46 protein-coding genes (2 of these 46 cut by a window edge) are annotated in these 57460 nt (G+C 72.0%); 20 read left to right on the plus strand and 26 right to left on the minus strand.

The window, feature by feature from the left end:
• On the plus strand, nt 1-616 hold the 3' portion of the coding sequence (locus ACZ7LU_RS02305) for a DNA-3-methyladenine glycosylase 2 family protein (protein ID WP_471916457.1). 797 nt of this gene lie to the left of the window's left edge; 616 of the gene's 1413 nt are visible here — the last part of the coding sequence; the start codon falls outside the window, past its left edge; it ends in the stop codon at nt 614-616.
• Nucleotides 617-680: 64 nt separating this feature from the next.
• Nucleotides 681-902, plus strand: a complete 222-nt coding sequence (locus tag ACZ7LU_RS02310) for a hypothetical protein (protein ID WP_471915411.1) — start codon at nt 681-683, stop codon at nt 900-902.
• Between the two features lie 7 nt (nt 903-909).
• On the opposite strand, the gene ACZ7LU_RS02315 is transcribed toward ACZ7LU_RS02310, so the two are convergent.
• Complete coding sequence (locus tag ACZ7LU_RS02315; RefSeq protein WP_471915412.1) at nt 910-1392, minus strand: DUF456 domain-containing protein; 483 nt, start codon at nt 1390-1392, stop codon at nt 910-912.
• Nucleotides 1393-1428: 36 nt separating this feature from the next.
• Nucleotides 1429-2460: a helix-turn-helix domain-containing protein gene (locus ACZ7LU_RS02320; RefSeq protein WP_471915413.1), complete on the minus strand. Its 1032-nt coding sequence runs from the start codon at nt 2458-2460 to the stop codon at nt 1429-1431.
• Between the two features lie 358 nt (nt 2461-2818).
• On the opposite strand from ACZ7LU_RS02320, the gene ACZ7LU_RS02325 reads away from it, so the two are divergent.
• A complete protein-coding gene (locus ACZ7LU_RS02325) occupies nt 2819-4057 on the plus strand; it encodes a protein phosphatase 2C domain-containing protein (RefSeq protein WP_398309579.1) in 1239 nt (412 codons plus the stop codon).
• An 87-nt stretch (nt 4058-4144) separates the two neighbouring features.
• Nucleotides 4145-5887 carry a pyruvate dehydrogenase gene (locus ACZ7LU_RS02330; protein WP_398309576.1) on the plus strand — a complete coding sequence of 581 codons (1743 nt, stop codon included), beginning with the start codon at nt 4145-4147 and terminating at the stop codon, nt 5885-5887.
• Nucleotides 5888-5920: 33 nt separating this feature from the next.
• On the opposite strand, the gene ACZ7LU_RS02335 is transcribed toward ACZ7LU_RS02330, so the two are convergent.
• Nucleotides 5921-8965 carry an alpha-mannosidase gene (locus ACZ7LU_RS02335; protein ID WP_471915414.1) on the minus strand — a complete coding sequence of 1015 codons (3045 nt, stop codon included), beginning with the start codon at nt 8963-8965 and terminating at the stop codon, nt 5921-5923.
• 179 nt (nt 8966-9144) lie between these two features.
• On the opposite strand from ACZ7LU_RS02335, the gene ACZ7LU_RS02340 reads away from it, so the two are divergent.
• Nucleotides 9145-9630, plus strand: coding sequence for an ATP-binding protein (locus ACZ7LU_RS02340; protein ID WP_398309571.1), 486 nt, complete (start codon nt 9145-9147; stop codon nt 9628-9630).
• Between the two features lie 19 nt (nt 9631-9649).
• Here ACZ7LU_RS02340 and ACZ7LU_RS02345 read toward each other — a convergent pair whose 3' ends face one another.
• Both ACZ7LU_RS02345 and ACZ7LU_RS02350 read right to left on the minus strand, forming a co-directional pair.
• Entirely contained in the window at nt 9650-10723 is a 1074-nt protein-coding gene (locus ACZ7LU_RS02345; RefSeq protein ID WP_398309568.1) for a DUF2637 domain-containing protein, read from the minus strand.
• Between the two features lie 206 nt (nt 10724-10929).
• Nucleotides 10930-11793: a (2Fe-2S)-binding protein gene (locus tag ACZ7LU_RS02350; RefSeq protein ID WP_471915415.1), complete on the minus strand. Its 864-nt coding sequence runs from the start codon at nt 11791-11793 to the stop codon at nt 10930-10932.
• A gap of 139 nt (nt 11794-11932) precedes the next feature.
• Here ACZ7LU_RS02350 and ACZ7LU_RS02355 point away from each other — a divergent pair, with 139 nt between their 5' ends.
• Entirely contained in the window at nt 11933-12661 is a 729-nt protein-coding gene (locus ACZ7LU_RS02355) for a GntR family transcriptional regulator (RefSeq protein ID WP_471915416.1), read from the plus strand.
• Between the two features lie 85 nt (nt 12662-12746).
• Here the strand turns inward: ACZ7LU_RS02355 and ACZ7LU_RS02360 are convergent, their stop codons facing one another.
• Together ACZ7LU_RS02360 and ACZ7LU_RS02365 are read right to left on the minus strand one after the other, a co-directional pair.
• On the minus strand, nt 12747-13508 hold the full coding sequence (locus ACZ7LU_RS02360) for a hypothetical protein (RefSeq protein ID WP_471915417.1): 762 nt from the start codon (nt 13506-13508) through the stop codon (nt 12747-12749).
• Between the two features lie 186 nt (nt 13509-13694).
• The gene (locus ACZ7LU_RS02365) at nt 13695-15371 is read right to left on the minus strand and encodes a PucR family transcriptional regulator (protein ID WP_398309556.1); all 1677 of its coding nucleotides are present in this window, start codon (nt 15369-15371) and stop codon (nt 13695-13697) included.
• A gap of 338 nt (nt 15372-15709) precedes the next feature.
• On the opposite strand from ACZ7LU_RS02365, the gene ACZ7LU_RS02370 reads away from it, so the two are divergent.
• The 5 genes from ACZ7LU_RS02370 (at nt 15710) to ACZ7LU_RS02390 (ending at nt 22481) form a co-directional block, all read left to right on the plus strand.
• The gene (locus tag ACZ7LU_RS02370; RefSeq protein WP_471214607.1) at nt 15710-16600 is read left to right on the plus strand and encodes an FAD binding domain-containing protein; all 891 of its coding nucleotides are present in this window, start codon (nt 15710-15712) and stop codon (nt 16598-16600) included.
• The gene (locus tag ACZ7LU_RS02375; RefSeq protein WP_468561149.1) at nt 16600-17202 is read left to right on the plus strand and encodes a (2Fe-2S)-binding protein; all 603 of its coding nucleotides are present in this window, start codon (nt 16600-16602) and stop codon (nt 17200-17202) included. The genes ACZ7LU_RS02370 and ACZ7LU_RS02375 overlap by 1 nt, the downstream gene beginning before the upstream one ends.
• A gap of 1 nt (nt 17203) precedes the next feature.
• Nucleotides 17204-19588 (plus strand): xanthine dehydrogenase family protein molybdopterin-binding subunit, encoded by a 2385-nt coding sequence (locus ACZ7LU_RS02380; RefSeq protein WP_398309547.1) that lies wholly within the window; start codon nt 17204-17206, stop codon nt 19586-19588.
• A 231-nt stretch (nt 19589-19819) separates the two neighbouring features.
• A complete protein-coding gene (locus ACZ7LU_RS02385; RefSeq protein WP_398309544.1) occupies nt 19820-21277 on the plus strand; it encodes an NCS2 family permease in 1458 nt (485 codons plus the stop codon).
• Nucleotides 21278-21329: 52 nt separating this feature from the next.
• Nucleotides 21330-22481, plus strand: a complete 1152-nt coding sequence (locus tag ACZ7LU_RS02390; protein WP_398309541.1) for an XdhC family protein — start codon at nt 21330-21332, stop codon at nt 22479-22481.
• Nucleotides 22482-22516: 35 nt separating this feature from the next.
• On the opposite strand, the gene ACZ7LU_RS02395 is transcribed toward ACZ7LU_RS02390, so the two are convergent.
• From ACZ7LU_RS02395 to ACZ7LU_RS02465, 15 genes are all read right to left on the minus strand, one after another.
• A complete protein-coding gene (locus ACZ7LU_RS02395) occupies nt 22517-22951 on the minus strand; it encodes an SRPBCC family protein (protein ID WP_471916458.1) in 435 nt (144 codons plus the stop codon).
• 69 nt (nt 22952-23020) lie between these two features.
• On the minus strand, nt 23021-23830 hold the full coding sequence (locus tag ACZ7LU_RS02400; protein ID WP_471915418.1) for a polysaccharide deacetylase family protein: 810 nt from the start codon (nt 23828-23830) through the stop codon (nt 23021-23023).
• 71 nt (nt 23831-23901) lie between these two features.
• Entirely contained in the window at nt 23902-24456 is a 555-nt protein-coding gene (locus ACZ7LU_RS02405; RefSeq protein ID WP_398309532.1) for a hypothetical protein, read from the minus strand.
• 36 nt (nt 24457-24492) lie between these two features.
• Nucleotides 24493-24924, minus strand: coding sequence for a hypothetical protein (locus ACZ7LU_RS02410; RefSeq protein WP_398309529.1), 432 nt, complete (start codon nt 24922-24924; stop codon nt 24493-24495).
• Nucleotides 24925-24951: 27 nt separating this feature from the next.
• On the minus strand, nt 24952-25761 hold the full coding sequence (locus ACZ7LU_RS02415) for a hypothetical protein (RefSeq protein ID WP_471915419.1): 810 nt from the start codon (nt 25759-25761) through the stop codon (nt 24952-24954).
• A gap of 49 nt (nt 25762-25810) precedes the next feature.
• A complete protein-coding gene (locus tag ACZ7LU_RS02420; RefSeq protein ID WP_471915420.1) occupies nt 25811-26410 on the minus strand; it encodes a hypothetical protein in 600 nt (199 codons plus the stop codon).
• Between the two features lie 49 nt (nt 26411-26459).
• Nucleotides 26460-28037: a phenylacetate--CoA ligase family protein gene (locus ACZ7LU_RS02425; RefSeq protein WP_471915421.1), complete on the minus strand. Its 1578-nt coding sequence runs from the start codon at nt 28035-28037 to the stop codon at nt 26460-26462.
• Nucleotides 28038-28046: 9 nt separating this feature from the next.
• The gene (locus ACZ7LU_RS02430; RefSeq protein ID WP_471915422.1) at nt 28047-29654 is read right to left on the minus strand and encodes a pyridoxal phosphate-dependent decarboxylase family protein; all 1608 of its coding nucleotides are present in this window, start codon (nt 29652-29654) and stop codon (nt 28047-28049) included.
• Nucleotides 29655-30384: 730 nt separating this feature from the next.
• Nucleotides 30385-32676 (minus strand): ArnT family glycosyltransferase, encoded by a 2292-nt coding sequence (locus ACZ7LU_RS02435; protein WP_471915423.1) that lies wholly within the window; start codon nt 32674-32676, stop codon nt 30385-30387.
• A 116-nt stretch (nt 32677-32792) separates the two neighbouring features.
• Nucleotides 32793-36626 (minus strand): NACHT and WD repeat domain-containing protein, encoded by a 3834-nt coding sequence (locus tag ACZ7LU_RS02440; RefSeq protein ID WP_471915424.1) that lies wholly within the window; start codon nt 36624-36626, stop codon nt 32793-32795.
• A 139-nt stretch (nt 36627-36765) separates the two neighbouring features.
• Nucleotides 36766-38364, minus strand: a complete 1599-nt coding sequence (locus ACZ7LU_RS02445) for a glycoside hydrolase family 30 protein (protein ID WP_471915425.1) — start codon at nt 38362-38364, stop codon at nt 36766-36768.
• A gap of 55 nt (nt 38365-38419) precedes the next feature.
• Complete coding sequence (locus tag ACZ7LU_RS02450) at nt 38420-40183, minus strand: beta-galactosidase (protein ID WP_471915426.1); 1764 nt, start codon at nt 40181-40183, stop codon at nt 38420-38422.
• A 77-nt stretch (nt 40184-40260) separates the two neighbouring features.
• Complete coding sequence (locus ACZ7LU_RS02455; RefSeq protein ID WP_471915427.1) at nt 40261-41208, minus strand: carbohydrate ABC transporter permease; 948 nt, start codon at nt 41206-41208, stop codon at nt 40261-40263.
• A gap of 3 nt (nt 41209-41211) precedes the next feature.
• Nucleotides 41212-42141 (minus strand): carbohydrate ABC transporter permease, encoded by a 930-nt coding sequence (locus ACZ7LU_RS02460; RefSeq protein WP_471915428.1) that lies wholly within the window; start codon nt 42139-42141, stop codon nt 41212-41214.
• Between the two features lie 36 nt (nt 42142-42177).
• Nucleotides 42178-43515, minus strand: coding sequence for an ABC transporter substrate-binding protein (locus tag ACZ7LU_RS02465; RefSeq protein ID WP_471915429.1), 1338 nt, complete (start codon nt 43513-43515; stop codon nt 42178-42180).
• Between the two features lie 213 nt (nt 43516-43728).
• Between ACZ7LU_RS02465 and ACZ7LU_RS02470 the strand changes: the two genes are divergently transcribed.
• From ACZ7LU_RS02470 to ACZ7LU_RS02500, 7 genes are all read left to right on the plus strand, one after another.
• Entirely contained in the window at nt 43729-44817 is a 1089-nt protein-coding gene (locus ACZ7LU_RS02470; RefSeq protein WP_471148109.1) for a LacI family DNA-binding transcriptional regulator, read from the plus strand.
• Nucleotides 44818-44881: 64 nt separating this feature from the next.
• Complete coding sequence (locus ACZ7LU_RS02475) at nt 44882-45898, plus strand: hydroxyacid dehydrogenase (protein WP_471915430.1); 1017 nt, start codon at nt 44882-44884, stop codon at nt 45896-45898.
• 50 nt (nt 45899-45948) lie between these two features.
• Nucleotides 45949-47814: a DUF2264 domain-containing protein gene (locus tag ACZ7LU_RS02480; protein ID WP_471915431.1), complete on the plus strand. Its 1866-nt coding sequence runs from the start codon at nt 45949-45951 to the stop codon at nt 47812-47814.
• A 20-nt stretch (nt 47815-47834) separates the two neighbouring features.
• On the plus strand, nt 47835-48695 hold the full coding sequence (locus tag ACZ7LU_RS02485; RefSeq protein WP_471915432.1) for an ABC transporter ATP-binding protein: 861 nt from the start codon (nt 47835-47837) through the stop codon (nt 48693-48695).
• A complete protein-coding gene (locus ACZ7LU_RS02490) occupies nt 48692-49672 on the plus strand; it encodes an ABC transporter substrate-binding protein (RefSeq protein WP_468561173.1) in 981 nt (326 codons plus the stop codon). Before ACZ7LU_RS02485 ends, ACZ7LU_RS02490 begins: the two co-directional genes overlap by 4 nt.
• A gap of 35 nt (nt 49673-49707) precedes the next feature.
• Nucleotides 49708-51774, plus strand: a complete 2067-nt coding sequence (locus ACZ7LU_RS02495; RefSeq protein WP_471915433.1) for an iron ABC transporter permease — start codon at nt 49708-49710, stop codon at nt 51772-51774.
• A 189-nt stretch (nt 51775-51963) separates the two neighbouring features.
• Entirely contained in the window at nt 51964-53460 is a 1497-nt protein-coding gene (locus tag ACZ7LU_RS02500; protein ID WP_471915434.1) for a SulP family inorganic anion transporter, read from the plus strand.
• A 14-nt stretch (nt 53461-53474) separates the two neighbouring features.
• Here the strand turns inward: ACZ7LU_RS02500 and ACZ7LU_RS02505 are convergent, their stop codons facing one another.
• A complete protein-coding gene (locus ACZ7LU_RS02505) occupies nt 53475-54623 on the minus strand; it encodes an agmatine deiminase family protein (RefSeq protein WP_471915435.1) in 1149 nt (382 codons plus the stop codon).
• A 102-nt stretch (nt 54624-54725) separates the two neighbouring features.
• Between ACZ7LU_RS02505 and ACZ7LU_RS02510 the strand changes: the two genes are divergently transcribed.
• A complete protein-coding gene (locus ACZ7LU_RS02510) occupies nt 54726-55310 on the plus strand; it encodes a TetR/AcrR family transcriptional regulator (RefSeq protein WP_398309473.1) in 585 nt (194 codons plus the stop codon).
• 219 nt (nt 55311-55529) lie between these two features.
• The gene (locus ACZ7LU_RS02515) at nt 55530-55940 is read left to right on the plus strand and encodes an STAS domain-containing protein (RefSeq protein ID WP_398309470.1); all 411 of its coding nucleotides are present in this window, start codon (nt 55530-55532) and stop codon (nt 55938-55940) included.
• A gap of 23 nt (nt 55941-55963) precedes the next feature.
• On the opposite strand, the gene ACZ7LU_RS02520 is transcribed toward ACZ7LU_RS02515, so the two are convergent.
• The 3 genes in view from ACZ7LU_RS02520 to ACZ7LU_RS02530 are tightly spaced (at most 43 nt apart) and all read right to left on the minus strand, a layout consistent with a single transcriptional unit that may run on beyond the window.
• Nucleotides 55964-56521, minus strand: a complete 558-nt coding sequence (locus tag ACZ7LU_RS02520) for a VanZ family protein (protein ID WP_471915436.1) — start codon at nt 56519-56521, stop codon at nt 55964-55966.
• A gap of 43 nt (nt 56522-56564) precedes the next feature.
• On the minus strand, nt 56565-56957 hold the full coding sequence (locus tag ACZ7LU_RS02525) for a DUF2267 domain-containing protein (RefSeq protein WP_468561185.1): 393 nt from the start codon (nt 56955-56957) through the stop codon (nt 56565-56567).
• 27 nt (nt 56958-56984) lie between these two features.
• A protein-coding gene (locus ACZ7LU_RS02530) for a hemerythrin domain-containing protein (protein ID WP_468561187.1) crosses the window boundary here: on the minus strand, nt 56985-57460 show its 3' portion. 19 nt of this gene lie beyond the right edge of the window; only the last 476 of its 495 coding nucleotides appear in the window; the start codon falls outside the window, past its right edge; the stop codon is at nt 56985-56987.

Genomic DNA, 57460 nt, shown 5'->3' on the forward strand with positions numbered 1-57460 from the left:
GTCGGGCACCGAGGCCCTGCACCGCGGCGGCTGGCTCGACGCCCGCCTTCACCTGACCGACCTGCGCGACCTCACCACCGCCGTCCAACGCCTGCGCCGCCTCTTCGACCTGGACGCCGACCCGTACGCCGTGGACGCCCGGCTCGCCGCCGACCCCCGGCTCGCCCCGCTCGTCGCCGCCCGGCCGGGGCTGCGGTCGCCGGGCGCCGCCGACCCCGACGAGTTCGCGGTGCGCGCGCTGGTGGGCCGGGAGGGCGCCGAGCGGCTCGTGGCGCGGCACGGCAAGATCCTCGACGCGGCGTGCGGGCGGCTCACCCACGTCTTCCCGGCACCGGCCGAGCTGGCCGCCGAGCCGGGCCCCCTCGGCGCACTGGCCGCGGCGCTCGCCGACGGCTCCCTGCGCCTGGACGCGGGCGCGGACCGCGACGACGCCGAGGCGGCGCTCCGCGCCCTGCCCGGCCTGGACGCGCGGACGGCCGCGGTCATCCGGATGCGGGCGCTCGGCGACCCCGACGTGGCCCTGCCCGGCGCACCGGAACCGCCCTCCGACTCCTGGCGCCCGTGGCGCTCCTACGCCCTGCGCCACCTGGCCTTGGCGGTCCCCGCCGACTTCTAAGAGGCCCTCTCATCCCGGGGAGGGAGACTGCGCGTCGTCACCCCGACCGATGGAGGTGCCCGTCATGCGCAGCCATGTCCGCCGAGCCGTCATCGCCGCGGCTGCCGCGGCCGTGCTGGCCGGGACGACCGGCGCGGCCTTCCCCACCGTCCACGTACACCGGAAGCCCACCGCGGTGCTCCAGGAGGATCCGGCACCGCACGATCCCGGCGGCGGCACCCACAAGCTCATCAGCGACCAGATCGACATCGACCTGGTCGAAGAGGACCGGCACCGGTCGGGGTGAGGGCGGCTCAGCCCCAGATGAGCGCGCCCAGCCACGCGCCGAGGATCAGCAGGCACGCGAACAGCTCGGCCAGCACGCTGCCGCCGCCGCCCCGCATGGCCGCCCGCGTCGCCGCCACCGCCTCGCCGTGCCCGCCGAGCCGCAGCCGCTCCCCGGTATAGATCCCGCCGACGAAGCCGGGGATCGCCCCGATCACCGGCAGCACGCAGAATCCGATGAGCGCGCCGGCCCCGGCGAAGACCCCCATCCGGCGCGTGGCGCCGCTCTCGCGCAGCCGCCGGGGCGGCAGCTGCCAGCGCACGGCCTGCGAAGCGAGCAGCACGGCCGTCGCGCCGACGAGGATGCCCCAGGCGAGGCCGTTCGGGTCCTGCAGCGTCCACCACAGGACCGCGGCCCACACCAGCCACGACCCCGGTACGCCGGGCACCAGCACTCCGCACAGGCCGAGCAGCATCACCACACCGACCAGCAGGAGTTCCCACGCTCCCATCTGCCCAGAGTGCCCGAGATCCGGCGAAACCGCAGGTCAGGTTTGCCCCCGGGCGCCCGGGGCCCGGTTCCGGTGCGGCCGCGGGCGCCGCGCCACCCAGTTGCGCTCGTACGCGTGCCAGCCCAGCTGCAGCCGCGTCGTCACGCCCGCCAGCTCCATCAGGCGCTTCACCCGGCGCTGCACCGTGCGCAGCCCCAGATCGAGCTGTTTGGCGACGCTCGCGTCCGTCAGGCCGGCGAGGAGCAGCGACAGGATCTCCAGGTCGGTGCCGTCCGGGCCCTCGGGGGCCTCTTCGGTGAGCGTGCTGCCGTCCTCGCCGATGCGCAGCGGCAGCGCCTGTCGCCACACCGCCTCGAAGAGGCCCGTCAGCGATTCGAGCAGACCGCTGGCGTGCACGACGAGGGCGGCGGGCTCCGCCGTGCGCGAGGTCAGCGGGACCATCGCGAGCGAGCCGTCGGCGATCACCAGCTTGGTCGGGACGCGGTCCACCACCCGCACCCGCTCGTCGCGGCCCATCGCCGTCGACAGCTCGACCAGGCCGGTCGGCAGGTCGAGGACGGTGCGCTCGATCACCACGCGGTAGCGCACACCGCGCCCCGCGGCCTGCTCCTCGGCGCTGTTCTCCATGCCGGTGACGGCGACGGGGCTGCCGGTCACCAGCGCGCACACCTCGTCGCTCGCGCCCAGCTGCAGCTGGAGGAAGCGCTGCGAGACGGCGGCCGCCCCGGTGACCACCTCGACCAGGTCGTGGACGGCCGGTTCGGTGGCCTGCGCCCGGTACTCCTCGGCGAGCAGCGTCGCCGCGAGCTCGGCCCGCTCCAGCTCGTGCCGCCGTTGGGTGAGGAGCGCCCCGAGCGCGACGCCGGGCGGCGCCGCCACCCAGCGGCCCGCCCTGCCGGACGCCTGCGCGGCCAGGCCGTGCCGCTCCAGGCGGCGCAGCGTCCGCTCGGTCTCCGGCTCGCCGAGGCCGAGCCTGCGCGCCAGGTCCGCGACGTCGGCGGCGCCCACCGACACCAGCGCCCGGTACGCCGACTCGTGCGTCTCGTCCAGACCGATCGCTGCCAGCATGCGGGACATCATCCCCGCACCATCCGCGACTCCGGAACGGGGCAGTGGGCGACGAGGACGATTGAACTCACCGCGGCTGGGAACGCGGGTCAGGAGCCCGGTTCGCTCACAAAAGCGAATCCGTCCTGTTCGTTCTCCGGGACAACAGGTCCGGCTCAGCAGTCGGCTGACGGACGGTCACGACACCTCCGTCACACAGACCGTGGCCCGCGCCGATGACGCGCGCCGGCCACACCGGCCCCGCCGGGCGGTCCTCCTGTGGGGGGTGGGCCCGCCCGGCGGTCCCCACCGTCCCCGGAATGGCCGGAATTTCCGGATGCACCGTTTTCGTACGGCCTCCGCGGTGGAAAATAAGGGCATGAGCCAGCAGGGGGACACACCCACCGGCCGCGACGACGACTGGTGGGGACAGCTGTACGACGACGCCGCGCCGGACACGGGTCCCGCGCCCGCGCCGGACACCCTGGACGACAGGTTCGCCTCGGCGGCGGACACCCTGAAGACGGACCTCCCCGCCCCACGCGCCCCGCGGCCCGCCCCGCGCATCCCCGAGCCCGCCTCGCCCACCCGGGCGAGCGGGATCTTTGCGGATGCGGACGGCCCCGGCGGACCACCCGGCGACACGGGCGGCATCGGTCACGTGGGGGACGGGCCGCCCACCTATGAGGCCGAGCCCACCGTCCTGCCCGCCGCCGATCCCGACGACCTCGCCGACCTCGTCCCCGACACCGTGCTCGAAGGCGCGCGGTACGGCGGCAGCACGCTGCGCGCCGCCTCCGTGCGCGGGGACTCCGCCAGATACCGGGGCGAGCCGCGCCGCGACGCCCTGCTCACCGCCCGTTTCGGCACCGGCGATGACGCCCTCGTGCTCGTCGCCATGGCCACCGGCGCCCGCGCGACCCCGGGAGCGCACCGCGCCGCCGCCGAGGCCTGCGCGTGGATCGGCCGTGCCGTGGGCCGCAGCCACCGGCGGCTCGCCGAGGACATCGGGGCCGCCCGGCGCGGCGACCTCAAGTCGGGCCTGCACCGCCTCACCGACCGCAGCCTCGGCAGGCTCCGCGCGCACGCCGCCGACCTCGGCCTGGCGCCGGAGGAGTACGCGGCATCCCTGCGCTGCCTCCTCCTTCCGGCCGATCCGCGGTGTCGTACGCGCGTCTTCTTCGGCGTCGGCGGAGGCGGCCTGTTCCGGCTGCGCGACGGCGAGTGGCAGGACATCGAGCCCCGCGTCGCCGACGCCACCGGCGACCCCGTGGTCGGCTTCGGCTCGCCGCCCCCGCCCCCGCCGTCCCCGGACGCGGACCGGCTCACCATGGACCTGGGCATCACCACACCCCCCAGTCCCTACGAACCGGCCCCCGAGCCGCCCCGCGACCCCTTCCGTTTCCGTGCCTCGGTCGCCCGCCCGGGTGACACGCTCGTCCTGTGCAGCGGCGGCCTCGCCGAGCCCCTGCGCGGCGAGCCCGAGCTGGCCGCACACCTCACCCGCAGATGGGAGAAGACGGGCCCGCCGGGCCTCGCCGCCTTCCTGGCCGACATCCAGGTCAGGGTCAAGGGGTACGCCGACGACCGGACGGCCGCCGCGGTCTGGGAGGCATGACCGCCGCACCTGTGAATTCATGGACCGAGAAAGATCGGGCAAGAGACACCAAGACAGCCCATACGGTCCAAAAGAGGTGCGTGCAGCATGGCCAAGCAGAACGTCGCCGAGCAGTTCGTCGACATCCTCGTCCGCGCGGGCGTGCAGCGTCTGTACGGAGTCGTCGGCGACAGTCTCAACCCGGTCGTGGACGCCATCCGCCGTACGAAGGAGATCGACTGGGTCCAGGTGCGGCACGAGGAGACCGCCGCCTTCGCGGCCGGCGCCGAGGCCCAGATCACCGGCAGGCTGGCCGCCTGTGCGGGCTCCTGCGGCCCGGGCAACCTCCACCTGATCAACGGCCTGTACGACGCGCACCGCTCCATGGCGCCGGTCCTCGCCCTCGCCTCACAGATCCCCTCGAGCGAGATCGGCCTCGGCTTCTTCCAGGAGACCCACCCCGACCGCCTGTTCCAGGAGTGCAGCCACTACAGCGAGCTGATCTCCAGCCCGAAGCAGATGCCCCGGCTGCTCCAGACCGCCATCCAGCACGCCGTCGGCCAGTCCGGCGTCAGCGTCGTCTCGCTGCCCGGGGACATCGCATCCGAGCCCGCCCCGGACAAGGCCGCCGAGACCGCCCTGGTGACCTCACGGCCCACCGTGCGCCCCGGCGACGAGGAGATCGACAAGCTCGCGAAGATGATCGACAAGGCGGGCAAGGTCACCCTCTTCTGCGGCAGCGGCACGGCGGGCGCGCACGCCGAGGTGATGGAGTTCGCCGAGAAGATCAAGTCCCCGGTGGGCCACGCCCTGCGCGGCAAGGAGTTCATCCAGTACGACAACCCGTTCGACGTGGGCATGAGCGGCCTGCTCGGCTACGGCGCCGCGTACGAGGCCACCCACGAGTGCGACCTGCTGATCCTGCTCGGCACGGACTTCCCGTACAACGCGTTCCTGCCGGACGACGTGCAGATCGCCCAGGTCGACGTGCGCCCCGAGAACCTCGGCCGCCGCTCGAAGCTGGACCTCGCCGTCTGGGGCGACGTGCGCGAGACGCTGCGCTGTCTGATCCCGCGCGTCTCGCCGAAGACGAACCGCAAGTTCCTCGACAAGATGCTCAAGAAGCACGCGGACGCCCTCGAAGGCGTCGTGAAGGCGTACACCCGCAAGGTCGACAAGCACATCCCGATCCACCCCGAGTACGTCGCGTCGGTCCTCGACGAGGTCGCCGCCGACGACGCCGTGTTCACCGTCGACACCGGCATGTGCAACGTCTGGGCGGCCCGCTATCTCACCCCCAACGGCCGGCGCCGCATCATCGGCTCCTTCAGCCACGGCTCCATGGCGAACGCCCTGCCGCAGGCGATCGGCGCCCAGTTCGTCGACCGGCGCCGCCAGGTCGTCTCGATGTCGGGCGACGGCGGCTTCTCGATGCTGATGGGCGACTTCCTCAGCCTCGTCCAGCACGACCTGCCGGTGAAGGTCGTCCTGTTCAACAACTCCTCCCTGGGCATGGTGGAGCTGGAGATGATGGTCGCAGGACTGCCCAACTACGGCACGGCGAACCACAACCCCGACTTCGCCGCCGTCGCCCGCGCCGCCGGGGCCTACGGCGTGCGCGTGGAGAAGCCCAAACAGCTCGCGGGCGCCCTCAAGGACGCCTTCGCGCACAGGGGCCCCGCCCTCGTCGACATCGTGACCGACCCGAACGCCCTCTCCATGCCGCCCAAGATCAGCTCGGACATGGTGACCGGCTTCGCCCTCTCCGCCAGCAAGATCGTCCTGGACGGCGGGGTGGGCCGCATGCTCCAGATGGCCCGCTCGAACCTGCGGAACGTGCCGAGGCCGTGACTCCTGCCCGCATGGCCCCGGCACGCGGACGCGTCAGGCGGGACGCAGCCGCAGCGTGACGATCTGGAACGGCCGCAGCGCGAGCGCCAGCCCGGCCTCGCCCGTCGCGGCCTCGTGCAGCGGCCGCTCCAGCAGATCCGTCACCTCGGCCCGCGCCACCGGGAACGACGTGCCGAGCGTGGCCGCGGCCCGCCCGCCGCGCGACTCGTAGAGCCGTACGATCACGTCGCCGCTGCGGTCGTCGGCGAGCTTCACCGACTCGACGGTCACCGCCGGGTGGTCGACGCTCACCAGCGGCGGCAGGACGGGCGCGTCGGCCACCCGCAGCGGCAGGTTGAGCGCGAGCCCCTCCGCGACCGCGTCGCCGGTCGTCGCGCCGGGCAGCAGCGCGTACGTGAACCGGTGCGCGCCCTGGTCCGTCTCCGGGTCCGGGCTGTGCGGGGCCCGCAGCAGCGTCAGCCGCACGGTGGTGCCGAGCGTGCCGCCGTGCTCCGTGCGCGTCACGTCGTGGCCGTACGTCGAGTCGTTGAGCACCGCGACGCCGTACCCCTCCTCGGCGACCCGCAGCCAGCGGTGCGCGCAGATCTCGTAACGCGCCGCGTCCCACCCGGTGTTCGCGTGTGTCGGCCGGTGCACATGGCCGAACTGGATCTCGGCGGCGGACCGTTCGGCGTGCACGTCCAGCGGGAACGCGGCCTTGAGGACCTTCTCCGACTCCCGCCAGTCGACGTCCGTGACGACGTCGACACGGCGGCTGCCCGCCGCCAGCCGGATCTCCTGCGTGATCCGCGAGTTGCCGAAGGCCCGCACCACCCGCACGGCGACCCGCAGCGGCCCGTCCTCGACGAGCTCGACGGACTCGGCGTCCGTGAGGTCGGTGTGTCGGCGCCGGTAGTGCTTGTCGAGGTCCCAGGCGTCGTAGTGCGTGGGGTGGTCGGGGTGCAGCTGGAGGAGGTTGCCGGGCGCCGCCAGGACTTCGCGGCCCTCGGCCAGGTCCATCACGGAGACGAGGAGCCCGGCGGCGTCGACCGTGACGTTCAGGTGCTCGTTGGTGAGGAGGATCGTGTCGCCGGTGGTGTGCGCGACCGCGCCGGATCCGGCCGCACCGGCGGCGTCGAGGCTCCGCGTGCCGAGCGCGGGGACCTCGACGCGCACCAGCGTGCCGTCCCCGGGATCGACCACCTCGTCACGGGCGTACGGCGAGGTGTTCAGTGCCACGGGCCCGCCCGCGCCCAGCGACCGCACCGCCGACGCCGTGAGCTCGTCGAGCTCCGCCAGGACCCGCTCGTACGTGTCGCGCGCCTCCCGGTGCACCCAGGCGATCGACGAGCCGGGCAGGATGTCGTGGAACTGGTGCAGCAGGACCGTCTTCCACAGCCGGTCGAGCGTGTCGTACGGATAGACGTACGCCGGGTCGCGCACCGCGGCGGCCGTGCACCACAACTCCGCCTCGCGCAGCGCGTGTTCGCTGCGGCGGTTGCCGCGCTTGGTGGCCGCCTGGGTGGTGTACGTGGCCCGGTGCAGCTCCAGATACAGCTCACCGGACCAGACCGGGGCCTGCGCGCCGTACTCCTCCTCGGCCGCCGCGAAGAACGCCGACGGCTTCTCGATCTCCACCCGCGGCGACCCCTCAAGGGAGCGCAGCCGCCGCGCCCGCTCCATCATCTCGCGGGTGGGCCCGCCCCCGCCGTCGCCCCAGCCGAACGGCACCAGGGAGCGGCTCGCCCGGCCCTTGTCGGCGAAGTTCCGCTCGGCGTGAGCGAGTTCCGCGCCATGGAACTGCGAGTTGTAGGTGTCCACGGGCGGGAAGTGGGTGAAGACGCGGGTGCCGTCGATGCCCTCCCACCAGAAGGTGTGGTGCGGCATCTTGTTGGACTGGTTCCAGCTCAGCTTCTGCGTCAGGAACCAGCGGACACCCGCGAGCTTCGCCAACTGCGGGAAGGCCGCGGTGTATCCGAAGGAGTCGGGCAGCCAGATCTCCTCCGTCTCGACACCGAGCTCCTCGCGGAAGAACCGCATGCCGTGCGTGATCTGCCGCGCCAGCGCCTCGCCGCCCGGCATGTTGGCGTCCGACTCCACCCACATCGAACCCACGGGCGCCCAGTTGCCCGCGGCCACCGCCTTCTTGATGCGCTCCCAGATGTGCGGCTGGTGCTCCTTCACCCAGGCGTACTGCTGGGCCTGCGAGCAGGCGAAGACCAGCTCCGGATACTCCCCGGCGAGCGCCGTCACATTGGCAAAGGTCCGCGAGGCCTTGCGCACCGTCTCGCGCAGCGGCCACAGCCATGCCGAGTCGATATGCGCGTGTCCGGTAGCCGATACGCGGTGTGCGCTGGCGTGTGCGGGCCGGGCGAGGACGTCGGCGAGCTCGGCGCGGGCCGCGGCGGCGGTGCCGGACACGTCGTGCAGATCGAGTGCGTCGAGCATGTCCTCAAGTGCCCGCAGAATCTCGTGGCGACGCGGACGTTCGGCGTCCAGTTCGCGCATCAGCTCGGAGAGGACCTCGATGTCCAGGGTCAACTGCCAGATGTCCTCGTCCAGTACGGCGAGATCGGCAGACGCGAATCGGTAGATCGGGCTATTGCCTGCGGTCAGTACGTCGCCGAGCGGTGTCGGCACGAAGTCGTGCAGAACGGCGGGATTGGCCGCCGCTTCGAGAAGTAGGTGCACCGGTTCGCCGCCCCGGGCGGGGGAGGCCACCGGAATATGCCGGTTGCGCGGGTGAACACCCTTGAGGGGAACGCCCGCCGCGTCGTAGACCAGACCCTCCGCCTGGAAGCCGGGCCCCTCCCCGGTGAAGCCGGGGTCGATCACCACTTCGACCCGGCTTCCCCGCCACTCCTCGGGCACCTGTCCTTGGAGCCGGAACCAACTGGTCGACCAGGGGTTTCCCCATTCCGTGCCGGTCTCGAAGGGCACGTACTCCGCTTCGAGCGCGGTCCCGACGGGCACCGGCTCACCCGGCGCGTGCCAGACGGAGAGGGTCAGCGGGGTGCGTCGCGCGTACTGGGCGGGGCGGATGAACTGGCGCAGCGCCCGCTCCAGGCGGCCTTCCACCAGCAGTCTGTCGTCGTGCACTCGGGGGCTCCTCGGAACGTTCGGCGGTGGGGTCCACCGCTTCACTTCCCCCCGATCCCCGGACGCACCCCCCGCGATTGGTTGATGATTCGACAGGCTTGCTGCCACGGGCCCGGGGCATGCATCCCGTGAGGCTGTTCGAGCAGGGAGGCTGACACATCGCTTTGTGGGCGGGGGTCATGAGGAGGCAATCACGAGGGGGCGGCTCCGGGGCGATCGGGGCCTCTTCATCGAACGTACGCGACGAGAGGACCGGTGAAGCGCCGGGCGGACCCCATCGGGGTCAGCTCACGCGCAGGCTGGGGAGAGCGGATCTGCGCGCGGTGTCCGAGGTCAGGAAGGCCCTGAGGGAGCTTCTGAGGCACTGGGGGAAGCCGGGCAGGTCCGACATAGCCGAACTGCTCACCAGCGAGCTGGTCACGAACGCACTGGTGCACACCGATCACGACGCCGTCGTCACCGCGACCGTGGGCCCGCGCGGCCTGCGCGTCGAGGTGCGGGACTTCGTGGGGCGCCGCCCCGAACCCCGGGTGCAGAGCGCCGGCGAGGGCACGAGCGGCCGGGGCCTGGTCCTCGTGCAGTCCCTCGCGGACGCGTGGGGCGTGCGGACGCACGGGGTCGGAAAGGCGGTGTGGTTCGAGCTGGACGGCGGCGGCACGGCATGAGCCCGCCGCCGCCCGGCGGTCAGCCGAACTGCTGCTCCAAATCCTTCAGCTTCTGCTCCAGCGAGTCGAGCCGGGGCAGGGTCTGCGTGTCGTCCTCCGCCGTCAGGTCGACGGTGACGGGGGCGGCAGGGTCGGCGTCGTCATGGCCGTCCCTGACGGCCTGGAGGGAGGGACGGGGGCGTACCGGCAACTGCTCCTGCGCCGGTATGGCAGGGTCCGCGCCGACCTGCGCGGACCCGGCGGCCGGTGCGACGGCCTGCACCTCGACCTGCCGGCCGCCACCGCGGGCGTAACCCCGGTGGCCCCGGCTGATCGCCTTGAGCCGGGCGCGCTCCAGCTTCTCCCGGTCGCGCCTGTGCAGCCGGGTGCGCTCCTTCTCGCGACGGTCCTCCCGGACCTCCTCGACGGCCTCGTCCAGGGTGCGGACGCCTTCGAGGAGCATCAGCGACCAGGCGCCGAAGGTCTCGCGCGGCGCGCGCAGCCACCGCACGATGCGGATCTGCGGCAGCGGGCGCGGCACCAGGCCCTGCTCGCGCAGCGCCGCCCGGCGGGTCTGCTTCAGCGCGCGGTCGAAGAGCACCGCCGCCGACAGGGACATCCCGGCGAAGAACTGCGGCGCGCCCGCGTGGCCGAGGCCTCTCGGCGCGTGCACCCAGTTGAACCAGGCGGCCGCGCCCGCGAACGTCCACACGAGGAGGCGCGAACCGAGCGCCGCGTCACCGTGGCTGGCCTCGCGCACGGCGAGGACGGAACAGAACATCGCCGCGCCGTCGAGGCCGAACGGGACCAGGTACTCCCAGCCGCCGGTGAGGCTGAGGTTCTGCCGGCCGAAGCCGACCAGGCCGTGGAAGGAGAGCGCGGCGGCGACGGCGGCGCAGCAGAACAGCAGCACATAGGAGGCCGTTCCGTAGATGGCTTCCTTGCGTCTGCGGCGTTCCTCGCTGCGCTCCCACGAGTCGTCGCCCGCGGTTCCCTTCGCCGTCTTGTCGTGGCCTCGCTTGCCGCGCGCGAGCACCGCCACCGCCACCAGCATGCCCAGGAGCAGGACGCCGCCGGGAAGCAGCCAGTCCAGCGATATATCGGTCAGTCTCATCTGGGGGTCCCTTGCATCGCGGTAGGGCGTATCGGGCGCCATATTGACCCAACCCGGATGGCCCTCAAGGGGTTTCGGGGCAAGAGGACGCCATGGGGGTGCAAGGGAGGGCGCACGGCGTACTTTTGCTCGAACTCGCGGCGGGGGGCCGGTGGTTGAGTTCGATTAACCGTGCACGAAGGGGTGGTTCGGGCGGCTGTGGGGGATCAGCTCGCCGCGGCGTCCGCGCTCAGCCGCACGATGCGCTCGGCGTCGCAGGTGCGCGGGCAGGTGACGCAGGCGTCGTCGGGGCGCAGCGTGTAGAACATGCAGCAGCTCGCCCGGTCGCGGGTCGGCAGCTTCTCGCCGTTCGGTCCGGTGAGCTCCCGGAAGCCGGCCGTGCCGACGTACGGCTTGGTGGCGCCGGGCAGGAGCCGCTCCAGCTCCGTCATCGCCCGCTGCTCCTCGCCGAGGAGGTGGGCGACGTACCAGAGGCCCTCGACGATCTCGTCGGTGGCGAGGCTCCACAGGGCGCGGGAGCGGCGCCGCATCCGGGGGCCGAAGCCGTCCAGGAGCGGGCCGAGGTGCTCGGCGACGGAGGCCCGCACCTCGGCGCGCAGCGCTTCCTCGTCCGCCACGACGCGGGCGCCGGGGAGGGACGCGGCCGGGTCGTCGGGCAGGCAGGCGAATGCGCCCGTGCGTACGGCCAGATGGCCGAGGGTGCGCTGGAAGGAGACGTCGGCGACCGGGAAGCGGGGCACGCGGCGGTGCAGGAACCACGGGACCGTGATGAGGAGGGTGGCCGGCCAGGCGTAGCGGTGCAGGCCGAAGCTGGCGACCACGTCGGGGCGGGCCTGGGTGCCGTAGTCCTTCAGGATCTGTGCGTTGTCCCAGGCGAGGAACGCGTCGAGGTCGGCGCCGCCCTCCGCGAGCCGGGCGGCGGTGACCCAGCCGGCGCCCTGGGGGATCCGTTCGCCGGGGGCGAGCTCGGTGATGCGCAGTCCGGAGTACACCTCGTTGAGGCGGGCGTACGAGCCCGCTACGGCACTGGAGGCGCCCTGGAGGGGTGCGGCCAAGGTGGGTACGGACATGCGGGGGACCACCGAATCGCGATCGATAGCAGGTAAGCCTTACCTTACCCGACGTGATCGAGGTTTCAACTCGGGTCCTGTCCGCCTATGGTGCCTCTCGTACCTTTCGGAGCAGTGGAAAGCGGGGCGGGCGGACGTCGTGGAGCAGACCGGAGCACGCGAGGGGGCTTCCCTCGCCGGGGTGCCGCGCGTCCGGGTGCCGGAGCAGGCGGGCTCCGGGGTGCGCGGGCCGCGCCGCACGGTCCGGCGCAGCTCCGTGCGCGGACAGGTCCTCGCCGCGCTGCGGGCCGCCCTCGTCGGCGGCGAGCTCACGCCCGGCGAGGTGTACTCGGCGCCGGTCCTCGGCGAGCGCTTCGGCGTCTCCGCGACGCCCGTTCGCGAGGCGATGCAGCAGCTGGCCAACGAGGGTGCCGTGGAGGTCGTGCCCAACCGCGGGTTCCGGGTCACCGAGCGCAGCACCCGCGAGCTGGCCGAGCTCGCGGAGGTGCGGGCGCTGATCGAGGTGCCGGTGATGCTGCGGCTCGCCCGCACGGTGCCCGCGGCGCGCTGGGCCGAGCTGCGGCCGCTGGCCGAGGCGACGGTGACGGCCGCGGCGGTCGGCGACCTCGCGCGCTACGCCGAGTCGGACCGCTCCTTCCACGGCGCCGTGCTCGCCCTCTCCGGCAACCAGCAGCTCGTCCAGGTCGCGGACGACCTGCACCGCCGCTCGCAGTGGCCCCTGTCGAGCGGCCCCGTCGCAGGCCGCCGCGCCGACCTCATCGCCGACGCGGCAGAACACATGGCCCTCCTCGACGCCCTCGCCGCCCAGGACTTCTGCGTGGTCTCGTCCCTGGTCCAGGAACACTTCACGGGGTCCGGCTCGGCCTGACCCCGGCGTGGTGCTTCCCCTGTGCCGGGGGGCCCGGCGACCCCGTGGGCGCCGGCGTATGGGGGAGCCGGCGCCCGTGAGGGGGCTAGACCGCTGCCGCGGGAGGTTGCAGGTGGTGGGCCAGCCAGGAGGGGACGCCGCCGAGGAGGCGGAAGAGGCGGGTGGCCTCGGCGCGGAGGCGGGTGGCTTCCGGTTCCGGCTCTGCGTCCGCGAGTGCGGCGAGTGCGGGGGCCGTGCCGACCAGGTAGCCGAGTTCCTCGCGGATGCGCAGGGATTCGGCGAAACCGTGCCGCGCCTCCGCCAACTCCCCGTCGCGCAGGGCGAGTCCGGCGAGGTGGCGCCAGGTGAAGGAGAGCAGCAGCGAGTCGGAGCGCGCGGTGGCGCCCGCGTGCGCCCTGCGGTAGGCCGCCTTCGCGGACTGCGGCGAGTCCGCGATGTGCTCCGCGATCAGGCCGCGGCGGAAGTCGAGGAGCGGCCGCCCGGAGGCGTTCGGGGCGAGCAGCGCCGCCGCCCTGCCGAGTGCCGTGCGGGCTTCGTCGGCCCGGTCGCGTACCCCCAAGACCGTAGAGGCGTAAGCCAGTTGGCCCCGCTCGCAGGCCGCGGCGCCCCGGTCGTCGTCGTTCTCGGCGAGGGCCTCCGCGGTCCGCAGGACGTCCTCCGCCTCACCCCAGCCGTCCCCCGTGAACAGGCACCGCTCGACGAGGAGGGCCGCCCTCTGAAGTGCCGCCGAGGCCCCCGCCCGTGAGGCGAGCAGCTCCGCAGCGTCGGTCCAGCAGCCGCGCGAGCGCAGCCGCCATACCGCGGTCTGGAGTGGATCGTGCTCTGCAGTCGTTCCGGTACCAGACATGGCGGTATGCGCCACGTTGCCCTCCCCGAGCACACCATTGAGCTGTTGAGTCGTGGGCGAATCTCAGCATGGATCGCGGCGTGCGGCCAAGAGGTCGGGTGAAAGAATTCACAAAGGGAGGGTAAGGAGACGTGCCGGGCCCGGTCGGCGGTGACTTCCCTCCGGCCGGGCCCGCGCCGGATTCCCTCAGCTCATCCGCAGGGCGAGGAAGAAATCGAGCTTGTCCTCGAGCCGCGAGAGGTCACGACCCGTCAACTGCTCGATACGGCCCACCCGGTAGCGCAGCGTGTTGACGTGGAGGTGCAGCCGCGCGGCGCAGCGCGTCCACGAACCGTCGCAGTCGAGGAACGCCTCCAGGGTCGGGATGAGCTCGGCGCGGTGCCGCTGGTCGTACTCCCGCAGCGGGTCCAGGAGCCGCGCCGTGAACGCCCGGCGCACGTCGTCCGGCACGAACGGCAGCAGCAGGACGTGCGACGCCAGCTCCTGGTGTCCGGCCGCGCAGACCCGGCCGGGCCGGGCCGCCGCCACCCGGCGGGCGTGCCGGGCCTCCTCCAGGGCGCCGCGCAGCCCCTCCGCCGAGTGCACGGAGGCGCTGACGCCCAGCGTGAGGCGGCCGTCGCCGTCGAGGCCCGCGGCCAGCGGGTCGTGGACGGAGGCGAGGAGCGCGTCCGCGAGCAGGCCCGTCTCCGGGCCGTCGTGCTCGCCGGCGACCGCGGGCAGCGGCACGAGGGCGATCGCCTCGTCACCGGTGTGCGCGACCGCGATCCGGTCGGACGGCTCGGGGCCCGCCGCATGGGGGTCGACGAGGATCTCCTCCAGGAGCGACTGGGCGACAGGGCCGCCGTCGATCTCCCCGCCCTCCCACTCCACCCGGGCCACCACGACCTGCCAGTGCGGGGCCGTGCCGAGCCCCGGCAGCAGCACCGGCGCGGCGACGCGCAGCCGGGCCGCGATCTCCGCGGGGGCCGCGCCGGTCTGCACCAGCTCAAGGACTTCCTGGGCGAGGCGGCGGCGCACCGTGCGGGCCGCGTCGCGCCGGTCGCGCTCCACGGCGATCAGCTGCGTCACACCTTGCAGCAGGTCGAGCCGCTCCTCGGGCCAGTCGCCCGCGTCGGCCTCCACCGCGAGGACCCAGTCGGAGAGCACCGACTCGCGCACGTCCCGCGATGCGCCGGCCGTGCCGCGCCCACTGGTTCGAACGGGGAACAGCGAGTACGTCACGGAGTCCACCGAGACGCGGTGCGGGCCGCGCCGGCCCGTCCGGACGGCCGCCAGGTGCTCCCCGGCGAGGCGCGCGCAGAGCGGCCCCGGCAGGGCGGTCCCCGCCGCGCTCGACCCGGCGATCACGCGCCCGGCGGGGGAGAGCACCCAGGCCCGCAGGTCCAGGTCGGTGCCGAGCAGGTCGAGGACGACGTCGGGGCCGCCGCCCGCCGGGCCCGACGTCATCAGGCGCCGGTGCCGGTCGACGACGGCCGCCAGGTCCCCGGCGCGCTCGCCGGAGACCTGCCGCACCACGTGCTCGGTGATCGTCGCGAAGGCCACGGATTCGTTGACCGCGAAGAGCGGAAGCCGGTGCCGGGCGCAGGCCTCGACGATGTCCTCGGGGATGTCGCCGAGCTCGGCCTCGCCGGCGGCCAGGGCCGCGACTCCGGCGCTCGCGAGGATCCGCACGAAGGGTTCCGTGTCCGAGGCGTCGCGGCGCCAGGCGAGGCCGGTGAGGACCAGCTCGCCGCCCGCCAGATAGCGGCTGGGGTCCCGCAGGTCCGTGGTCATCACACCGCGCACGGTGCGGTCAAGCTCGTCCTCGCCGCCGAGCAGCCGCAGGCCCAGCGCGTCGGTGTCAAGGAGTGCGCGCAGCCGCATGGGGTCGTCGCCGCCGATCTGTCTCGAATGGTGTGTACAAACATGTGCGCTCGGTAGCGCCGGGGTCCTGTGCCGCCGGGCGTCCCCCGTTTCCCGGGGGAATCCGCGAGGTTACTGGGGCCCGTTCTTCATACGAATCTACAAGACGCACGGCTTGGCCAGCCAACTCCTTCATGGTTTCGGTGACTGACCCCATCGGACGAGCGGGCGGTGTACTTGCCCCACTCCGCGTTAACAGCACATGAACGAGCAGTCGAGGGACGAACGGCCCGAGTGGCCGGAACGGAATCCTCCCGTCCCTTGAAGCGAACGACCCTCGATACGAAGAAGAGAGCCTCATGGACTTCCTTCGCCCCGCCAGCTGGGAGGAGGCGCTCGCCGCCAAGGCCGAGCACCCCACGGCTGTGCCGATTGCGGGTGGCACCGACGTGATGGTCGAGATCAACTTCGACCACCGTCGTCCCGAGTACCTGCTTGACCTCAACCGCATCGTCGAGCTGCGCGAGTGGGAGGTGGGCGAGGAGACGGTCCAGCTGGGCGCCTCCGTCCCGTACACCCAGATCATGGAGGAGCTCCGAGCCGAGCTCCCCGGCCTCGCGCTCGCCTCGCACACCGTCGCCTCCCCGCAGATCCGCAACCGCGGCGGCGTCGGCGGCAACCTGGGCACGGCGTCCCCGGCAGGCGACGCCCACCCGGCCCTGCTGGCCGCCGACTGCGAGGTCGAGGTGGAGTCCGTGCGGGGTTCCCGCCTGATCCCGATCGACGACTTCTACACCGGCGTGAAGCGCAACGCCCTCGCCGCGGACGAGCTGATCAAGTCCGTGCACATCAAGAAGGCGGACGGGCCGCAGCAGTACTCGAAGGTCGGCACCCGCAACGCCATGGTCATCGCCGTCTGCGCCTTCGGCATCGCGCTGCACCCCGAGACCCGCACCGTGCGGACCGGCATCGGCTCCGCCGCCCCCACCCCCATCCGGGCGAAGGCGGCCGAGGAATTCCTGAACGCGGCGCTCGAAGAGGGCGGCTTCTGGGACAGCAAGAAGATCATCACCCCCTCGATCGCCAAGCAGTTCGCGGAGCTCGCCTCCGGAGCCGCCAACCCGATCGACGATGTGCGCGGCACGGCGAACTACCGCCGCCACGCCGTCGGCATCATGGCCCGCCGCACGCTTGGCTGGACCTGGGAGTCGTACCGCGGCGAGGGCCGCAGCACTGAGGGAGTCGCATAATGCGCGTGAACTTCACGGTCAACGGCCGTCAGCAGGAAGCGGACGACGTGTGGGAGGGCGAGTCCCTGCTCTACGTGCTGCGTGAGCGCATGGGCCTGCCGGGCTCCAAGAACGCCTGCGAGCAGGGCGAGTGCGGCTCCTGCACCGTCCGGCTCGACGGCGTCCCGGTGTGTTCGTGTCTGGTCGCGGCCGGTCAGGTGGAGGGCCGCGAGGTCACCACCGTCGAGGGCCTCGCCGACTACGCCAAGCACCGCGCCGACGCCCACCCCGGCGGCGGCTGCGTCTCCGGCGCCTCCGGCGCCTGCGGCACCTCCCTCCAGGAGGCGCAGAACTGGAGCGCCAAGGGACAGGACTCGCAGACCGGCGAGGGCGCCGAGCTCTCCCCGATCCAGCAGGCGTTCATCGACGCGGGCGCCGTCCAGTGCGGCTTCTGCACCCCCGGCCTGCTCGTCGCGGCCGACGAGCTCCTCGAGCGCAACGACACGCCGTCCGACGCGGACATCCGCGAGGCGCTCTCCGGCAACCTCTGCCGCTGCACCGGTTACGAGAAGATCCTGGACGCGGTCCGCCTGGCCGCGGCCCGTCAGGGAGAGGCGGTCTGACATGGCTGGCACCACCACCGGCATCCCCGCCAACGTCACCCAGGGTTCGCAGACCAAGGGCGGCGTCGGCGAGTCGATGCTGCGCCCCGACGGCACCCTGAAGGTCACCGGCGAATTCGCCTACTCCTCGGACATGTGGCACGAGGAGATGATCTGGGGCCAGGCCCTGCGGTCCACGGTCGCGCACGCCGAGATCGTGTCGATCGACGTCTCCGAGGCCGTGGCCATGTCCGGCGTCTACGCGGTCCTGACCGCCGACGACCTGCCGGCCGCCAAGAACTACGGCATGGAGTACCAGGACACCCCCGTCCTCGCGTACGGCAAGGTCCGCCACCACGGTGAGCCGGTCGCCCTCGTGGCCGCCGACCACCCGGAGACCGCGCGCCGCGCCGCCGCGAAAATCAAGATCGAGTACCGGGAGCTCCCGGTCATCACGGACGAGGCGTCGGCGACCGCCCCCGACGCGGTCCTGGTCCACGAGAACCGCGGCGACCACCACGCCGGCCACGTCCCGCACCCGAACATCGTGCACCGCCAGCCGATCATCCGCGGCAACGCCGCAGAGGCCGCCAAGAAGGCCGACGTGATCGTCAAGGGTGAGTACACCTTCGGCATGCAGGACCAGGCCTTCCTCGGACCGGAGTCCGGCCTCGCCGTGCCCGCGGAGGACGGCGGCATCGACCTCTACGTGGCCACCCAGTGGCTGCACTCCGACCTCAAGCAGATCGCCCCCTGCCTCGGCCTGCCCGAGGAGAAGGTCCGCATGACGATGGCGGGCATCGGCGGCGCGTTCGGCGGCCGCGAGGACATCTCGATGCAGATCCTCGCCTCGGTCCTCGCGCTGCGCACGGGCAAGCCCGTGAAGATGGTCTACAACCGCTACGAGTCCTTCTTCGGCCACGTCCATCGGCACCCGGCGAAGCTCTACTACGAGCACGGCGCCACCAAGGACGGCAAGCTCACGCACATGAAGTGCAAGATCGTCCTGGACGGCGGCGCCTACATGTCGTCGACCCCGTCGGTCGTCGGCAACGCCTCGTCCCTCTCGGTCGGTCCGTACGTCGTCGACGACGTGGAGATCGAGGCGATCGGCCTCTACACCAACAACCCGCCCTGCGGCGCCATGCGCGGCTTCGGCGCGGTCCAGGCGTGCTTCGCGTACGAGGCGCAGATGGACAAGGTCGCCGCGAAGCTGGGCATGGACCCGGTGGAGTTCCGGCAGAAGAACGCGATGGAGCAGGGCACGATCATGCCGACCGGGCAGCCGGTCGACTCGCCCGCCCCCGTCGCCGAGCTGCTGCGCCGCGTCAAGGCCCGCCCGATGCCGCCCGAGCGCCAGTGGGAGTCCAGCGAGGGCGCCGACGTCCGCGCGCTGCCCGGCGGCCTGTCCAACACCACGCACGGCGAGGGCGTCGTCCGCGGTGTGGGCTACGCGGTCGGCATCAAGAACGTCGGCTTCTCCGAGGGCTTCGACGACTACTCGACCGCCAAGGTCCGCATCGAGGTCATCAACGGCGAGCCCGTCGCCACGGTCCACACCGCCGCGGCGGAGGTCGGCCAGGGCGGTGTCACCATCCACGCGCAGATCGCCCGCACGGAGCTCGGCGTCCAGCAGGTCACCATCGCCCCCGCCGACACCCAGGTGGGCTCGGCGGGTTCGACCTCCGCGGGCCGCCAGACGTACATGACCGGCGGCGCCATCAAGAACTCCTGCGAGATCGTCCGCGAGAAGGTCCTGGAGATCGGCCGGCGCAAGTTCGGCTCGTACCACCCGGCCTGGGCCAACGCCGAACTCCTCCTGGAGGGCGGCAAGGTCGTCACCGACGGCGGCGAGGTCCTCACCACCCTCGTGGAGGTCCTGGAGGACGAGGCCGTCGAGGTCGAGGAGGAGTTCAGGCACCGCCCCACCGAGGCCTTCGACCTGCGCACCGGACAGGGCAACGGCCACGTGCAGTACGCCTTCGCCGCGCACCGCGCGGTCGTCGAGGTCGACACCGAGCTCGGCCTCGTCAAGGTCATCGAACTGGCCTGCGCCCAGGACGTCGGCAAGGCGGTCAACCCGCTCTCCGTCATCGGCCAGATCCAGGGCGGCACCACCCAGGGCCTCGGCGTCGCGGTGATGGAGGAGATCATCGTCGACCCGAAGACCGCGAAGGTGAAGAACCCCTCCTTCACGGACTACCTGCTCCCGACCATCCTCGACACCCCGACCATCCCGGTCGACTACCTGGAGCTCGCCGACCCGAACGCGCCCTACGGCGTACGCGGCATCGGCGAGGCCCCCACCCTCTCCTCGACCCCGGCGGTCCTCGCGGCGATCCGCGCGGCCACCGGTCTGGAGCTCAACAAGACGCCGGTGCGTCCCGAACACCTCACCGGCACGTGATCCCTCCGCGGATCTGATCCCCCGCTCGGGGATCAGCGCAAGTCCTCCGAGCGGTGTGTGCCTCCCAGGAACGTCACACTTCCCGCCGCCCGCACCGCTCGGAGCCCAACTCCCCCTCGCCCCGAGGGAGATGTCGTTCGTCTCGGGCCGTCCCCCGGGTCGTGCAGCCAACGCACCATCCCAAATCCCGCAACTCAGCGGGTGCCCCTGTGAACCTTGGGAGTAGGCACCATGACCCAGTCTTCAGTGGAGCCCAAGACCACCGCGGAGGACGCGGGCTCCGGCTCACGCGTCCCGGCCGGCAGATCTTGGCTCGACCGGTACTTCCACATATCCCGGCGGGGATCCACGGTCGCGCGTGAGGTGCGCGGCGGAATCACCACGTTCATGGCGATGGCGTACATCGTCCTGCTCAACCCCCTGATCCTGTCCGGCAAGGACGCGGCGGGGGACACCATGGGCCAGAAGGCCCTGATCACCGCGACGGCGCTCGCCGCGGCGGTCACCACGCTCCTCATGGGCTTCGTCGGCAAGGTGCCGCTGGCCCTGGCCGCCGGACTCTCCGTGTCCGGTGTGATCTCCTCGCAGGTCGCGCCCGAGATGACCTGGCCGCAGGCCATGGGCATGTGCGTGATGTACGGCGTGGTGATCATGCTGCTCGTGGTCACCGGGATGCGCGAGATGATCATGAACGCGATCCCGCTCGCCCTCAAGCACGGCATCACCATGGGCATCGGCCTGTTCATCGCCATCATCGGCCTCGTCAAGGGCGGCTTCGTGCACCCCGGCAAGGCCACCCCGCTCTCCCTCGGCCCCGCCGGTGAACTCTCCGGCTGGCCCGTGCTGATCTTCGCCTGCACCCTGCTCCTCATCTTCATGCTGCAGGCGCGCAACACCCCCGGCGCGATCCTGATCGGCATCGTCACCGGCACCGTGATCGCCGTCGTACTCAACGCACTCGACGTGATCGACCCCAAGCAGTGGGCGAACGGCGCCCCCGAACTGCACGGCAGCGCGGTCTCGTCGCCCGACTTCTCGCTCATCGGCGAGGTCGAGTTCGGCGGCTGGGGCGAGGTCGGCGCGATGACGGTCGGCATGATCGTCTTCACGCTCGTGCTCGCCGGCTTCTTCGACGCGATGGCCACCATCATCGGCGTCGGCACCGAGGCCAACCTCGCCGACGACAAGGGCCGCATGCCCGGCCTGTCCAAGGCGCTGTTCATCGACGGCGCAGGCGGCGCCATCGGCGGCGTGGCGGGCGGCTCCGGCCAGACCGTCTTCGTCGAGTCCGCGACCGGCGTCGGCGAAGGCGCCCGCACCGGCCTCGCCTCGGTCGTCACGGGCCTCTTCTTCGCGGCCTGCCTCTTCTTCACGCCGCTCACCGCGATCGTGCCCCAGGAGGTCGCCTCCGCCGCGCTCGTCGTCATCGGAGCGATGATGATGATGAACGCCAGGCACGTCGACTGGGCCGACCGCGCCACCGCCATCCCGGTCTTCCTGACCGTCGTGCTCATGCCCTTCACGTACACCATCACCACCGGTGTCGCGGCGGGCGTCATCTCCTGGGTCGCCATCAAGATCGCCCAGGGCAAGGCCCGCGAGATCGGCGCCTTCATGTGGGGCCTGACGCTGATCTTCATCGTCTACTTCGCCCTCAACCCCATCGAGAGCTGGCTGGGCGTCCACTGAGGCGCCGGCCCTTCACACACCCGTAGAGCCTTGTGAGCCTGAGGAGGCCGAGATGCTGGACATCGCCGACGAGCTGAACCGGTGGGTCGGGCAGGGACGTGACTTCGCCGTCGCCACCGTGGTGGCGGTCGGCGGCAGCGCGCCCCGGCAGCCGGGCGCCGCGCTCGCCGTCGACAGCGAGGGCACGGCGATCGGCTCGGTCTCCGGCGGATGTGTGGAGGGCGCCGTCTACGAACTGTGCCGGCAGTCCCTGGAAGACGGCGAGACCGTCCTCGAACGCTTCGGCTACAGCGACGACGACGCCTTCGCCGTGGGTCTGACCTGCGGCGGCGTCATCGACATCCTCGTCACCCCGGTCCGCGCGGACGCCGTGTCCAGGCCGGTGTTCGCCGCGGCGCTCGCCGCCGCGTCGGCAGGGGAGGCGGCGGCCGTCGCCCGCGTCACGTCCGGGCCCGCCGAACTGCTCGGCCGCGCCCTGCTCGTACGCCCCACGGGGGAGTACGAGGGCGGGCTCGGCGGCCACCCCGAGCTGGACCGCACGGTGGCGGAGGAGGCCCGCGCCCTGCTCGACGCGGGCCGCACCGCGACCGTGGAGATCGGCGAGGACGGCTCCCGGTGCGGCAGGCCGCTGGTCGTCCTCGTCGAGTCGAGCGTCCCGCCGCCCCGCATGATCGTGTTCGGCGCCATCGACTTCGCGTCGGCGCTGGTCCGGATGGGCAAGTTCCTCGGCTACCACGTGACCGTGTGCGACGCGCGGCCCGTCTTCGCCACGGCCGGACGCTTCCCGGACGCCGACGAGATCGTCGTCGACTGGCCGCACCGCTATCTGGAGCGCACCGAGGTCGACGGCCGCACCGTGCTGTGCGTCCTGACCCACGACGCCAAGTTCGACGTCCCCCTGCTGCGGCTCGCCCTGCGCCTCCCCGTCGCCTACGTCGGCGCGATGGGCTCGCGTCGCACCCACGAGGACCGCAACGCGCGCCTGCGCGAGGTCGGCGTCACCGAGCTGGAGCTGGCGCGCCTGCGCTCGCCCATCGGCCTCGACCTCGGCGCCCGTACGCCCGAGGAGACGGCCCTGTCGATCGCCTCGGAGATCGTCGCGAACCGCCGGGGCGGCACGGGGACCTCCCTGACCGGCGCCCACACCCCCATCCACCACGACACGTCGAACCGGCCGTCGGGGCGCATCGGTTCCGTCGCCTGAAAGGCGCGGCGCGGGGGAGCCCGTCGCGCCGGCGCTCAGGGCGCGAGGAGCTGGTCCACCGCTCGGCCGAACACCCGTCCCGACACGGACGACAGCACCCCGTCGCACAGCGCGGGCAGCCACCGCACGCGAAGATCCTCGCGCCACACCACGGCGGAGCCGCCGTCCGTGGGGTAGACCTCGATCTCGGCCCAGCCCGTCATGAACGTCCCCCGCTTCTCCAGCCGGCACCGCCCCGGAGCGGTGCCGTCCGGCGGGCACCACTCGACGACCTCCATGACGTCGTCGAAGCCGACGGGGCCGAGCGCGCTGCGCGCGACGAAGACCGTCCCCGCGTGGGTGGGCGGGGGAGTCCGGACCGCGATGCGGGTGAGCGGGACGACGTCGGCGTGCCGCTCCCACGCGGTCAGCCTGCGCCAGGTCTCGGCGGCGGGCAGGGGCGTGTCTCGGGTGATCTGGAAGATGGCCACACCCCGAGCCTGCCAGCCGAGCGGCCGGAGCGCGCCCAGGGCTGTCCGGACCGATTCAAAAGACACGCCCTAGCGGTAGACCTTGCCCGGCTCGGCCTTGCCCGGCGCGAGGAGCTGGGGCACCGTCACGAAGACGTAGCCGCGCTTCTTGAGCTCGGTGATGACACCGGGGACGGCCGGGACCGTGCCCTTGTAGATGTCGTGCAGCAGGATGATGCCGTCCCGCTTCGTCTGGTCGATGACCCGCTTCTGGATCAGCTTGGAGTCATTGGTCGTGTAGTCCTTCGCCGTGACGGTCCACAGGACCTCCGAGAGGCCGAGCTCCTTGGAGAGCTTGTTGACGTCGTCGTTGGTCCGGCCCTGCGGCGGACGCATCAGTGTCGGCTTCTTGCCGATGAGCTTCTCGATCGCCTCGTTCGGGCGCTCCAGCTCGCGGCGCGCCTCCTTCGGGCTGATCTTCGTGAGGATCTTGTGCGACCAGGTGTGGCTGGCCACCTCGTGCCCCTCGGCGTCCATCTGCTTCACCAGCTCGGGGTACTTCTCTATGTGGTTCTTGCCGAGCGTGAAGAAGGTGGCGGGGACCTTCTCTCTCTTGAGGATGCTCAGGAGTCTGGGCGTGTTCTCGCTGGGGCCCGCGTCGAAGGTCAGCGCCACGCACTTGGCCTTGCGGCAGTCGACGGTGCCGAACTTCCCCTGGTCCGCCGCCTTCGCCGCCGCCCCGTCCTTGCGCACGGAGCTGGGCGACGTGGTGTCGAGCTGGGTGCACCCGGTCAGCGCGAGGGCGAGAGCCGCCCCCGCCGCGAGGACGGGGGCGGTGCGACGCAACCTCTTGGCCGAGCGCGTCGTCTTGAAGGCGGAAGGTTTGTTCACGGCAGGCATGCAAGCACTATACACATGACGTATACACCCTGTTCATAGTGCTCGCGGCCTGAAGCGTGGCCCGGCGTCGGCTAGACGGGGATCACCCGGATCGACGGATGGATGGCCGTGTTCAGGTACAGCCGCTCCTTCTTGTTCTCCTGCTCCAGCTCCATCACGAGCCGGTACCGGTACAGGCCGGGCTTCGCGGTGCTCATGACCGTGCCGGCCCAGTAGTAGTAGACCGGCGTGAACTTGTCCCGCATCCGGTCCGGCATCCCGTAGATCTTCAGCTCGTTGAAGATCCGCCGCTCCGCCACGTCCTCCTCGTCACCCAGCTCGGTGTCGAGGAACACGATGTTGTTGATCTTCGGCATGGGCGGCCAGGTGCCGTCCAGGCGCTTCTCCATGTCGATCGGGCGGACGATCCAGTTGATCACCTGCCCCTGCTTGCACACCGTCTCCAGCGACGAGGTGCCCTGCCCCTTGCCGCCGATGCTGTTGTCCATCATGTACATCGAGTCGCTCAGCGAGCCCGTCGCCGTCGCCCGCTCCATGTTGATGAGCGTCACGATGTTGAGCTGGACCGAGTTCAGCTGGCCGGGGTTCTGCTTCTCCACGTCACCGCGCGTAGTGGTGCTGCTCACCCGTTCCTCCTTCGCGTACGCCGTCATGACTGGCCCCTAGCCGACGAGGGACGACGACAGGGTGGTGGTGATCGGCTCGTCCCTCGTGCCCAGCTTGAACTTGATCTGATACGCGACCGGCTCCAGGTCCGCCTTCTTCACCGTGGCGACCCAGTACGACACGTCGGTGCCGGGGTACACCTTCCGCACCGGCTCGCAGATCTCGCGGTCGATCACGATGTCCTCGATCGACACGTACGCCTCGCACTCCAACGCCAGGCAGTTCCACAGCAGTTGGTCGCCGCGCCGGACCTTCGTCCGGAGTTCCTCCGTGCCGAACCCGGTGGAACCCCCGGCCCGGTTCGTGTCGTACATGTACAGGTGGCCTTCCATGCTGCCGGCCGCCAGGGCGCCCACGCAGTCCACGACGGCGGTGATGGAGATCGGCCGCTTCACCGTGGTCTCCCGCGGCTTCGATTTGGTCGTCATCAGGTCCTCCTCCTCGTCCGGTGGGGGTCAGGCGCCGCGGGCCGGGTGCGAGGGCGGGATGGGGAGCTGGCCCAGACCCGCCTTGGTGAAGGCGTTGCGCCGCGGCTCGGAAGTGATCTTCAGGGCCGACGAGCACGTCAGGTTCACCGGCTCCCACCGGAGTTCGCCGTTGGCCTGGGACAGCTTGTGCAGCTGGATGCGCATCATGTACGAGTACGTCCCCGGGCGGGACGTGTCGACCGACGCCGACCAGTACCAGCCGTCGGTCACCATGTCCGGGGAGCCGTACTCCGCCGGATACATGATCTTCGCGTCCACGGCCTCGCCGTAGATGTCGGTGATCACCGGCGCCGGGGGACTGGCCGCCGCCGTGGCGTCCTCGGTGACGACCTGGCCCTGGACGTCGACGATCTTCTGCCCGGACAGCCGGCCCCGGGTGCGCCGGGTGGTCTTGACCCGGGTGCCCACGCTCCGCCGGATGCGGTTGAGCTCCGCGGCGGCGTCGGCGCTCGGCACCGTCGACTTGGCGGCGAGCTCCTGCAGTTCGGCCAGCGCCTGCTCGTCGGTCTGCCGCGCCCGCTCGGCCTCGTAGCCGCGCGGGACGGTCGGCGGGATGGAACCCAGGCTGTACGGCAGCCAGTTCAGGACCTGCTCGCTGGCCTGCGAGCCGTCCCGCCAGTAGGAGCCGTGGATCGCGGTCACGAGATCGCCGGTCCCCTGGTTCTCGGAGCCGTGCAGCTTCATGTTGTCGAACAGGTAGGTGTTGCCTTCGAGCGTGCTGGTGGCCAGCGCGTTGCCGACGTCCACGAGCACGATGATCGCCAACTGTTGGGGCATGATTCCGCCTTCGTCGTCGTTCCCGGCCTTGCCGTCGTGGTGCGGATCGCTACCGACACATCAACGCGGGAGAGTCGATGGTCATGACGCTGTTGGCGCCCTCGTACATCTGGAGTTCGAGGCGGTACTGGTAGGGCACGCCCGGGGTCATCCAGTGCGGCACCACTCCGGTCCACACGTCGAGGTCGAGCTTGTCGCCGTCGGATTCCTGCGAGGCGTGGGGCTGGTGGGGTTGAGGGGTTTGCTGGGTCTGGGGGGTCTGCGGGGTTTGGGGGGCCTGGGGGGCCTGGGCGCCCGTGGGGCCGGGGACGGCCGTGCCCATGCCGGGGGCGCTCGGCGTGGCGGTGGCGACGGCGGGCCCGCCGGGCGGGACGTGTCCCTGCTGTCCCTGCTGTCCGACGTACCCCTGCTGCCCCTGCCGGCCCTCGGCGGGCGCGAACGAGATGCTCTTGATCTCGACCGGGGTCTGCAGGTCGACGGCGAGCGCGGTCCAGGACACGACCTGGCCGGGCTTGACGACGGTGACGAGATTCGGCGTGCCCTGGTGGGTGCTGTCGAACGCGCTGTCGTCCACCATGCAGAGGTTGCCGTCGGACAACGACTTGATCGACAGCGCTCCGATGACGTCGACGACGGCGATAATGTTCACCTGCGACTTCATTCCGCTCCTGTTCATTCCACTCCCTGTTCTCGGGTGCCTAGCCGCGGTCCCGGACCAGCGGGACCTTTCCGACGGCGGTCCGCTCGATCTCGGCGGACAGCCGGGGCACGAACTTGAGCTGGAGGGTGTATCCGGTCCTCTCGATCGACGCGGCGTTCGCCTCGCCGTGGTTGAACAGCGACAGGGCGCGCGGCAGCGCGTTCACGAAGATTTGTTGGAGGCCGTAGGGGCCGAGCACCGTGTCGGCGCGGTAGGTCAGACCGAGCACGTCGTCGACCGCCGCGTACAGCGTGATCGTCCTGCCCTCCCGGTGGTTGACGAACTGGACGTCGTGCGCCACCGCGTCCAGGTCCACCACATCGGCCGCCTTCAGCTCGTCGCGCAGCGCGGCGTAGGCCCGCGCCGCCGAGTACTGGCTGTCGTTGAGGTGCAGTACGTCCCCGGTGCGTCCCGCGAACTCGAACTGCCGCGTCTTCAGGCCGGGTCCGTCCGTGCGGGGCCGGTGGATCATCCGGTCGCCGAGCTTCAGCCGCAGCAGCGGCGTCTCGTGCGCGTGCAGGCGGGTGACGACGAGCTCGCCCTCCTCGCCCTCGGGGACCTGGCGGCCCTCCTCGTCGACGATCTCGATGAAGTGCAGCCCCGGCACCGCGGAGAGCCAGGGCGACGCGGCGTCGAGCTGCAGGCCGATGGTCTCCGCCTGGGTGGCGGCGAAGTAGCTGAGGATCGCGAGGTTCGGATACAGCGCCTGCAGCTCCACCCGCTTGCGCTGCGGCAGCACTCCGCTGCCGTACAGGGCGACGCGGAAGCTGTCGCGGTACTCCTGGCGCATGCCCGCGCCGAGTTCGGCGAGGATCGCGATGCCCGCGGAGATGCCCATCAGGGCCTTTGGGCCGCGGTAGGAGAACATGTGCTCCAGGACGGGGGCGGTGACGGGGCCGGCGCCCACGTAGTTGACGCCTGGCACATGCTGGAGCACGCCGCCGACCATCGTGCCGCTGCTCCACATCTGGTAGTCCGCCAGCGTGGTGAAGAGCCACTTGGGGTCGGTGCCCGCGAGGTGCCGGGCGAGTTGGTAGGCCCCCATGAAGCGGCCCGCGATCTCGTACGTGTCCTTCAATTCGCGCAAGGCGTACACGACTTCGAGCGGCTTGCCGCCGCTGGTGCCGCCGCTGGCGACGATCTCGAACTCGCCGCGGGTGAGCGGCACGACCATGCCCGGCCGGGTGTCCATGAAGAAGTCGCGCTGGACGTCCTTGTCCGACAGCGGTATGCGCTGCCACTCCTCGTACGTCTGCGGTGCGTGCGTGATGCCGGCGCCCCGCAGCCGCTCCCGCCACAGCGGGTTGAGGAGCACGGTGTTCACCATCTGCTGGAGGCGGCGCAGCACGACCGCGTCCTGGATCTCGTGCGGGATCTCGCTGTACAGCGTCTGGCAGACCCGCTCGCACTCGCGCATCTTGCTCGCGAAGGAGGGGAGTACGGTGACGGCCTCGACGGATTCCGGCTGCAGCTCCCAGTCGGGGATGAGCCAGTTGGCCAGTTCGCGGGCGCCGCCGGGAGCCGGCGCGGGCAGTGGAACATGCGTTGCCTGTGGAGCGTGAGATGTACTCAACATCCGTCCCCTCTACGCTTTACCCGTTCCCTTTGCTGTGCCTTTTGCTGTTCCTTTTTCCGGGCACTTTTCAGCGACTGCTTCCGTTGCTTCTTCGCCGGTGAGCAGGTCCTGGGCCGTCCTTCTGATCTCGGAAAGCAGCATGCGGAAGTGCTCGCCGGTTATCCGGTGGTTCATCATGACCACGCGCAGCGCGGCCACTCCGTCGTCGTTCACCTTCGAGATGAAGAAGTTCCCCTCGAATTTGATGCGGTTCCTGATGGCGATCTGCAGGTGGTGCACGTCCTTCTTGTCGAGGCCGGGCGGGTGGTAGCGGAAGCAGAGGATGTTCGCTTCCGGGCGGTGCAGGGTCTCGAAGTCGGGGTCGGCCCGCAGGGTGTCGTGGGCCTCGCGCGTCAACTGGCAGAGGTACTCGATTTTCTCCGCGAAAAGGGCCCGTCCGTAAATGGCCCACAGCGCCCAAAGGGTCATGATCATCGGGCGCTTCGTGCACTCGAAGTTCTTTCCCCCGCTGTCGAACGCGGTGTAGACGTCCTGCTCCTCCTCGAAGACGTAGCTGGCCTTCTGCCGGAATGCGGAGAGCGCGGTCTCCTTGTTCCGGTAGAAGAGCATCGTGCAGGGCGCGGGCACGAACATCATCTTGTGCGCGTCCCAGGTCAGGGAGTCGGCCTGCTCGATCCCGCGGAGCCGGTCGCGGAGGGTGTCCGAGACGAGCAGGCTCGCGCCGTGCGCGCCGTCGACGTGCAGCCAGAGGTCCTTCTCGCGGGCCACCTCGGCGAGTTCGTCGAGCGGGTCGAAGGCGCCCACCGACGTGCTGCCCGCCGACGCGACGAGGCAGAACACCTTGAGGTTCTGCCGCTCGGCCGCCTCCAGGGTGGCGCGCACCTCGCTCGGGCAGATCTGCTGCTGTCGGTTGAGCGGCAGGCGTACGAGCTGGGCGTCGCCGATGCCGAGCACGCCGGCCGCCCGCGCCACGCTGTAGTGGACATCGGCGCCCACCGCGATGGCCGGCCTGGGCTGCCCGCGCACCGCGGAACCCCCCTGTGACCAGTACCCGGGCAGTTTCTCGTTCCTGGCCGCGAGCAGGGCCGTCAGGTTGGCCAGGGAGCCGCCCGACGTCGTGATCATGGTGAAGCCGTCCGGGTCCCACCCGATGAAGCGGTTCAGCTCCTCGGCCATGATCCGCTCCACGGCGCTGGGCAACTGGCCCGCCTCGTAGAACGAGGCCGGCTGGTTGACAACGGAGCTGACGAAGTCGATGACACCGGCGAGCGGTACGACGCCGGAGAACTGCCGCCCCATGTAGCCGGGGGAGTGCACCTGGATGCCCGTCCGGACGTACAGGTCGATGATCCCCGCCAGGCGCTCCTCGTCGAAGGCGGTGATCTTCTCGTGCTCGGTCGTCATGAGAGCTCTCGCGGCCCGGGACAGCGTCGCGGGCTCGATCAGCTCAAGGCCCCTGATCGACAGGTCCGACAGATGTTTCTCCAGCTTCGCGAGCGCGGTCTCCGAATGCTCCCGGAACTGCTGTGGATCAAAGGCTTCCAGCAACAGGCCGCTCCGGTCCGACAGTGAGCCCCTCCGTTCCGCTTCGGGATCGCTCGCGTGAGATTCCGTCACTAGGGTCCCCCCTTGGAAAGCCCCGTGTAACCCGACATGGATTGTTCCGGCGCGCGCCGGCCGGACAGGGGGCAGGTTTCATCGAGCGGCAGAGCGCGGAATTACCGACCGGCTGGTCAAACCGGACGGTAACTCTTTCCGGCGGCGCGCGTTCTGCGCCGGCCGCACGGATTCCCCCTCGAATGTGTCTGCGCAGCGGCCGTGTCTCCGGCATGGTCAGTGCCTGCCCCCACGGCAACAACCGTAGGCGGTTCGGATTCCACGATAAATCGAAAGTCCGGGGTCTGTCTGAAAGGGAGCGCGGACCACCTGATGGTTTGTCAATCAACTGTGGTCCCATGCGTAACCGGAGGCATCGGGAACTTCACGGCCGCTCCACCCTTTTCGGACACCATGCCGTGGGCATGTGCGCGGCAGATAGGCAGAAACGCAGGACCGGGGGCGGGTGCCGGGCGGTGCAAGACGTTTCCTGCCATTCTCCGCCCCGTCCACGGGGCCGCCCTCGCCCCGCCCGGGCGGCGTCCTGTTCGGGACGGGTACTCGCCGCTCCGTCACGGGGATCCGGCCACGGAAAACCGCCGGTGGACGGGAATATCGAACGGATCGGGGCCGAATACGCGGGGTGCGGTGACCGCACCGGCGGCAGTTTCGCCGGGGCGGCCACCGCTCCTCCCCCGTTTCCGAAGGGGCGTGCCGTGGCCAGCACGCCGCGTGGTCGTGGTGCGCCCGGTCAGGAGCTCGTGGCGTCCGACGGTGCGCAGCGGTACAGGGTCTGCTCGGGCGCCTTGGGGGCGGCTTCGTCCCGGGTGCCTCGGTCTCGTGAGTCGTCGCCGCCCGGTGCCCCGTACGCCCGCGGGTCGACCTCGGCGCAGGCCGACGCGATCCACGAGCTGATCTTCGACGTGTTCTTGCCCTGGTCGCTGACCAGCGCGAAGCGGATGTCGCCGGTGGCGACGAGTTCGCGGTACTCGGTGAGGGCGACGGACTCGGCGTGCAGCCCGGCGAGCGGCAGCACGGGGGCGCCTTCGGCGTAGATGTACGGGGCCGACGCTTCCCACGTCTCGGTGGACAGGGTGTACTTCGCGGCGCCGTCGCGTTCCTGGACGTAGCCGAGCAGCCTGCTCTGCGCGGGCGTCGGCGAGGTGCGGACGCTGACGTCGGCGGCGCGTATGGTGCGCTTCCCCGTCGCGATCCGGATGTCCTCGGCCGGTCCGGCGTGGGCGTCGACCACGGTCCCCGCGTACCGCTCGTTCAGTACGGACAGCGACCATGCCGTGGGCGCGGCGAACATCGCGACGCAGCCGACGAGCAGCCCGGCGCGTGCGGTCCCGCGGGTGGTTCCCCGCAGCGGGCCGAGCGCGACGACGGCACCGAGCGCGGCCACCACGACGAGCGGGACGAGCCAGGGGACGAAGTCGGTGTGCCGCGACGCCAGATGGACGGTCCAGGCGACCTCGATCACGATGACGGCAGGCAGGACCCAGGCGCGCGGCCCGCCGGCCGCGGCGCGGTGGGCGCGCCACAGGGCGACCGTCCCGGCGGCGGACAGGGCGACGAGCGGGGGCGCGAGGAGTGCCACGTAGGCGGTGTGGGGAAGGTTGCCGAGGGCGCTGAGCACCGCGGCCGCCGTGACGAGCCAGGTGCCCCACATCAGGTGGCCGGCGCGGCCCTGGTGGGTGCGGGCGGCCTTGCGGTGCCCCACGAGTCCGATCACCAGGGAGATCAGCGCGAGTGGATACAGCCAGCCGATCTGAGGTGTGAGGCGGGGGCTGCGGAGCAGCTTGAGCCACAGGTCGGCCTTGGACGGCGCCCCCCGTCCGGCCTCGGCGCCTGAGGGTGTGGCGCCGGCGGGCGTGGCGCCTGCCCGCCCGTTCCGGCCGCCGTCCTGGGACGACGGTGCGCCGGTGGCGCCGTTCGACGGTGCGCCGGACGGCCCTCCGGGACCGGCGTCGGCCGGGCCGCCGGGCGTTCCGGCCGACGGCGCGCCGGACGGCCCGGCCGACCGCCCCTCGGACGGCCCCGGGGCCCCGCCGCCCCGCTCCTTGCCCGCCCCGCCGGGTCCCGGCCCGCTGTCGGTCGGGGCGGGGTTGCGCATCTGGCCGCCGCTGCCCCAGAGCCCGTTGCTGCTGACGGGCGCCGCCCCGTCGACCAGCCCCGCGTGCAGCCGGTTGAAGCCGTTGTAGCCGAAGACCATCGCGGCCGCGCTGTTGCCGGTGGAGCCGTCCGCGTACGGGCGGTCGTCCTCCGGTGTGAAGGTCATCAGGGCCACCCAGGACAGCGACACCGAGAACATCACGACGCCCGCCACCGCCAGCTGGCCGATCCTGCGCCGCAGCCGGACCGGCGCCGCAACGAGATAGCCGACGAAGAGCGCGGGCACGATGATCCAGGCCTCCATCATCTTCGCCTGGAAGCCGAGCCCGACCCACAGGGCGCTCAGCAGCAGCGACCGCAGCCGGGCGGTGCCCACCGCCTTCTGGTACTGGTCGGCGGCGAGCACGAGGCACATGGTGAGCGAGCCGTCGAGCATGGCGTGGCCGAACATGGAGGCCAGCACGGGCGTCACCGTGAGCAGCCCCGCGGCGAGCAGCCCGGCGGCGGGCCCCTGCCAGCGGCGCACCATCCGGTACATCACCAGCACGGAGATCACACCCATGACGCACTGGGGCAGTGTCAGCGCCCAGTCGTGGAAGCCGAAGATCCGCGCCGAGAGCGCCTGCGGCCACAGGAAGCCGCCGATCTTGTCCAGGGTGAGCGTGGCGGACGGATCGAGGCTGGTGAACAGGAACGCCTCCCAGCTCACCGACATGCTGCGCGCGGCCACCGAGTAGTAGGGGGTGAAGCCGCTGCTCGTGATGTTCCAGGTGTAGAGCAGCGCGGCGAGCGCGGCGATGCCGAGGAGCGCGGGCCGCGCCCACCGGGGCTGGTCGGCGGGGGAGCGCCAGAACAGCAGCCGGCGCCGTGGCGACGGGCCCGGAGAGGGGCCGGCCGTCCCGGTCGCGGTCGTCGTGAGAGACGTCATGGCCATGCTTCTACCGGTACGGGGTTGTCCGGGGTCGGCCGCCGGGCACCGGACAACAAGCCCCGGACAACAAGCCCCGGGCAACGCGTGCGCCCCGGCGCCGTCCTGACGTCGCGTCAGCGCACGCACGCCCTGCGGGGCCACTCACCGCCCGGGGCGTTGAGGTAGCGGTCGCGTTCCTGCCGGGTCAGGTCCCTACGGAGCGAGCGGCAGATCCTGTCGATCGCCTCGTCGGCGTTGCGGAGCACGCCCCACAGGCGCAGTGTGCCGTCGTCGCCGCCGCTGGCGACGGTGTGTCCGTCCGGGCTGAACGTCACGGACCACACCGTGCCCTCGTGCCCGGCCAGCACGGAGTTCTGCAGCCCCGTGGCCGCGTCCCACAGCCGCACCATGCCGTCCCGGCCGCCCCCGGCGACGGTGCGCCCGTCCGGGCTGAACGCCACCGACTGCGCGCCGCGAAGCTTCCCCGTCAGGGTGACGCGGGTCTTGCCCGTGGCGGTGTCCCACAGCCGTACCGTGCCGTCCTCGCCGCCACCGGCGACGGTGCGCCCATCCGGGCTGAACGCCACAGTCCGCACGGGGGACTTGGCGCCCGTGCGGAACGATCGGGTCTCCCCGGTGGCGGCGTCCCACAGCCGAAGAGCCCCTTTGTCGCCGCCGATGGCGACGGTGTGCCCGTCGGCCCCGAACGCCACCGACCACACGGTGCCCGGCTGCCCCTCCGACACACCACGGGGTGCCCCGGTCGCCGCGTTCCACAGGCGTACGTTCCCGTCGTTACCGCCCCCGGCGACGGTCCGCCCGTCCGGGCTGAACGCCACCGACCGCACAGGCCCCTGATGTCCCGTCAGGATGCCGCGCGCATCACCGGTCGCCGCGTCCCACAGCCGTACGTTCCCGTCGTCGCCCCCACTGGCGACGGTGTCGCCGTCGGGACCGAACGCCACCGACCGCACCGGACCCCGATGCCCCCTCAGCACGTCCCGCACCCTGCCGTTGGCCGCGTCCCACAGCCGTACGGTTCCGTCGCGTGCGCCACCGGCCACCGTGCGCCCGTCCGGGCTGAACGCCACCGACCCGACGGGCCCCTGCCGTCCCGGCACCGCGATGCGCTCCTTGCCGGTGGCCACCGCCCACAGCCGCACCGTGCCGTCCCGGCCCCCGCTGACCACCGTGCCGCCGTCCGGGCTGAACGCCGCGGCGGACACCGTCCCCCGGTGCCCCGCCAGCACGGCGCGCAGCGCCCCGGTCGCCGCGTCCCACAGCCGAACGGTGCCGTCGTGCCCGCCGCTCAGCACCGTGCGCCGGTCGGGGCTGAACGCCACCGACTCGGCGTCCCGCCGGCGTTCGGCGAGCGCGCCGCGCTCCTTGCCGGTGGCCACCGCCCACACCCGTACCGTGCCGTCGCGTGCGCCGCCGGTCACCGTACGGCCGTCGGGGCTGAACGCCACCGACTCCACGGCGCTGTGCCGCCCGGTCTCCGTGACGCGCGTCCCGCCGGTCCTCGTGTTCCGCAGCCGTACGGTTCCGTCCCGCCCGCCGCTGGCCACGGTCCGCCCGTCCGGGCTGAACGCCAGGGCCGAGACCGCCCCCTGATGTCCCGTCGCCCCTCGACGGTCCTTGGCCGCGCGCCGCTCCTTGCCCGTGGCCACCGCCCACATCCGTACGCTGCCGTCCTGCCCGCCGCCCGCCACCGTGCGGCCGTCCGGACTGAACGCCACCGCCCCCACATCGCCCCGCCTCCCGGTGTCCATGGCGCGCGACGCCCCGGTGGCGGTGTTCCACAGCCGTACGGTCCCGTCGTCGCCACCGCCCGCGACCGCGTGCCCGTCCGGGCTGAACGCCACGGCCGACACCGGGCCCTGATGCCCCCTCAGCACCTTCAGGGTCTTGCCCGTCACCGTGTTCCACAGGCGTACGGTGCCGTCCCGGCCCCCGCTCGCCACGGTCCGCCCGTCGGCGCTGAACGCCACCGCCCGCACGTCGCCCCGGTGCCCGGTCATGCGCTGCTGGAGCGGGAGCGAGGCCGCGGCGAAGAGACCGGAGGTCGCCTCGGCGGTGGGGCGGACACGGTAGGCGTAGACAGCGAGGAGCGAGGCGAGGTCGGACTCCTCGGAGAGGAGCGCCGCCGACTGCGCCGCGAGCTGCCGGGAGAGGGCGCTGCGCTGCTCGGCGACGGCCTCCCGCCGGTGGCCCTCACTGGTCCGGTACTGGTCCCAGGCGAGCAGGCCGGAGAAGAGCGCGAGCACGAGCAGGACGGACAGGGCGAAGGTGAGCCGGCGCAACCGCCGCGTGGTGCGGGCGGCGGCAAGGCGCTCCCGGTCACGGGCCGCACCGCTCGCCGTGAGGAAGTCGCGTTCCAGCGTGGTCAGTCCGCTGTCGGGGGCCGCGAAGGAGTCCTCGGCGGCGTCGAGCCGCGTGCCGCGGTACAGCGCCCCCGGATCGCGGCGCTCCCGCTCCCACGCGGTCGCCGCGTCGCTCAGCCGCTGACGCAGCAGCAGCCTCGCTCGGTCCTCGTCGATCCACTGCCGCAGCCGTGGCCAGGCCTCAAGGAGGGCCTCGTGGGTGAGCTCGACCGTCTCCGTGTCCAGGGTGATCAGACGGGCCCCGGCCAGCGCGTCGAGGACCGTCTGCACGTCGGCCGGGTCGGTGCCGAGGGAGTCCAGATCGGCGCGGGCGAGGCGGCGCCGGGTGGCGTCGGTGCCCTCGCCGATCGCGACGAGGCGCAGCAGGAGGTCCCGGGCCAGCCGCCGCTGACCGCCGTCGAGCCCGGCGTGGACCGCCTCCGCGGTCTGGGCCAGGGCGTGCCGGATGCCGCCCGCGGCCTCGTACCCGGACAGGGCGAGCGTGCTGCCGCGGCGCCTGCGCCAGGTCTCGCGCAGCGCGTGGGAGACCAGCGGCAGGACCGTGGCGCGGCCGGTGGCGTCGGCGATCACGCGGGCGAGTAGCGCCCCCTCGACGGTGCAGCCCGCCCGCGCGGCGGGCCGGCTGATGGCGCGGCGCAGCTCGTCGGTGGTCATCGGCCCCACCAGCAACTGGGCGTCGCGCAACGCCTCGACGAGGTCCGGGTGGCGCGCGCAGCGTGCGTAGAAGTCGGCGCGTACGCCCAGTACGACGCGGGTGCGGCTGTTGGGCGCACGGACCGCCGTGAGCAGCGCGGTGATGAACCGCGTACGCTCCCGGGCGTCGGAGCAGAGCGTGAAGACCTCCTCGAACTGGTCGACGACCAGCAGGAGTTCGGCCTCCGGCGGTCGGCCGGCCAGGGCCTTCAGCACGGTCAGGTGCAGGGCCCGCGGATCCGTCGCGAGGTCCCTGCGCAGAACGGTCGCCGAGCCGTCGGTGGCGGCGGCGAGCCGCGCGGCGCACTCCTCCAGAGGGTGGGCGCCGGGTGCGAACAGGACGGTGACCCACCCGGCCCCGGCCCCCGAGTCGCCGCCGGTGTCCCCGCGGACGCGGGGCAGCAGCCCGGCCCGCAGCAGCGACGACTTCCCCGACCCGGAGGCACCGAACACGGCCAGGAAGCGCCGGGAGCGCACCCGTTCGACCAGGTCGTCGGTCAGCTGCTCCCGCCCGAAGAACCAGGCGGCGTCCTCCGGCTGGAACGCGGCGAGCCCCACATAAGGACCGCGCTGGTCGCGGCCCCCTGCGCCGGGTGCCTCGTCCGCGCGGTCCGCGGCCGCGAGCCGGGCACCGAGCGCCCGCCACCGGTCCTCCCAGGCGGCCACGTCTCCGCCGCAGGCCCGCACATAGGCGAGCGTGACGGGCAGGCTGGGCAGTCTGCGGCCGCTTGCCGCGTCGGCCAGCGTCGTCGAGGAGTAGTGGGCGTCGCGGGCCAGCCTGCGGTACGGCGGACTGCCCGCCTTCTCCCGCAACCGCCGCAGGTCGGCGGCGAACTCGGTCAGCATGCCACCGTCGTCCTCCAGCGGACGCTCACCCCGCGGCACCGCCATCACCCCCGCCCCTCATTGTCCGGCCCGGCCGCCCGCAGCCGAGCCACCGGAACCGGACAATCCACCGACCGCTCAGCTCGACGGAGGCCCTGCCGCCCCCTGTTCCCGGGCGGACGTCACGGAGCAGGAGCGACGCCCGTCAGGAAGCCCCGTCGACGACGAAGCTGGTGACCGACTCGGCCGGCACGGTGAACGTGGCGCGTCCGTCCGCGACCGGTACGGGGTCCCGCTTCTGGAGCGCTCCGCCCGCGCTGGTGACGATCGGGGTCATGGTGGCGTCCGGCGCCACGTGGTCGAACTTCGAGAGGTCCACCGTCACGGCCCGTTCCTGACCGGTGGAGTTGACGTGGACGACGGTGGCGCCCTTCCCGTCGGCGCTCACCGCCGCGGCGCTGGAGGTGTCGTTTACCGTGACGAGGCGGTCGCCCGGCCGGATGGTGTGGGTGAAGTTGCGGGCGGTGTCGAACTTGGTGTTGGTCCTGATGGGGCAGGTCTTCAGGGTGTCCTTGGCGGTGCAGTCGAAGGGGAGCTGGATGCTGCCCCAGTTGCCGCCCTTCGCGCTCTCCCCGCCGGGCTTCATGTTGTTGTAGTCCTCGACGGGCTGCCAGAACACCCAGGCCGAGGGCTCCAGTTCGCGCAGGTCGTCGACCATGTGCTGGGCCAGGCCGAGGCCGGACTTCATGTCGGTGAAGTCCTGCCCGTCCGGATCCCACTCCCCTTCGACCTCGCTCATCCACAGCGGCTTCTTCGCCGCCTTCGCCAAGTCCCGTACGAGGGTGCGGTCCCGGGTGCCGTACGTGTGGACGTTGAGCTGGTCGACGAGGTCGCGGACCTCGGCGGGGTAGGCGTTCCAGTTCTGGGCGAACAGGGTGGGGTTGGTCTCGTCCATCGCCGAGATCTTCGCGTCCGTACGGGACTTCGCCAGCGCCGGGGCGAGCGCGCGGATCACCTTCTGCTGGAGTCCGGGGCCCATGTGCGCCCCCTCCTGCCGCCCGCCGACGGGCCGGCCGTCGGGGCCGAGGCGGGTGCTCCAGTAGGTGGTGTTGGGCTCGTTGAAGGGGTCGATCGTGTCGACCTCGATCCCGTGTGCCTTCTCCAGGCGTTCGGTCGCGCCCGTGAGATAGGCGGCGAAGTCGTCGACGGACTCGGTCTTGAGCTGGTCCTCCGTGGCGTCGAAGCCCCCGGAGACGTATCCGCTCTTCGTCATGAACCAGGGCGGTGAGTTGCTGAACGTCTCCCAGTGGTCGATCTCGCCCTTGATGCGGTCGACCCACCACCGCTGTGTCCTGTCGGCGCGGCGGTTCCAGTCGCCGGGATCGTCCGGGTCCCACCAGCCGGTGTCCTCGCGGGTGGTGCCCGCCGGCGCCTTCCACCAGCCCTGGACGGCTCCGCCGGGCCGGAGGTAGTCCTTGACGTCGGGGGCGTTGCCGCCGCCGATGTTGTAGCGGGCGATGTTGAGCCCGAGCCCGCTGTCGCCGAAGACGAGGGCGGCGAGCTTCTCGCGGATCTCGGCCGGGTAGCCGCCGGTGGCGTTGGCGAACCAGACCAGACTGGTGCCCCAGCCCTCGAAATCCTCCTGGGCCAGGGCGGGGTCGGGCCGGACGGTGACGGCCGCGGCGGTGCCGTCCTCCGTCGCGGCGGCGGGCCGGGGCGGGGCCGCGCCGAGAGCGGCCGTGGTGACCAGGGCGGTGGCGCCGAGGGCCGTGAGCAGCCGCGTACGCCGTGTGCGGTGTGCCATTGCGTTCCCTTCCGGGGCGGGATCGGATTCCGTGCACGTCAGCCGGTGTGGTCCTTCAGGGGGTCACCGGGCCGAGGTCGGGGGCCGTCACCAGGTGGGCCCGGGTGCCGGTGGTGGCCTGCAGCTCCAGGAGGACGAGGTCGTTGCCGCCGGGGCGCAGGACGGGCGCGGGGACGTACAGGGTGCGCTGCGGCCCGCGGTTCCAGTAGCGGCCGAGGTGGAAGCCGTTGACCCAGGCCTGGCCCTTGGTCCAGCCGGGCAGCGAGAGGAAGGTGTCGGCCGGGGTGGTGACATCGAAGGTGCCGTGGTGGAAGGCGGGCACCGAGTCGCCGGCCGCCCTGGAGGGGGTGAAGGGCACCGCGTCCAGGTCGTCGAGGGGCAGGGGGTGGCAGTCCCAGCCGCGCAGCACGGTGCCGTTGAGGCAGACCGGGCCGAGCAGGCCCTTCGGGGCGCCGATCCGGGGGCCGTAGTTGACCCCGCCCATGTTCTCCACGAGCACGTCGAGGGCCGCACCGGCGCGCGGCACCCGGACGGGCAGGCTCTCCTCGTGCCGCTCGCGTTCCAGTACGCCGACGGGCGCGCCGTCCAGGAAGACCTGGGCGCGGTCGCCGACACCGCCGGAGAAGTGCAGCAGCCCGTCGCCCGCCGCGGGCAGGGTGGTGCGGTAGAGCACGTACCCGGCCCGCAGCCCGAGCTCGTCCATCGTCACCGGCAGGTCCGCGCGTACGGGCTCGGCCAGGGCGCGCGCGTACGGCAGGAGCGGCGCACGGCGCGTCAACTCGACGATGGCGGGCGGGAGTTTCGGGGCGGGCGCCGGGGCGGGCTCGGCTGGCACCGGCGCGTGGCGGGCGATGACCTCCCGGAAGGCGTGGTACTTCGGGCCGGGGTCGCCGGACTCGGTGAGCGGGGCGTCGTAGTCGTAGGAGGTGACGATGGGGGAGTAGGCGTGGTCGTGGTTGGCGCCGTTGGTGAACGCGAAGTTGGTGCCGCCGTGGAACATGTAGATGTTGACCGAGGCGCCCGCCGAGAGCAGTGCGTCGAGGTCGGCGGCGGCGTCGGCCGCGTCCCGCACGTGGTGCGGCTCGCCCCAGTGGTCGAACCAGCCGATCCAGAACTCCGCGCACATCAGCGGCCCTTCGGGCTGGTGCTCGCGGAGGCGGGCCAGGGACGGTGTGACGCGGCTGCCGAAGGTGCCGGTGGCGAGCGCGCCGGGCAGGGTGCCGGCCGCCAGGTGCTCGGCGTCGGTCTGGTCGCAGGTGAACAGCAGCTCCTCGACGCCGCGCGAGCGCAGGGCCAGTTCCAGGTGCTTCAGGTACGCGGAGTCGTTGCCGTAGGCCCCGTACTCGTTCTCGACCTGTACGGCGACGACGGGGCCGCCGGACGCCGCCATGTGCGGCAGGAGCGCGGGGAGCAGCAGGTCGAGGTAGCGGTCGAACGCGTCCGTGAACCGGGGGTCGCTGCTGCGGAGCCCGATGTCCGGGTCCGCGGTGAGCCACGCGGGCAGTCCGCCGCCGTCCCACTCGGCGCAGATGTAGGGACCGGGCCGCAGGAGGACGTGCAGGCCCTCGGCCTTGGCCAGCCGCAGATAGCCCGGCAGGTCGAGGAGGCCGTCGAGGACGACGGGGCCGTCCGGGTCGGGCTGGTGGAGGTTCCACGGGACGTACGTCTCGACGGTGTTGAGGCCCATCAGGCGCGCCTTGCGGAGCCGGTCGGCCCACTGGCCGGGGTGCACGCGGAAGTAGTGCATCGCGCCGGAGACGATCCGGAACGGCTCGCCGTTCAGCAGGAAACCGTCGGACGTCGTGGTCAGTGCGGGCATGCGGGATCTTTCCTTCGACTACGGGCGACTACGGGGAAGTTCGTGAAGGCCTGAGCGAGGGGGGCGGATGCGGAGGGCTATTCCTTGACGCTGCCCGCGGCCAGGCCGGACCGCCAGTACCTCTGGAGCAGCAGGAACGCGGCGATGAGCGGCAGGACGGTGATCAGCGATCCGGTGATGACCAGGTGGAAGACGGGCCGGCCGCCGGCCGTCGCCGCCTGCGCGTTCCAGGCGTTGAGGCCGAGGGGCAGCGGATACCAGTCCGGGTCCTTGATCATGATGAGCGGCAGGAAGTAGTTGTTCCACGTGTGCACCATCGTGAAGAGCAGGACCGTCACGATGCCGGGCGCCAGCTGCGGCAGACACACCTGGCAGAAGACGCGCAGCTCTCCCGCGCCGTCCACGCGGGCGGCCTCCATCAGCTCGGTCGGAATGGCCTCGGTGGCGAAGACCCACATCAGATAGAGGCCGAACGGCGAGATGAGGGACGGGATGACGACCGCCCACGGCGTGTTGGTCAGGCCCATCTCGCTGAACATCAGGAAGGTGGGGATCGCGAGGGCGGTGCCGGGCACGGCGACCGCGCCGATGACGACCGCGAAGACCGCGCGCTTGCCGGGGAAGGCGAACTTGGCGAGGGCGTACCCGCCGAGGACCGCGAGGACGGTGGCGCCGCCCGCGCCGAGCACCACGTACAGCAGGGTGTTGAGGAGCCAGCGGGTGAAGACGCCGTCGTCGTAGGTGAACGTCTCGGTGATGTTGTCCCACAGCGCGAAGTCGCCGCCGAACCACAGGCCGAAGGACGAGGCCAGGCCCTTCTGCGTCTTGGTGGCGCTGATCACCAGCCACACCAGCGGCAGCAGCGAATAGACCACGACGAGCCCGGTGAGCGCGGTCAGCAGCACACTGCGGCGGGGCCGGGCGACGCTGTGCCGCGGCCGGGAGCGCAGCCGGGGGGCGGGCGGCGCGCCGCGCGGGTGACGGGCGGGCGCGGCCTTGGAGGGGAGGGTGGCGGGGCTGCCCATGGGTCACGCTGCCTTTCGCATGCCGCGCAGCTGGACGACGTAGGCGACCACCATGGTGATCAGGCCCATGACGATGGCGACGGTCGCGGCGTAGTTCTGCTGCTGCCCGTTGAACGACAGCGAGTAGGTGTAGAGGTTGGGGGTGTACGAGGTGGTGATGGCGTTCGGCGCCAGGTTCTGCAGGATGCTCGGCTCGTTGAAGAGCTGGAAGCTGCCGATGATCGAGAAGATGGTGGCGATGGCCAACGCGCCCCGGATGGCGGGCAGTTTGATGGCGGTGATGACGCGGAGCTGCCCGGCGCCGTCGATCTCCGCGGCCTCGTACAGCGAGTGCGGGATGACGCGCAGCGCGGAGTAGAAGATGAGCATGTTGTAGCCCGCGAACTCCCACGTCACGATGTTGCCGATGGACGCGAGGACGAGGTCCGGCGAGAGCGGGTCGGGCAGGGTGCTGTCCAGGGCGTCGTTGAGGTCGCCGACCAGGCCGAACCGGGTGCCGTAGAGGAAGCCCCACATGAGGGCGGCGACCACCGCCGGCACGGCGTACGGCAGGAATATGGCGATCCGGAAGAAGCTCTTGCCGTACAGCCTGCCGCTGTCCAGCGCCAGCGCCACCAGCAGCGCGAGGCCCAGCATCACCGGGACCTGCACGGCGAGGAAGAGACCCACCCGGCCGATGCCCTCCCAGAACTCCCGGTCCTGCAAGGCGCGTTGGTAGTTGTCCAGGCCCACGAAGGAGGTGCCGCCGATCAGCCGGTCCTGGAAGAGGCTCAGATAGACCGAGTAGGCGATGGGGGCGAGGAAGACCAGCGCGAAGACGAGGGCGAACGGGCCGATGAACCCCCAGCCGGTCCAGGACCGTCGCGTGTTGCGTACGGTGAGCGTCTGTCGCGCGGGGGCCGGGCCCGCGGCCGCGGAGTGCAGAGTTGCCATGGTGTGTGGTGTGTCCTCGGTTGGGCCGGGCGTGGGCTACTTGACGGTGAAGCCCTGCTCCTTGCCGTACTCGACCGACGCGTCCTGCCAGGACTTCAGGCCCTGCCGCAGGGTGGTGCCGCTGACGTACGCCTTGCCGACGGTGTCGTTGAAGACGCTGTTCGCGTACACCTGGTAGGGCAGGTAGGACCAGCCGGGCACGACCTGCTTCGCCGACTCGGCGAGGACCTGGTTGATCCGCTGGCCGCCGAAGTACGCGACCTTCTTGTTCCGGAAGGCCCGGGAGCCGAGGTGCTCGGTGGTGGCGGGGAACGTGCCCTGGTCGATGCGCGTCCGCACACCCGCCCCGACGGTGGCGTACTCGAGGAAGGCGTACGCGAGCGCCTTCTGGTCGCAGGCCTGCGTGATGGCCAGCGAACTTCCGCCGTTCTCGGCGGACTTGGCGGCGCCGCGCTCCCACTGGGGCATGGGTGCCACGCGCCACTTGCCCGCCGCGGCCTTGACCCCGGACTGCAGGCTGGACGGCATCCACGCGCCGATGACCAGGGTGGCGATGGTGCCGTCACCGAGGCCCTTGTACCACTCGTCGCTCCAGGACGTGACGGGCGCGAGGAGCTTGTCGTCGATGAGCCGCTGCCAGGAGGCGGCGAACTTCTCGCTGCCCGCGTCGGTGAAGTCCACGCCGACGTCGGTGCCGTCGACCGTGTAGGGCTTGCCGCCCGCCTGCCAGATCATGCTGGTGGTGAAGCCCGCGTCGCCCGTGTCGTTGGTGATGTACGCCTTGGGATCAGCGGCGTGCAGCTTCTCGGCGGCGGCGAAGTACTCCTCCCAGGTCTCCGGCACCTTGATCCTGTGCTTGTCGAAGACTTCCTTGTTGTAGAACAAGGCCATCGGGCCGGAGTCCATCGGCAGCCCGTACACCCCGTCGGTCCCGGCGCGCACCGCGGCCCAGGGACCGGGCGTGAAGGACCCCTTCAGCTTGTCGGCACCCAAGTCCGCGAGATTCGCCAGTGACTTGGCGAGGGTGAACTGCGGCAGCGCGTAGTACTCGATCATGGCGATGTCCGGGACGCCCTTGCCGGCCTTCACGGCGTTCTGGAGTGCCGTGTACTCGTCGGTGTTCGTACCGGCGTTGACCAGGTCGACCTTCACCTCGGGGTACTTGGCCATGAAGTCCTCGGTGACCTGCTTCATCGGCTCGTTCCAGGACCAGACGGTGAGGCTGCCGCCGGCCTTCAGCGCGGCCTTCAGGTCGGCGTCGGACAGCGGCTCGGCACCCGAGCCGCCCTCGTCGGACGAGCCGCAGGCACCCGCGGCCAGCGAGACCGACAGGGCGGCGCCCATCAGCAGGGCCTGACGCCGGGATATGGCCATGGTGGTGTTCCCTTTCGTACGCGTGCGCGGTGCGGAGGAGGGACGGGGGAGACGTGGTGGTTACGTAAACATGAGCCGGGCGAAGCAGCGGCCGGGGCGGAATGTTTACGTAAACTTCGGTAGCGCGTACGGTGGCACCCGTCACATCGACGGGTCAAGGTTTCTCACACGTAAAGTTCCACGCGGTGTCCGCGAGGTGGAGGAGGAGAGGCGATGGGGCTGCACGAAGAGGGGAGCCCCCTGCCCGGCCACGGCGGCGCGCAGCGCGGCGGCTCGGGCATCCCCGGCGGGCGGCGCAAGCAGCGCGTGTCCATGGCCGACGTCGCGAAGCGAGCGGGCGTCTCGTCCCAGACGGTCTCCCGGGTCTCCAACGGCCACCCCGGCGTGGTCGCGGCCACCCGCGAACAGGTCTTGGAAGCCATGCGCGAACTGGGCTACCGGCCCAACAGCGCGGCACGCGCCCTGCGTTACGGCCAGTTCAACACCATCGGCGTCATCCTCCTCAACCTCTCCGCCACGGGCCGCAGCCAGACAGTGGGCGCGATCTCCACCCACGCGGCGTCGGAGGGATACGCCATCACGATGATCCCCATCGACGTGCCGACCCAGGACAACGTCCTCGGCGCCTTCACGAGGATGGGCGAACTCGCCGTCGACGCCGTCATCGTCTTCATCGAGGTGCACCTGCTCGACGCGGGCACGGTGACGCTGCCGCCCGGCGTGCCCGTCGTCGTGGTGGACACCGACTCCGGCGACCGCTACCGCGTGGTCGACACCGACCAGGTCGGCGGCGCCCGGCTCGCCGTCCGCCACCTGCTCGACCTCGGCCACGAGACCGTCTGGCACGTGGCGGGGCCCGAGGAGTCGTTCGCCGCCCAGCGCCGCGCGAGGACCTGGCGCGCCACCCTGGAGGAGGCCGGACGCCGGGTCCCCGAACCGCTCGGCGGCGACTGGTCGGCCGATTCGGGCTACGCGGCGGGCCTCGCCCTCGCCGAAGTCCCGGACTGCACCGCCGTGTTCGCCGCCAACGACCAGATGGCGCTCGGCCTCCTGCGCGCCTTCCACGAGCGGGGCAGGTCCGTCCCCGCGGACGTGAGCGTGGTCGGCTTCGACGACGTCCCCGACTCCGCCCACTTCGTCCCGCCGCTGACCACCGTCCACCAGGACTTCACGGAGGTGGGACGCAGGAGCGCGGTGGAGGCGCTGCGGCAGATCCGCGAGCGGACACCGGCCACCCCCGGCACCGACCTGGTGCCGACCCGGCTCGTGGTGCGCGAGAGCACCGCGCCGGCCCCGCGCTGACAGCCTGCCTTTGCACCCCACGAGCACGACAGCACATCGCACCGCCCGTTCGACGAGGAGGAAGATGTCACCGTCCCACCGGCCCCGGGCCGCTCTCGCCATGTCGCGGAGGGCGGCCGAGGCCGTCCTGGAGCCGTCAGCCCTCGACGCCCTCGCGCGGACAGTGGAGCTCGAACCCCCGCCAGTCCTCGACGACTTCGGCACGGACCGCGCGAAGGCCGTACTGGCCGGCGCCGAACTCCTCGTCACCGGCTGGGGCTGCCCGCCGCTCACCGCCGACGTGCTCGCGGGCGCCCCCGCGCTGCGCGCCATCGTCCACACGGCGGGCTCCATCCGCGCCCATGTCACCGAGGCGTGCTGGGAGCGCGGCATCGAGGTGTCGTCCGCCGCCGCGGCCAACGCGCTGCCCGTCGCCGAGTACACCGTCGCGATAATCCTGCTCACCGGCAAGCGCGTCCTGGAGAGCGCCCGCGACTTCCGCGCCACCCGCACGGAGATGGACTGGCTGCGCACGTCACGCGGCACCGGCAACTACCGCCGCACCGTGGGCATCCTCTCCGCCTCGCTCATCGGACGCCGCGTCATCGAACTGCTGCGCCCCTACGACCTGCGGGTCCTCCTGCACGACCCGTACGTGTCGGCGGACGACGCCGCCGGACTCGGCGTCGAACTCGTGCCGCTCGACGAGCTCTTCGCGCGAAGCGACACCGTGAGCGTCCACACCCCGCTGCTGCCCGCCACCCGCGGCCTGGTCAGCCGCGACCTGCTCGCCGCCATGCGCCCCGACACCGTGCTCATCAACACCGCGCGCGGCGCCGTCGTCGACCAGGACGCGCTCACCGAGGCCGTCACCGAGGGCCGTGTCCGCGCCGTGCTCGACGTCACCGACCCCGAAGTCCTGCCGCCGGACCACCCCTTGTGGGACGCGGACAACGCCCTGCTCACCCCGCACCTCGCGGGCTCCCAGGGCAACGAGTGGCGGCGCCTCGCGGAGTTCGCCGTGGACGAGGTGCGCCGCTGGACCGCGGGCGACGGCTTCGCCCATCCCGTACGCCGGGACAGGCTGGCGTACCTCGCATGAGCCGGCACACGACGTCACCGGCGTGGCACCTTCCGCCCCTCGACCATGACATGAGCCCGCACACCGGATACACGCGCGCCCACTGGGAGGCCGCGGCCGACGGTCTGCTGCGCGCGGCCTGGCGGTGGTCCACGCCCGGGTGCGCGCTCCTGGACCTGCCGGGCCGGCCGTCCGTGTCGGGCGTGCGCTCCGACGGTCTGGAGGGGTACGCCCGTACGTTCCTGGCCGCGGCGTTCCGCGTGGCGGGCGCCGGCGGCGAGGACCCGCACGGCTGGATCGACCGCTACGCGCGGGGCCTCGCCGCGGGCACCGCCGCCCCGGGCCGCCACGACACCGAGTCCTGGCCGCTCGTCCTGGACCACCACATACAGGGCCAGCCCATGGTGGAGTCCGCCTCCGTGGCGCTCGGCCTGCGCCTGACCCGGCCGTGGCTGTGGGACGCCCTCGACGAGCCGGTGCAGGACCGGGCGGAGGCCTGGCTGCGCGGCGCCCTGCGCCATCTGCCCGCCCCCAACAACTGGTACCTCTTCCCCTATACGGTCGCCGCCTTCCTCGAATCGGTCGGCCGCGGCGACGAGGAGACGCGGCGCGCGCGGGAGCGGGCACGGGAGCTCCTGGAGAGCTGGTACGTCGGCGGCGGCTGGTACTCGGACGGCGACGGCCGCGCCTTCGACCACTACAACGGCTGGGCGCTGCACCTGTATCCGGTCCTTGAGGCCCACCTGGCGGGCGACACCGCGCTGTTGGACCACTTCGGCCCCCGCCTCGGCTCGCACCTGGAGGGCTATGGTCACCTCTTCGGCGGCGATGGGGCCCCGGTCCACTTCGGCCGCTCCCTCACCTACCGGTTCGCCGCCGGGGCGAGCGTGGCCCTCGGCGCGCTCACCGGCCACACGCCCCTGACCCCCGGCGTCTCGCGGCGCCTCATCAGCGGGGCCCTGCGCCACTTCCTGGACCGCGGCGCGGTGGACGACGAAGGACTGCTGACCCTCGGCTGGCACGGCCCGCACGAGCCGACCGTCCAGCGCTACTCGGGCCCGGCGTCGCCGTACTGGGCGTCGAAGGCGTTCGTGGCGCTGCTGGCCCCCGCGGACCACGCGCTGTGGACGGCGACGGAAGAGCAGGCCCCCGTCGAGACGGCCGACCACGTCCTGGCTCTGCCAGGACCGGGCCTCCTGGTGCAGTCGACGCGCGCCGACGGAATCGTCCGCCTCCACAACCATGGCAGCGACGACGTGCGCCCGCACGAGGGGGAGTCGGCCGAGCAGCAGGATCCGCTCTACGGCCACCAGGCGTACTCCACGCACACCGGCCCGACGGCGCCCGGAAACATCCCCGACAACCACTTCGCCGTCGAGGTCGCCGGTGTCCCCAGCGTCCGCCGCCGCATCCACCCCTTGGGCAGCGGCCCCGACTGGGCGGCGTCCTGGCACCGCCCCGTCTTCACACAGGGGCCACCGATGGTGCCGGGCCTGCGCGTGGAGAGCGTGACGGTGGCCCGGGGCCGGTACGAACTGCGCGTGCACCGCGTGACCGGCGCCCCGCCCGGAGCCCGCGCGACCCAGACGGGCTGGGCCACGCCCCCCGACGGACCCGTGCGCAGCGCCCTGCACTCCCTGCACGGCTGGCCGGCCCGGGACGAGGTCCGCGCACCTCACGGCACGGCGTACGCGCGCTCGGTGCACGTCCCCCGGCTGACCGGCGAGGTCACGGGTCCCGCACTCTTCGCCGCCCTGGCCACCCTCACCGCGGAACCGGACCCGGCCCCGCTCTCAACAGTGGTGAGGGTGGTGCGGGCGACCTCGGAGAGCATCGAGTTCCGCTGGTCGGACGGTTCCCGGACACGCATCGGATTCAATCTGGCCGAATACCCCCTTGTGTCCAACAGTTGGGGGCCTGTTTCGCGCCACGGTTAGGTTAGGCTAACCTCTGCCGCGTGCATGAAGGTGAAGAGACCGACACGGCCACGCGCCCCCAGGGTCATCAACTGTCGGCCACGGGCGTCACCGTGGCGTACGAAGGCGTCGACGTCGTCCACGACGCCTCGATGACGCTGCGGCCCGGCGACGTGACCGTCCTGGTGGGGCCCAACGGCAGCGGCAAGTCGACGCTGCTGCGCACCCTCGCGCGGCTGCAGCGGCCCCGCACCGCCACCCTCGTCATCGACGACGGCACCGACGGCCTCGCCCTCAGCGCCCGCGAGTTCTCCCGCCACGTCGCCCTGCTCACCCAGGGACGCCCCACCCCCAGCGGTCTCACCGTGCGAGATGTGGTCGAATTCGGCCGCTATCCGCACCGCGGCCGCTGGGGCGGGGCCGACCCGGGGGGCCGGGCCGCCGTCGACCGGGCGCTCGCCCTGACCGGCGTCGCCGACCTCGCCGAACGCGGCGCCGAGCACCTGTCCGGAGGGCAGCTCCAGCGCGTCTGGCTCGCCGGCTGCCTCGCCCAGGAGACGGGCGTGCTCCTCCTCGACGAGCCGACGAACCACCTCGACCTGCGCTATCAGGTCGAACTCCTCGACCTGATGCGGGACCTGGCGGACGACCACGGGATCGCCGTCGGCGCCGTCCTGCACGACCTCGACCAGGCCGCGGCGGTCGCCGACCGGATCCTCCTGCTCGACGCGGGACGCGTCGTCGCGGACGGCGACCCCGGGGACGTACTGACACCGCGACGCCTCACCGACACGTACGGCATCCGTATCGAAGTCGACTCCGACCCCCTCACCGGCCGCCTGCGCACCCGCGCCATCGGCCGCCACCACTCGCGAAGCGAAAGGCTCAGCACCACCTCATGAGACGCCTCCTCCTCACCGCGGCGGCCGCCACCGCCGCGGCCCTCGCCCTGTCCTCCTGCGGCACCACCGAGCCCGCCGCCGACGACGCGAAGAAGACCGCGGGATCCATCACCCTCACCGACGGCACCGGCACGAAGGTGAAGCTTGACGGGCCCGCCAAGAAGATCGTCGGCACCGAGTGGAACGCCGTCGAGAGCCTGATATCCCTCGGCGTCGAGCCGACCGGCGTCGCCGACGTCAAGGGCTACAAGACCTGGGACACCGCCGCCCCGCTGAAGAACGACCCCAAGGACGTCGGCACCCGCGGCGAGCCGAGCATGGACTCCATCGCGTCCCTGAAGCCCGACCTCATCATCGCGACCACCGACCTGCCGGCCGCCGCCGTGAAGCAGATGCGGGACATCGCCCCGGTCCTCAACCTGCGCCCCGCCGACGCCGCCGACCCCATCGGCCAGATGACCGAGAACCTCGACCTCCTCGCCAAGGCCACCGGCACCGAGAAGCGGTCCGCGAAGCTCAAGAAGGACTTCGAGGCCAAGCTCGCCGAGGGGAAGAAGAAGCTCGCCGCCGCCGGTCACGCCGGCACGAAGTACGCCTTCGCCGACGGCTACGTCACCGGCAACCAGACCTCCGTCCGGCCGTACACCAGCGGCTCGCTCATCGGCGCCGTCAACGAGAAGCTCGGCCTGAAGAACGACTGGTCGGTCAAGGGCGACAAGGCATACGGCCTCGGCACCACCGACGTCGAAGGCCTCACCAAGCTCGACAAGGACGTGCAGTTCGCCTACATCGGCAACGACGGCGACAAGAGCAGCAACCCCTTCAGCGGCGTCCTGAAGAAGGACAAGGTGTGGACCTCCCTGCCGTTCGTGAAGAAGGGCAACGTCCACCGGCTGCCCGACGGCGTCTGGATGTTCGGCGGCCCCGCGTCGATGAACCAGTACGTCGACTCCGTCGTCGAGGCCCTGAAGAAGTAAGGCCCAGGAGAGTAAGGCTCTGAAGAAGTAACGCCATGGCCGTCACCGCGACCACCCCGACCACCCGTCCGTCGGCAGCCGCGTCCCGCACGGGCGCCGCCGCGGTGACGGCCGCACTCCTCCTCCTCGTCGCCGCCCTCGCGGTCGTCGACATCACCCAGGGCACGGCCGCCGTCGGCCCGTCCGAGGTGTGGAAGGCCCTCACCGGCCGGGCCGACCCCGGCGACGCGTCCGTCGTCATCGCCTCCCGGCTGCCCAGGATGACCGCGGCGCTGCTCGTCGGCGCCGTGCTCGGCACGGCCGGCGCCGCCCTCCAGGCCATCAGCCGCAACGTCCTCGCCTCGCCCGACACCCTCGCCGTCAACGCGGGTTCCTACCTCGCCCTCGGCATCGCCGCCGCCACCGGCATCTCGCTGCCGCTCCTCGCCTCCTCCGGCATCGCGTTCGCCGGCGGCCTCGCCGCGGCGGCCGTCGTCCTCGGCCTCTCCGGCCTCGGCGCGGGCACCGTCCGGCTCGTCCTCGCGGGCAGCGCCCTCACCCTCGGCCTCACCGCCGTCACCGAGGGGCTGCTCCTGCTGTTCCCGGAGGAGACGCACGGCCTCTACGAGTGGAACCAGGGCAGCGTCGCGCAGAACGGCTTCGACGGCGTCCTGCAGACCGCACCCATCGGCGTCGTCGGCCTCGTCGGCCTGGTGTTGCTCGCCCGCAGGGTCGACGCCCTGGCCCTCGGGGACGACGCGGCGCGCGGCGTCGGCGTCCCCGTCCGCGCCACGCGCGTCACCGCCGTCGTCCTCGCCGCCCTGCTCTCCACGTCCGCCGTCACCCTCGCGGGCCCCGTCGGCTTCGTCGGCCTGTGCGCCCCCGCCCTCGTCCGCCCGCTCGGCCGCAGATTCCGCGCGTTCACCCGGTCACGGGCGCGCCTGCCGCTCGCGGGCCTCGCCGGGGCGGCCCTGGTGCTCGGCTCCGACGTGCTGCTGCGCGCCCTCGTCCCCTCGGACCTGGCGGTCGCCGTACCGACAGGCGTCGTCACCAGCCTGGTCGGCGCCCTCTTCCTGATCGTCATGGCCGCGCGCGTGCGGGACACGGCGGGCGCCGCACCGCCCGACAAGCTGCGCATCCGCAGCCGTACCGCGTTCATCGGCACGACGGCCGTCCTCGTGGCCGTGCTCGTCGGCCTGACCATCGCCGCCGTGCTCATCGGCGACAGCAAGCTGCTGCTGGGCGACGTGGTCAACTGGGCGCAGGGCAGGGCGGGGCAGACCGTCTCCTTCGTCCTCGACACCCGGGTGCCCCGCGTCCTCGCCGCCCTCCTCGCGGGCGCGGCCCTCGCCCTCGCCGGCACCCTCATCCAGGCCGTCACCCGCAACCCGCTCGCCGACCCCGGCATCCTCGGCGTCACGAACGGCGCCGCGGTGGGCGCCGTCCTCCTCGTGACGACGGTGCCTGCGGCCGGATCGTGGAGCATCGCCGCCGGCGCCTTCACCGGCGCCGCACTCAGCGCGGTCCTCGTCTTCGGCCTCGCGGCGAAAGGCGGGTTCCGGCAGAACCGGCTCGTCCTCGTCGGATTCGGCGTTGCCACCGGGTCGGCGGCCGTCGTCAGCCTGCTCATCATCCTCACCGACCCGTTCAACGCGACGAAGGCGCTGACCTGGCTCGCGGGCTCCACCTACGGGCGGACCCTGCCCGACGTGGTGCCGCTCGCCGTCGCCCTCGTCATCGGCCTGGCCGTCGCGGTCGCGCGCCGCACCGAACTGGACCTCGTGTCGCTCGACGAGGACACCCCGAGACTGCTCGGCCTGCACCTGGGCCGCGGCCGCCTGGGCTTCCTCATTCTCAGCGTCCTGCTGAGCGCCACCGCCGTGGCCGCGGCGGGCACGATCGGCTTCGTCGGACTCGTCGCGCCGCACGCGGCCCGTGCTCTCGTCGGCCGCAGGCACGTCCGGGTGGTGCCGGTCGCGGTGCTCCTCGGGGCCGTCCTCGTGTGCGCCGCGGACCTGGTGGGCCGCACGGCGATCGCCCCGGCCCAGCTCGGCGCCGGACTGATGACCGCCGTCATCGGCACGCCGTACTTCCTCTATCTGCTGGTACGAAGCCGCCGCTGAGGAGGGCGGCCCGCCCGGGTGGTGTACGCGCTCCCGCGGTGGGTGGCTGTCAGGTGCGGGTAAAGTAGGTGAGCCTCGTGGGCGGCTCGGCGCCGCCCCGGCGAAGACCAATGTCTGTGGGCGTACGAAGCCCTCCCGCTCGCCCCCCTCACGACGCCGGGCGCGCCCGAGCACGACAGGTAACCCTTCTTGCCCACCTCCGCACTGTCCCCCGCCGCGCGGCTGCGCGGTCTGAAGCCCGACTGGCTGTCCGACCCGAAGGTGTGGCGCACCGAGATCCTCGGCGGCCTCGTCGTCGCCCTGGCGCTGATCCCCGAGGCGATCTCGTTCTCGATCATCGCCGGGGTCGACCCGGCGATCGGCCTCTTCGCCTCCTTCACCATGGCCGTGACCATCTCGGTCGTCGGCGGCCGACGCGCGATGATCTCCGCCGCCACCGGCGCCGTCGCCCTGGTGATCGCCCCGCTCAACCGCGAGCACGGCCTGGGCCATCTGATCGCCGCCGTCATCCTGGCGGGCGTCTTCCAGATCGCCCTCGGCGCGCTCGGCGTCGCCAAGCTGATGCGGTTCGTGCCGCGCAGCGTGATGGTCGGCTTCGTCAACGCCCTCGCCATCCTGGTCTTCATGGCGCAGGTCCCCGAGATGCACGACGTGCCGTGGGCCGTCTACCCGCTGATCGCCGGCGGCCTCGCGCTCATGGTGTTCTTCCCGAAGGCCACCCAGGTGGTCCCGGCGCCGCTCGTGTCGATCGTCGTCCTCACCGCGATCACGGTCGCCGCCGGCATCGCCGTGCCGACGGTCGGCGACAAGGGCGAACTGCCCTCCGCGCTGCCGGTCCCCGGCCTGCCCGACGTGCCTTTCACCATGGACACCCTCACCACCATCGCCCCCTACGCGCTCGCCATGGCGCTGGTCGGCCTGATGGAGTCCCTGATGACGGCCAAGCTGGTCGACGAGATCACCGACACGCACTCCTCCAAGACCCGCGAGTCCATCGGCCAGGGCATCGCCAACATCGTCACCGGCTTCCTCGGCGGCATGGGCGGCTGCGCCGTGATCGGCCAGACGATGATCAACGTGAAGGTGTCGGGGGCCCGCACCCGCCTCTCCACGTTCCTGGCGGGCTCGTTCCTGATGGTGCTCTGCATCGTCTTCGGCCCGGTCGTCTCCGACATCCCGATGGCCGCGCTGGTCGCCGTGATGGTGATGGTGTGCGTCGCGACGTTCGACTGGCACTCCATCGCCCCGAAGACGCTCAGGCGGATGCCCGCCGGCGAGATCGTCGTCATGGTCGTCACCGTGGTCTGCGTGGTCGCCACGCACAACCTCGCCGTCGGCGTCGTCGTCGGCACCCTGACCGCCACGGTGATCTTCGCCCGGCGCGTCGCCCACCTCGCGAACGTCACCGCGGCCCCCGGCCCCGACGCGCGCACCGTCGTGTACTCCGTGACCGGTGAGCTGTTCTTCGCCTCCTCCAACGACCTCGTCGGGCAGTTCGACTACGCCACCGACGCCGACAAGGTGGTCATCGACCTGACCGCCGCCCACATCTGGGACGCCTCGTCCGTCGCCGCGCTCGACGCGGTCGAGACCAAGTACGCCCAGCGCGGCAAGACCGTCGAGATCATCGGCCTGAACACGCCGAGCGCCGAGATCCACGAAAAGCTCAGCGGCGAACTCGCCTGAGACCCCTGCCCCGTTCAGTCGGCCGGGCGGCCCGGCTGGTCGTGCGTGGAGCAGTGGATGCCCCCGCCGCCGGCGGCGATGGTGTCGATCCGCACCGGCACGACGTCACGCCCGGGGAAGTGCTCCCGCAGGATGCTCCGGGCCCGGCTGTCGGCCCCGCGGTCCCCGAACCGGGGCATCAGGACGGCCCCGTTGGCGACGTAGAAATTGATGTACGTCGACACGAAGTCGTCGCCCGCGCCCGTGATCCGCGCCGGATCGGGCTGCGGCAGGCCGACGACCTCGAAGGGCCTGCCCCTGGCGTCCCTCGCCTCGCTCAGCACGGCCTTCGCCTGGTCCGCCGCGCGTGACCAGACATCGGCGGGCGTGCCGGGATGCGCCTCGTCCAGGAGCACCACGCCCGGCGCGGTGAACCGCACGAGACTGTCGACGTGCGCGTCGGTGATGTCCTGCCCGCGCACCCCGGCCAGCCAGACGACCTTCTCGATGCCCAGGGTCCGCTTCAGCTCGGCCTCGACGCGGTCCCGGCTCTTCCCCGGGTTCCGGTTGTCGTTGACGACCGAGCTCTCGGTGACGAGGAGCGTGCCCTCGCCGTCCGTCTCCAGGGACCCGCCCTCGGCGACCAGGGGAGCCTTCCTGCGGGGAATGCCGTACTGGGACAGCAGGGCGCGGCCCACCCGCGCGTCGTTGGAGTGCTCCTGCTTGTCGCCCCACCCGTCGAAATTGAGGTCGACACCGGTGACCTTGCCGTCGTCCTCCACGAACACGGGGACCGTGTCGCGGGCCCACAGGTCGTCGACGGCCAGCGGCACGACCTCGACGCCGCGCCCGCACGCCTTCCGGGCGGCGGCCACCTGGCCGGGCCGGGCCAGCATCACGACGGGCTCGTACTCCGCGACGGCACGGGCCACCCGGGCGATGTCCTCCCGTACGGAGCGCAGATCCGCGCCCCACACGGAGCGCAGCGCGGGCCACGCCATGAAGGTGCGGGCATGCCGCTCCCACTCGGCTCCCATACGCCGGCCCGAGGCCGCCGCGGCCGCCCCTTCTGCAACTTTGTCGGGCCCGCACGCCGGGGCGCCGAGGGTGACGGCGCCGATTCCGGCGAGCAGGCGGAGTGCGGATCGACGGGGCGTGAGGCGGTGGGAGAGGCGGTGGGCCACGGTGAGCTCCGGTCATCGGGCGAGGGCTTCGACTCCCGACTCTGACACGGACTGAAAATTCAGTCAAAGATGTGGGGAGCCGGACCGGTAGGGTGCGGACCCATGGCGCCCCGCACCACCCAGATCCTCGAAGCCGCCGCACGGCTCATCGCCCGTCGTGGCGTCCGCGGCCTGCGTGTCGAAGAGCTCGCCGCCGAGGCGAACGTCTCGACCGGGCTGATCTACTACCACTTCAAGGACCGCACCGGGATCCTGCGGCACACGCTCGAGTTCATCAGCGCCCGCGCCGAGCGCTACACCACCGGCCGCGCCGCGGGCGCCGAACCACTCACGCCGCGCGAGGAGCTGGAGGAGATCCTCCTCCTGGAGCTCCAGGACACCCCGGAGGTCAGGGAGAACAGCTCGGCCTGGGGCGAGCTGCGGGCCAGCGCCGTCTTCGACGAGGTGCTGCGGGAGGACCTCGCGCGGGCGACCCTGGTGTGGGTGCAGGAGGTGGCGGCCCTCATCGGCCAGGTGCGGCCGACGGCCCCCGCCCCGGCCCTCGCCGCGGCGGGCGAACGCCTCACGGCTCTCCTGGAGGGGCTCAGCATGCGCTGGCTCAGCGGCGGGCTCGGGCTCGACCACGCGCGCGAGCTGATGCGCGGAGCGGTCCGGGCCGAACTGGCGCTGCTGGAAGCGGCCTCCTGAAAATCCAGTCAGCCGATCCAGTAGCTGCCCCAGGTCTTGTGAGTGGAGTAGACCAATGGTGTACGCGCCGACGGCGCCCGCTCGAAGCCCTCTTCACAGGCCAGGCGCCCCATGGGAACCCTTGGCAGCAGTGGTCACAGCATGGTATAGACGTATGAAAGAAGTACCTCTTCGGCCCTCCCCGGCCGATGGACGGCGTACCGCCGGAAGGTCTCTCCCGTGCAAGCTGACGAACACGCTCCCGCCCCCGCTCCGGCCGCGGCGAGAGCGCGGAACACCCGCAGGGTCCTCCGGCTGCCGTATCCGGGCACGGCGCGCAGACTGCGGCGCGCGGGCATAGGGCATGTGACCGTCACGGGCTGCCGGGTCCGCGTGTCTCTCCAGGGCGAGATCACCGCACGCCAGGCCGACTCCCTCGCCGCGCAGCTGCGCGCGCTGGTCCAGGACGGCTGCCGCCACCTGACCGTCGACCTGTCCGAGGTCACCTACCTGGCGCGGGAGGGCGCGGGCGTCTTCTTCGGGACGCTCAGAGCCCTCAAGGCGGTGGAGGGCTCCTTCGCCGTACGAGGCGCGTGCCCCCGTACCGCGGCCACGCTGCACTGCCTGGGCATGGGCCGGTTCGCTGAATAGGCCCGCTCGCGGAGTGGGCCGGCTCAGACGTCCGCCGCGTTCCGCTTGGTGAAGCGATGCCACCAGTGCCGCCGGCGCGGATGCACGGCCCGGCCCAGGCGGCGGCCCAGCACGAGATAGCCCAGCAGGGCCCCCGTCGTGTTGAGGATGACGTCGTCGATGTCGAAGGTGCGGCCTGTCACGAACGCGCCCTGCGCCAGCTCGACGAGCACCATGGTCACCGCGGTGGCGAGGCCCACCCGCACCAGCCCCCGCGTGCGCGGGAGCACGACCGGCAGCAGCATCCCGAACGGCACGCCCAGCAGGATGTTCCCGCCGAGCTGCTTCACGGTGTCGCGGAACGCGGGCTGCGAGAGGTAGTCGTCGATGGAGTCACCCGGCGTGAAGTTGCTGTGCGTCAGCGCCTCGGAGCCCGCGGACGGCTCCAGCGTGAGCCGGGCGAGCACCACGGCGAACCCGACCATGCAGGCGAAGGCGACCAGCATGGTCACCGCCCTGGCCACCGGCCGCAGCGGTGCCGCGCTCCGGTGCCCGGGGTCGTCGGCCGGCGCGCCGGCTCTGGAACGATCTCTCCGTGCCATCACTGCCTCCAGGGAAGGACTGTGTGGACCGTGCCGTCCGTTCTCAGATCGGTTCGGTGCGGCCGAACAGGCCCGCGTGTCCCGGCGGGAGCTGGGTGAGGACGCGGCGCAGCAGCGCGTCGTCCGCCGCCCCCGCGACGATGCCGAGCACGGCGGTGACGGCGCGGCGCGCCTCGGCCGTGTCCTGGCCCGTCCGCGCGGCCACCGCGTCGACGAACCCCGAGGGCGGCAGCGGCTCCCCGGCCGGTTCCGCGTCGGCCAGCAGCGTCCCGCACCCGGCGGGCAGCAGCCGGGCCAGGTCGGTGCGGTCGTCCCCGACCAGGTGGGAGCCCAGGACGGCCAGCACGTTCTCCACGGCTCCCGCCGCCTGCTGACGGCTGGTGAAACCGCCTCGCTCCCGCACCTGTTCCAGCAGCTCTTCCAGGGATATGCCCATGCTGAGCTCCTTTCGGTCCGGCGCTGGTCAGCCGCTCACATAGCGGCGTACGTTGTCGATGTCTCCGCAGCGCGCCCGCAACTGCCGGCAGCGCTCCTCGGCGAACGCGGCGCCGAGCCGGACCCGGCATTCGCGCGTGACGCTCTCCCGGGTGTCCACGAGCAGCGTCCCTTCCGTCTCCCGCGTGTACTCGGTCACCGCCGTGACGAGTTCGTCGAGTCTGTCGTCCCAGGCGTGCGGGGCGCCCGCATGGGCGTCGAACAGATCGAGCAACGCCTCCGCGCCCTCCTCGTGCGCGGCCACACCGCGTTCGATGACCTCCTGGTCGATGCCTTCGTACCGGGTGAGTTCGGGATAGACCTCGGACTCCTCGGCGCTCACGTGGGCGACGTACAGATCCGCGAACTCGTGGAGCGCGTGGGAGCGGACGGTCTCCGTGCCGTTGCGCAGCTGGCCGAGCAGATCACCCGCGATCCGGTGGTCCTTGAGGATCAGCTCGACCA

The sequence above is a fragment of the Streptomyces sp. NPDC039462 genome (assembly GCF_055639375.1).

Coding starts and splice junctions, on each gene's coding strand:
- ACZ7LU_RS02310 (WP_471915411.1), top strand. CDS start 681: ATGCGCAGCCATGTCCGCCGAGCCGTCATCGCCGCGGCTGCCGCGGCC.
- ACZ7LU_RS02470 (WP_471148109.1), top strand. CDS start 43,729: ATGGGGCTGCACGAAGAGGGGAGCCCCCTGCCCGGCCACGGCGGCGCG.
- ACZ7LU_RS02370 (WP_471214607.1), top strand. CDS start 15,710: ATGGACTTCCTTCGCCCCGCCAGCTGGGAGGAGGCGCTCGCCGCCAAG.
- ACZ7LU_RS02350 (WP_471915415.1), bottom strand. CDS start 11,793: ATGTCCGTACCCACCTTGGCCGCACCCCTCCAGGGCGCCTCCAGTGCC.
- ACZ7LU_RS02415 (WP_471915419.1), bottom strand. CDS start 25,761: ATGCCCCAACAGTTGGCGATCATCGTGCTCGTGGACGTCGGCAACGCG.
- ACZ7LU_RS02490 (WP_468561173.1), top strand. CDS start 48,692: ATGAGACGCCTCCTCCTCACCGCGGCGGCCGCCACCGCCGCGGCCCTC.
- ACZ7LU_RS02385 (WP_398309544.1), top strand. CDS start 19,820: ATGACCCAGTCTTCAGTGGAGCCCAAGACCACCGCGGAGGACGCGGGC.
- ACZ7LU_RS02440 (WP_471915424.1), bottom strand. CDS start 36,626: ATGGCGGTGCCGCGGGGTGAGCGTCCGCTGGAGGACGACGGTGGCATG.
- ACZ7LU_RS02360 (WP_471915417.1), bottom strand. CDS start 13,508: ATGTCTGGTACCGGAACGACTGCAGAGCACGATCCACTCCAGACCGCG.
- ACZ7LU_RS02320 (WP_471915413.1), bottom strand. CDS start 2,460: ATGCTGGCAGCGATCGGTCTGGACGAGACGCACGAGTCGGCGTACCGG.
- ACZ7LU_RS02340 (WP_398309571.1), top strand. CDS start 9,145: ATGAGGAGGCAATCACGAGGGGGCGGCTCCGGGGCGATCGGGGCCTCT.
- ACZ7LU_RS02375 (WP_468561149.1), top strand. CDS start 16,600: ATGCGCGTGAACTTCACGGTCAACGGCCGTCAGCAGGAAGCGGACGAC.
- ACZ7LU_RS02475 (WP_471915430.1), top strand. CDS start 44,882: ATGTCACCGTCCCACCGGCCCCGGGCCGCTCTCGCCATGTCGCGGAGG.
- ACZ7LU_RS02330 (WP_398309576.1), top strand. CDS start 4,145: ATGGCCAAGCAGAACGTCGCCGAGCAGTTCGTCGACATCCTCGTCCGC.
- ACZ7LU_RS02450 (WP_471915426.1), bottom strand. CDS start 40,183: ATGCCCGCACTGACCACGACGTCCGACGGTTTCCTGCTGAACGGCGAG.
- ACZ7LU_RS02345 (WP_398309568.1), bottom strand. CDS start 10,723: ATGAGACTGACCGATATATCGCTGGACTGGCTGCTTCCCGGCGGCGTC.
- ACZ7LU_RS02495 (WP_471915433.1), top strand. CDS start 49,708: ATGGCCGTCACCGCGACCACCCCGACCACCCGTCCGTCGGCAGCCGCG.
- ACZ7LU_RS02315 (WP_471915412.1), bottom strand. CDS start 1,392: ATGGGAGCGTGGGAACTCCTGCTGGTCGGTGTGGTGATGCTGCTCGGC.
- ACZ7LU_RS02365 (WP_398309556.1), bottom strand. CDS start 15,371: ATGCGGCTGCGCGCACTCCTTGACACCGACGCGCTGGGCCTGCGGCTG.
- ACZ7LU_RS02410 (WP_398309529.1), bottom strand. CDS start 24,924: ATGACGACCAAATCGAAGCCGCGGGAGACCACGGTGAAGCGGCCGATC.
- ACZ7LU_RS02400 (WP_471915418.1), bottom strand. CDS start 23,830: ATGCCTGCCGTGAACAAACCTTCCGCCTTCAAGACGACGCGCTCGGCC.
- ACZ7LU_RS02380 (WP_398309547.1), top strand. CDS start 17,204: ATGGCTGGCACCACCACCGGCATCCCCGCCAACGTCACCCAGGGTTCG.
- ACZ7LU_RS02445 (WP_471915425.1), bottom strand. CDS start 38,364: ATGGCACACCGCACACGGCGTACGCGGCTGCTCACGGCCCTCGGCGCC.
- ACZ7LU_RS02520 (WP_471915436.1), bottom strand. CDS start 56,521: ATGGCACGGAGAGATCGTTCCAGAGCCGGCGCGCCGGCCGACGACCCC.
- ACZ7LU_RS02425 (WP_471915421.1), bottom strand. CDS start 28,037: ATGTTGAGTACATCTCACGCTCCACAGGCAACGCATGTTCCACTGCCC.
- ACZ7LU_RS02325 (WP_398309579.1), top strand. CDS start 2,819: ATGAGCCAGCAGGGGGACACACCCACCGGCCGCGACGACGACTGGTGG.
- ACZ7LU_RS02460 (WP_471915428.1), bottom strand. CDS start 42,141: ATGGCAACTCTGCACTCCGCGGCCGCGGGCCCGGCCCCCGCGCGACAG.
- ACZ7LU_RS02465 (WP_471915429.1), bottom strand. CDS start 43,515: ATGGCCATATCCCGGCGTCAGGCCCTGCTGATGGGCGCCGCCCTGTCG.
- ACZ7LU_RS02510 (WP_398309473.1), top strand. CDS start 54,726: ATGGCGCCCCGCACCACCCAGATCCTCGAAGCCGCCGCACGGCTCATC.
- ACZ7LU_RS02525 (WP_468561185.1), bottom strand. CDS start 56,957: ATGGGCATATCCCTGGAAGAGCTGCTGGAACAGGTGCGGGAGCGAGGC.
- ACZ7LU_RS02435 (WP_471915423.1), bottom strand. CDS start 32,676: ATGACGTCTCTCACGACGACCGCGACCGGGACGGCCGGCCCCTCTCCG.
- ACZ7LU_RS02455 (WP_471915427.1), bottom strand. CDS start 41,208: ATGGGCAGCCCCGCCACCCTCCCCTCCAAGGCCGCGCCCGCCCGTCAC.
- ACZ7LU_RS02390 (WP_398309541.1), top strand. CDS start 21,330: ATGCTGGACATCGCCGACGAGCTGAACCGGTGGGTCGGGCAGGGACGT.
- ACZ7LU_RS02480 (WP_471915431.1), top strand. CDS start 45,949: ATGAGCCCGCACACCGGATACACGCGCGCCCACTGGGAGGCCGCGGCC.